Origin of the sequence: Anaerostipes hominis (ex Lee et al. 2021) (assembly GCF_002270485.1) — a bacterium.
Classification (GTDB): Bacteria; Bacillota; Clostridia; order Lachnospirales; family Lachnospiraceae; genus Anaerostipes; species Anaerostipes hominis.
The window spans coordinates 1-57,573 of record NZ_NQOG01000018.1 but is presented as its reverse complement, the minus strand read 5'-3'; the positions used below and the strand labels follow the sequence as shown (position 1 = coordinate 57,573).

At 44.7% G+C, this 57,573-nt stretch carries 56 protein-coding genes and 3 pseudogenes; 10 read left to right on the top strand and 49 right to left on the bottom strand.

Annotated features, from left to right (window positions below; all coding sequences use genetic code 11):
• Nucleotides 1-185 precede the first annotated feature (185 nt).
• Genes ispD through CI597_RS13805 form a run of 7 tightly spaced genes read right to left on the bottom strand, consistent with a single transcriptional unit; the run spans nt 186 to nt 5,285 of the window.
• A complete protein-coding gene (gene ispD / locus CI597_RS13835) occupies nt 186-971 on the bottom strand; it encodes a 2-C-methyl-D-erythritol 4-phosphate cytidylyltransferase (protein ID WP_024729431.1) in 786 nt (261 codons plus the stop codon).
• Nucleotides 972-987: 16 nt separating this feature from the next.
• Nucleotides 988-2,010, bottom strand: coding sequence for a tRNA (adenosine(37)-N6)-threonylcarbamoyltransferase complex transferase subunit TsaD (gene tsaD, locus CI597_RS13830; RefSeq protein WP_024729430.1), 1,023 nt, complete (start codon nt 2,008-2,010; stop codon nt 988-990).
• A 10-nt stretch (nt 2,011-2,020) separates the two neighbouring features.
• The gene (locus CI597_RS13825; protein WP_024729429.1) at nt 2,021-2,932 is read right to left on the bottom strand and encodes a ribonuclease Z; all 912 of its coding nucleotides are present in this window, start codon (nt 2,930-2,932) and stop codon (nt 2,021-2,023) included.
• 14 nt (nt 2,933-2,946) lie between these two features.
• Nucleotides 2,947-3,651: a ribosomal protein S18-alanine N-acetyltransferase gene (gene rimI / locus CI597_RS13820; RefSeq protein ID WP_024729428.1), complete on the bottom strand. Its 705-nt coding sequence runs from the start codon at nt 3,649-3,651 to the stop codon at nt 2,947-2,949.
• Complete coding sequence (tsaB, locus tag CI597_RS13815; RefSeq protein ID WP_024729427.1) at nt 3,632-4,351, bottom strand: tRNA (adenosine(37)-N6)-threonylcarbamoyltransferase complex dimerization subunit type 1 TsaB; 720 nt, start codon at nt 4,349-4,351, stop codon at nt 3,632-3,634. Before tsaB ends, rimI begins: the two co-directional genes overlap by 20 nt.
• Nucleotides 4,352-4,774 carry a tRNA (adenosine(37)-N6)-threonylcarbamoyltransferase complex ATPase subunit type 1 TsaE gene (tsaE, locus tag CI597_RS13810; protein ID WP_024729426.1) on the bottom strand — a complete coding sequence of 141 codons (423 nt, stop codon included), beginning with the start codon at nt 4,772-4,774 and terminating at the stop codon, nt 4,352-4,354.
• A 1-nt stretch (nt 4,775) separates the two neighbouring features.
• The gene (locus CI597_RS13805; RefSeq protein WP_024729425.1) at nt 4,776-5,285 is read right to left on the bottom strand and encodes a YcxB family protein; all 510 of its coding nucleotides are present in this window, start codon (nt 5,283-5,285) and stop codon (nt 4,776-4,778) included.
• A 157-nt stretch (nt 5,286-5,442) separates the two neighbouring features.
• Between CI597_RS13805 and CI597_RS13800 the strand changes: the two genes are divergently transcribed.
• Nucleotides 5,443-5,985, top strand: coding sequence for a stage V sporulation T C-terminal domain-containing protein (locus tag CI597_RS13800; protein WP_024729424.1), 543 nt, complete (start codon nt 5,443-5,445; stop codon nt 5,983-5,985).
• Between the two features lie 62 nt (nt 5,986-6,047).
• Here CI597_RS13800 and uvrA read toward each other — a convergent pair whose 3' ends face one another.
• From uvrA to CI597_RS13730, 15 genes are all read right to left on the bottom strand, one after another.
• The gene (uvrA, locus tag CI597_RS13795; RefSeq protein ID WP_024729423.1) at nt 6,048-8,870 is read right to left on the bottom strand and encodes an excinuclease ABC subunit UvrA; all 2,823 of its coding nucleotides are present in this window, start codon (nt 8,868-8,870) and stop codon (nt 6,048-6,050) included.
• 9 nt (nt 8,871-8,879) lie between these two features.
• Nucleotides 8,880-10,865 carry an excinuclease ABC subunit UvrB gene (gene uvrB / locus CI597_RS13790; RefSeq protein WP_024729422.1) on the bottom strand — a complete coding sequence of 662 codons (1,986 nt, stop codon included), beginning with the start codon at nt 10,863-10,865 and terminating at the stop codon, nt 8,880-8,882.
• Between the two features lie 110 nt (nt 10,866-10,975).
• Nucleotides 10,976-11,416 (bottom strand): PAS domain-containing protein, encoded by a 441-nt coding sequence (locus CI597_RS13785; RefSeq protein ID WP_024729421.1) that lies wholly within the window; start codon nt 11,414-11,416, stop codon nt 10,976-10,978.
• Nucleotides 11,417-11,592: 176 nt separating this feature from the next.
• Complete coding sequence (locus tag CI597_RS13780) at nt 11,593-12,747, bottom strand: S41 family peptidase (protein WP_034550755.1); 1,155 nt, start codon at nt 12,745-12,747, stop codon at nt 11,593-11,595.
• A gap of 204 nt (nt 12,748-12,951) precedes the next feature.
• Nucleotides 12,952-13,128 (bottom strand): hypothetical protein, encoded by a 177-nt coding sequence (locus CI597_RS18000; protein WP_155854040.1) that lies wholly within the window; start codon nt 13,126-13,128, stop codon nt 12,952-12,954.
• A 197-nt stretch (nt 13,129-13,325) separates the two neighbouring features.
• On the bottom strand, nt 13,326-14,642 hold the full coding sequence (locus CI597_RS13775; protein WP_024729419.1) for a GntP family permease: 1,317 nt from the start codon (nt 14,640-14,642) through the stop codon (nt 13,326-13,328).
• 1 nt (nt 14,643) lies between these two features.
• Nucleotides 14,644-16,212 carry an acyl CoA:acetate/3-ketoacid CoA transferase gene (locus CI597_RS13770; RefSeq protein WP_024729418.1) on the bottom strand — a complete coding sequence of 523 codons (1,569 nt, stop codon included), beginning with the start codon at nt 16,210-16,212 and terminating at the stop codon, nt 14,644-14,646.
• On the bottom strand, nt 16,200-16,640 hold the full coding sequence (locus tag CI597_RS13765) for a MaoC family dehydratase (protein WP_024729417.1): 441 nt from the start codon (nt 16,638-16,640) through the stop codon (nt 16,200-16,202). The genes CI597_RS13770 and CI597_RS13765 overlap by 13 nt, the downstream gene beginning before the upstream one ends.
• 169 nt (nt 16,641-16,809) lie before the next feature.
• Complete coding sequence (locus CI597_RS13760; RefSeq protein ID WP_024729416.1) at nt 16,810-17,697, bottom strand: LysR family transcriptional regulator; 888 nt, start codon at nt 17,695-17,697, stop codon at nt 16,810-16,812.
• A 112-nt stretch (nt 17,698-17,809) separates the two neighbouring features.
• Nucleotides 17,810-18,964, bottom strand: coding sequence for a murein hydrolase activator EnvC family protein (locus CI597_RS13755; protein ID WP_024729415.1), 1,155 nt, complete (start codon nt 18,962-18,964; stop codon nt 17,810-17,812).
• Between the two features lie 10 nt (nt 18,965-18,974).
• On the bottom strand, nt 18,975-19,883 hold the full coding sequence (gene ftsX / locus CI597_RS13750; RefSeq protein ID WP_024729414.1) for a permease-like cell division protein FtsX: 909 nt from the start codon (nt 19,881-19,883) through the stop codon (nt 18,975-18,977).
• Complete coding sequence (gene ftsE / locus CI597_RS13745; protein ID WP_024729413.1) at nt 19,873-20,553, bottom strand: cell division ATP-binding protein FtsE; 681 nt, start codon at nt 20,551-20,553, stop codon at nt 19,873-19,875. Before ftsE ends, ftsX begins: the two co-directional genes overlap by 11 nt.
• A gap of 24 nt (nt 20,554-20,577) precedes the next feature.
• The gene (locus CI597_RS13740; RefSeq protein ID WP_024729412.1) at nt 20,578-21,663 is read right to left on the bottom strand and encodes a PucR family transcriptional regulator; all 1,086 of its coding nucleotides are present in this window, start codon (nt 21,661-21,663) and stop codon (nt 20,578-20,580) included.
• 90 nt (nt 21,664-21,753) lie between these two features.
• Complete coding sequence (locus CI597_RS13735; protein WP_024729411.1) at nt 21,754-22,587, bottom strand: YitT family protein; 834 nt, start codon at nt 22,585-22,587, stop codon at nt 21,754-21,756.
• 71 nt (nt 22,588-22,658) lie between these two features.
• A complete protein-coding gene (locus tag CI597_RS13730; protein ID WP_024729410.1) occupies nt 22,659-23,924 on the bottom strand; it encodes an LCP family protein in 1,266 nt (421 codons plus the stop codon).
• A gap of 115 nt (nt 23,925-24,039) precedes the next feature.
• Here CI597_RS13730 and ymfI point away from each other — a divergent pair, with 115 nt between their 5' ends.
• A complete protein-coding gene (gene ymfI / locus CI597_RS13725) occupies nt 24,040-24,762 on the top strand; it encodes an elongation factor P 5-aminopentanone reductase (RefSeq protein ID WP_024729409.1) in 723 nt (240 codons plus the stop codon).
• A gap of 1 nt (nt 24,763) precedes the next feature.
• Here the strand turns inward: ymfI and CI597_RS13720 are convergent, their stop codons facing one another.
• The 13 genes from CI597_RS13720 to CI597_RS13660 all read right to left on the bottom strand — a co-directional run bounded on the left by CI597_RS13720 (nt 24,764) and on the right by CI597_RS13660 (nt 39,684).
• Nucleotides 24,764-26,905, bottom strand: a complete 2,142-nt coding sequence (locus CI597_RS13720) for a Tex family protein (protein ID WP_024729408.1) — start codon at nt 26,903-26,905, stop codon at nt 24,764-24,766.
• 12 nt (nt 26,906-26,917) lie between these two features.
• The gene (locus tag CI597_RS13715; RefSeq protein ID WP_024729407.1) at nt 26,918-27,397 is read right to left on the bottom strand and encodes a deoxycytidylate deaminase; all 480 of its coding nucleotides are present in this window, start codon (nt 27,395-27,397) and stop codon (nt 26,918-26,920) included.
• Nucleotides 27,398-27,467: 70 nt separating this feature from the next.
• On the bottom strand, nt 27,468-28,670 hold the full coding sequence (locus CI597_RS13710; protein ID WP_024729406.1) for an aspartate kinase: 1,203 nt from the start codon (nt 28,668-28,670) through the stop codon (nt 27,468-27,470).
• Nucleotides 28,671-28,692: 22 nt separating this feature from the next.
• Complete coding sequence (locus tag CI597_RS13705) at nt 28,693-29,892, bottom strand: cofactor-independent phosphoglycerate mutase (protein WP_024729405.1); 1,200 nt, start codon at nt 29,890-29,892, stop codon at nt 28,693-28,695.
• Between the two features lie 17 nt (nt 29,893-29,909).
• A complete protein-coding gene (locus CI597_RS13700; RefSeq protein ID WP_024729404.1) occupies nt 29,910-31,124 on the bottom strand; it encodes a homoserine dehydrogenase in 1,215 nt (404 codons plus the stop codon).
• A 5-nt stretch (nt 31,125-31,129) separates the two neighbouring features.
• Entirely contained in the window at nt 31,130-31,573 is a 444-nt protein-coding gene (locus CI597_RS13695) for an ACT domain-containing protein (RefSeq protein WP_006568552.1), read from the bottom strand.
• 247 nt (nt 31,574-31,820) lie between these two features.
• A complete protein-coding gene (gene prfB, locus CI597_RS13690; protein ID WP_024729403.1) occupies nt 31,821-32,924 on the bottom strand; it encodes a peptide chain release factor 2 in 1,104 nt (367 codons plus the stop codon).
• 12 nt (nt 32,925-32,936) lie between these two features.
• Nucleotides 32,937-35,504 carry a preprotein translocase subunit SecA gene (secA, locus tag CI597_RS13685; protein WP_024729402.1) on the bottom strand — a complete coding sequence of 856 codons (2,568 nt, stop codon included), beginning with the start codon at nt 35,502-35,504 and terminating at the stop codon, nt 32,937-32,939.
• A gap of 196 nt (nt 35,505-35,700) precedes the next feature.
• Nucleotides 35,701-36,231: a ribosome hibernation-promoting factor, HPF/YfiA family gene (hpf, locus tag CI597_RS13680; RefSeq protein WP_024729401.1), complete on the bottom strand. Its 531-nt coding sequence runs from the start codon at nt 36,229-36,231 to the stop codon at nt 35,701-35,703.
• Nucleotides 36,232-36,557: 326 nt separating this feature from the next.
• Nucleotides 36,558-37,493 (bottom strand): thioredoxin-disulfide reductase, encoded by a 936-nt coding sequence (trxB, locus tag CI597_RS13675; RefSeq protein WP_024729400.1) that lies wholly within the window; start codon nt 37,491-37,493, stop codon nt 36,558-36,560.
• Nucleotides 37,494-37,558: 65 nt separating this feature from the next.
• Nucleotides 37,559-37,882 (bottom strand): thioredoxin, encoded by a 324-nt coding sequence (gene trxA / locus CI597_RS13670; protein ID WP_024729399.1) that lies wholly within the window; start codon nt 37,880-37,882, stop codon nt 37,559-37,561.
• A gap of 57 nt (nt 37,883-37,939) precedes the next feature.
• Nucleotides 37,940-38,857 (bottom strand): DMT family transporter, encoded by a 918-nt coding sequence (locus tag CI597_RS13665; RefSeq protein ID WP_024729398.1) that lies wholly within the window; start codon nt 38,855-38,857, stop codon nt 37,940-37,942.
• Between the two features lie 2 nt (nt 38,858-38,859).
• Nucleotides 38,860-39,684, bottom strand: a complete 825-nt coding sequence (locus CI597_RS13660; protein ID WP_034550763.1) for a helix-turn-helix domain-containing protein — start codon at nt 39,682-39,684, stop codon at nt 38,860-38,862.
• 325 nt (nt 39,685-40,009) lie between these two features.
• Here CI597_RS13660 and CI597_RS13655 point away from each other — a divergent pair, with 325 nt between their 5' ends.
• Together CI597_RS13655 and CI597_RS13650 are read left to right on the top strand one after the other, a co-directional pair.
• Nucleotides 40,010-40,276: an autorepressor SdpR family transcription factor gene (locus CI597_RS13655; RefSeq protein WP_024729396.1), complete on the top strand. Its 267-nt coding sequence runs from the start codon at nt 40,010-40,012 to the stop codon at nt 40,274-40,276.
• Nucleotides 40,277-40,906 carry an SdpI family protein gene (locus CI597_RS13650; protein ID WP_024729395.1) on the top strand — a complete coding sequence of 210 codons (630 nt, stop codon included), beginning with the start codon at nt 40,277-40,279 and terminating at the stop codon, nt 40,904-40,906. It abuts the gene before it with no gap.
• Nucleotides 40,907-40,917: 11 nt separating this feature from the next.
• Here CI597_RS13650 and CI597_RS13645 read toward each other — a convergent pair whose 3' ends face one another.
• The 6 genes from CI597_RS13645 to CI597_RS13620 all read right to left on the bottom strand — a co-directional run bounded on the left by CI597_RS13645 (nt 40,918) and on the right by CI597_RS13620 (nt 47,934).
• Nucleotides 40,918-42,222, bottom strand: coding sequence for an NCS2 family permease (locus CI597_RS13645; protein ID WP_095142970.1), 1,305 nt, complete (start codon nt 42,220-42,222; stop codon nt 40,918-40,920).
• A 65-nt stretch (nt 42,223-42,287) separates the two neighbouring features.
• Complete coding sequence (abc-f, locus tag CI597_RS13640; protein WP_024729393.1) at nt 42,288-43,769, bottom strand: ribosomal protection-like ABC-F family protein; 1,482 nt, start codon at nt 43,767-43,769, stop codon at nt 42,288-42,290.
• A 289-nt stretch (nt 43,770-44,058) separates the two neighbouring features.
• Nucleotides 44,059-44,592: a VanZ family protein gene (locus CI597_RS13635; protein WP_024729392.1), complete on the bottom strand. Its 534-nt coding sequence runs from the start codon at nt 44,590-44,592 to the stop codon at nt 44,059-44,061.
• 138 nt (nt 44,593-44,730) lie between these two features.
• Nucleotides 44,731-45,402, bottom strand: a complete 672-nt coding sequence (locus CI597_RS13630) for an MgtC/SapB family protein (RefSeq protein WP_207727577.1) — start codon at nt 45,400-45,402, stop codon at nt 44,731-44,733.
• Nucleotides 45,403-45,435: 33 nt separating this feature from the next.
• Entirely contained in the window at nt 45,436-45,996 is a 561-nt protein-coding gene (locus CI597_RS13625; protein ID WP_024729390.1) for a sugar O-acetyltransferase, read from the bottom strand.
• 24 nt (nt 45,997-46,020) lie between these two features.
• The gene (locus CI597_RS13620; RefSeq protein WP_024729389.1) at nt 46,021-47,934 is read right to left on the bottom strand and encodes an endonuclease MutS2; all 1,914 of its coding nucleotides are present in this window, start codon (nt 47,932-47,934) and stop codon (nt 46,021-46,023) included.
• 481 nt (nt 47,935-48,415) lie between these two features.
• On the opposite strand from CI597_RS13620, the gene CI597_RS13615 reads away from it, so the two are divergent.
• Nucleotides 48,416-49,333 (top strand): helix-turn-helix transcriptional regulator, encoded by a 918-nt coding sequence (locus CI597_RS13615; RefSeq protein WP_024729388.1) that lies wholly within the window; start codon nt 48,416-48,418, stop codon nt 49,331-49,333.
• The gene (locus CI597_RS13610) at nt 49,330-49,923 is read left to right on the top strand and encodes a uracil-DNA glycosylase family protein (protein WP_024729387.1); all 594 of its coding nucleotides are present in this window, start codon (nt 49,330-49,332) and stop codon (nt 49,921-49,923) included. The genes CI597_RS13615 and CI597_RS13610 overlap by 4 nt, the downstream gene beginning before the upstream one ends.
• Before the next feature lie 461 nt (nt 49,924-50,384).
• On the opposite strand, the pseudogene CI597_RS13605 reads toward CI597_RS13610, so the two are convergent.
• A pseudogene (locus CI597_RS13605) lies at nt 50,385-50,938 on the bottom strand (SatD family protein).
• 84 nt (nt 50,939-51,022) lie between these two features.
• Between CI597_RS13605 and CI597_RS17810 the strand changes: the two are divergent.
• The gene (locus CI597_RS17810) at nt 51,023-51,280 is read left to right on the top strand and encodes a hypothetical protein (protein ID WP_143266089.1); all 258 of its coding nucleotides are present in this window, start codon (nt 51,023-51,025) and stop codon (nt 51,278-51,280) included.
• Nucleotides 51,281-51,284: 4 nt separating this feature from the next.
• On the opposite strand, the gene CI597_RS13600 is transcribed toward CI597_RS17810, so the two are convergent.
• The 3 genes from CI597_RS13600 to CI597_RS13590 all read right to left on the bottom strand — a co-directional run bounded on the left by CI597_RS13600 (nt 51,285) and on the right by CI597_RS13590 (nt 52,747).
• On the bottom strand, nt 51,285-51,548 hold the full coding sequence (locus tag CI597_RS13600) for a TIGR04076 family protein (RefSeq protein ID WP_081723931.1): 264 nt from the start codon (nt 51,546-51,548) through the stop codon (nt 51,285-51,287).
• A gap of 4 nt (nt 51,549-51,552) precedes the next feature.
• Nucleotides 51,553-51,861 (bottom strand): antibiotic biosynthesis monooxygenase, encoded by a 309-nt coding sequence (locus CI597_RS13595; protein WP_024729386.1) that lies wholly within the window; start codon nt 51,859-51,861, stop codon nt 51,553-51,555.
• A gap of 70 nt (nt 51,862-51,931) precedes the next feature.
• Nucleotides 51,932-52,747, bottom strand: coding sequence for a helix-turn-helix domain-containing protein (locus tag CI597_RS13590; RefSeq protein WP_235824641.1), 816 nt, complete (start codon nt 52,745-52,747; stop codon nt 51,932-51,934).
• A gap of 158 nt (nt 52,748-52,905) precedes the next feature.
• Here CI597_RS13590 and CI597_RS13585 point away from each other — a divergent pair, with 158 nt between their 5' ends.
• Nucleotides 52,906-53,205, top strand: a complete 300-nt coding sequence (locus CI597_RS13585; protein WP_095142969.1) for a helix-turn-helix domain-containing protein — start codon at nt 52,906-52,908, stop codon at nt 53,203-53,205.
• Nucleotides 53,206-53,579: 374 nt separating this feature from the next.
• Here CI597_RS13585 and CI597_RS13580 read toward each other — a convergent pair whose 3' ends face one another.
• From CI597_RS13580 to CI597_RS13565, 4 genes and pseudogenes are all read right to left on the bottom strand, one after another.
• Nucleotides 53,580-53,783 carry a helix-turn-helix domain-containing protein gene (locus CI597_RS13580; RefSeq protein ID WP_024729383.1) on the bottom strand — a complete coding sequence of 68 codons (204 nt, stop codon included), beginning with the start codon at nt 53,781-53,783 and terminating at the stop codon, nt 53,580-53,582.
• Nucleotides 53,755-54,152, bottom strand: a pseudogene (locus CI597_RS13575) (RNA polymerase sigma factor). The gene CI597_RS13580 and the pseudogene CI597_RS13575 overlap by 29 nt, the downstream one beginning before the upstream one ends.
• Before the next feature lie 464 nt (nt 54,153-54,616).
• Nucleotides 54,617-55,663, bottom strand: coding sequence for an acyl-CoA--6-aminopenicillanic acid acyl-transferase (locus CI597_RS13570; protein WP_024729382.1), 1,047 nt, complete (start codon nt 55,661-55,663; stop codon nt 54,617-54,619).
• Nucleotides 55,664-55,675: 12 nt separating this feature from the next.
• The gene (locus tag CI597_RS13565) at nt 55,676-56,530 is read right to left on the bottom strand and encodes an AraC family transcriptional regulator (RefSeq protein WP_095142968.1); all 855 of its coding nucleotides are present in this window, start codon (nt 56,528-56,530) and stop codon (nt 55,676-55,678) included.
• 383 nt (nt 56,531-56,913) lie between these two features.
• Between CI597_RS13565 and CI597_RS13560 the strand changes: the two genes are divergently transcribed.
• Both CI597_RS13560 and CI597_RS13555 read left to right on the top strand, forming a co-directional pair.
• A complete protein-coding gene (locus tag CI597_RS13560) occupies nt 56,914-57,114 on the top strand; it encodes a hypothetical protein (RefSeq protein WP_051405269.1) in 201 nt (66 codons plus the stop codon).
• A gap of 62 nt (nt 57,115-57,176) precedes the next feature.
• Nucleotides 57,177-57,446, top strand: a pseudogene (locus tag CI597_RS13555) (recombinase family protein); the annotation flags it as partial.
• Nucleotides 57,447-57,573: the final 127 nt, after the last annotated feature.

Here is a 57,573-nt window from a genome sequence, read left to right as displayed (position 1 = left end):
TTTTTGTAATTTATTAAGTGTTAGCATACTAATATTTTACACCAACTGCCGGATTCTTTCGAGGTCTGGCAGTTATTTTTTGCATAGAAAAGGAGCTGCGCACTAATCACTTAGTGCGACAGCCCCATCTATAACATTTTTCCATTTGCCAAACAATGCACTGCACTACCCCTGGTACATTCTTCCTATTTCTTCGTAAAAAACCGCTTCTGCAGTATCTTCATCTGCAGATAAATAATCTTATCATGTACATTGTGCAGGAACCGGAACAGCTTTCTGGCCTTCACAAGACTTCCTGCGATCCTCACATCCTCGGGAGTTGTCACCTTAATATTGTCATAACTTCCTTCAATGAGCTTTACTTTAACTCTCTGGTCTCCATAATTTTCAAGCACCATACCGTCATCGGTTGCGGTAGTATCTCCGCTGTCCATCAGCTTTTGATAGGCATCATAGATCAGATCAAAATCAAAACATTGAGGAGTCTGGACCTGCCAAAGCTTTCTTCTCGGAGGCGTCGAAACCGCATAAGTGTCATTGTCCACAACCTTGATCGTATCTTTTGAAGGGATGCCAACCACACAAGCTTTATGCCTGCGCACATTGATAATACATTTTCGTATAATATCGGCATTCAGCATCGGCCTCGCTCCGTCGTGAATCAGAACATAGTCTGCCTCCTCAATGCTTCTCAGCCCAAGATAGACAGACTCGTACCGTTCCCGACCGCCGGCTACGATTCTGCTCACCTTTTCAAACTTATACTTGCCTACAATATATTTCTGACAATAGTCGATCTCATCCTCTCCGGTTACTAATATGACTTCATCCACTGGACTGTGTTCAAAGGCTTTCAGGGCATAGTAGATCAGAGGTCTTGACTTAATAATCATATACTGTTTGGGAATCCCGCTCCCCATGCGTTTTCCTTCTCCCGCGCCAAGTACTATGGCTACGATTTTCTCCTTCATGGCATCTCCTAATTGTTTATCTCTGGCCGATCTTCAATCCCGGAACCGCATTCAGATCCCAGCCGCTTCTGGCTCCGTTCATATATTCATAATACCCTGCGGCTCCGATCATTGCCGCATTGTCCGTACATAATATGGGTGATGGGTGATAAAATTCAATTCCTGCTTCTCGGCATCTGGCTTGAATCTTCTCCCTGAAAGCTCCGTTGGAAGCGACTCCTCCGGCAATCGCAAGTTTCCGGTATCCAAGATTCTTTGCCGCTTCTACGCCATGGGTACTGAGTACATCCACAACAGCTTCCTGAAAAGATGCCGCCACATCTGCCCGGTTCACTTCTTCCCCCTTCATCTCACACTTATTTAGATAATTTAGTACAGAGGACTTCAGTCCGCTGAAACTGAAGTCATTCGGCGCACCGTCCACTTTTGCCCTTGGAAATTTGATTGCTTCCTTATTTCCTTCTCTGGCCAGAGCTTCGATCTTTGGACCTCCCGGATAACCGAGACCGATGCATCTGGCTACCTTGTCGAATGCTTCTCCGGCAGCATCGTCCCTCGTACGCCCGATGATTTCATAGACTCCATAATCCTTTACATCCACCAGATGAGTATGTCCGCCGGATACAACAAGACATAAAAACGGAGGTTCCAGCTCGTGGTGTTCTATATAATTGGCACAAATATGTCCTTCGATGTGATGAACTCCTACCAGGGGTTTATCTTTCGCAAAAGCAATCGCCTTTGCCTCCGCAACTCCCACAAGCAAAGCTCCTACGAGTCCCGGACCATAGGTAACTGCCACTGCATCGATTGAATCCAGGGTCTCATCCGCTTCGTTCAATGCCTCTCTGATCACATAGTTAATCTTTTCGATATGCTTTCTCGATGCGATCTCAGGTACGACTCCTCCGTACAGCTTATGTAGTTCTATCTGTGATGAAATAATATTGGATTTAACACTTCTCCCGTTCTCCACTACTGCCGCGGCAGTCTCATCGCAGGAAGATTCAATTGCCAGTATTTTAATATTTTTATCCATTGTCTGCTCCCTATTCCTCACAAAAATCCAAAGTAACCGTTTTTCCGTCCTTTCCGGCCTTGGATCTCGGAAAGATCTCTCTGACCTTCCCCATAAATTCCTCTGGTCTTACCAAAGACGGGCTGTAATGGGTCAGCCAAAGCTGACCCACATCTGCCTGTTTCGCAAGCCTTGCAGCTTCATAAAATGTCATATGTTTATATTCTTTTGCCTTTTTCTCTTTGCCTTCTTCTCCATACATGCCCTCACAGATAAACAGATCTGCACCACGGGCATTTTCTGCTATGAAAGGAACAGGCCTTGTGTCCGTACAATAGGTCAGTTTGATCCCTTTTCTGGCTTCACCGAGAATCATATCACTGGTTAAGACACGTCCATCGGCTTCTATCGTCTCACCTTTCTGAAGACGGCTCCAGTACTTCATCGGGATGTCGTTCTGTCTTGCCTTTTCCGGATCGAATTTTCCGGCTCTCGGTATAATCATATTATATCCGTAGCACATAATGTTATGCTGTACACGGAACGCCTCGATCTGATATCCGTCCATAGGGATTATCTGCTGTTTCCCGGACAGTTCCAGAAATTCGATCTCAAATGGCAGATCCGGAGCAATGACCCTCAGAGACTGTACGACCCGCTCCACGCCTTTCGGCCCGATGATCAATAACGGCTCTGTCCGCTCGGCATTTCCAAGAGTCAGCAAAAGGCCCGGAAGCCCGCTGATATGATCTGCGTGAAAATGTGTAAAACAGATAGCATCCAGAGGCTTCACACTCCACCCCCGTTCTTTGATCGCCACCTGTGTCCCTTCGCCGCAGTCGATCAGCACATCATGACCATTGAATCTGGTCATGCATGCCGTCAATTTCCGATATGGAAGAGGCATCATGCCTCCGGTACCTAATAAACATACATCTAACATTTTTCATCCTTTTTCTAAGTCAAGACTTCTTTCTTTTCTTTCACAGAAACCGGTATTTTAAATTTTTTTACCAGTTCATCATAACAGTGTTCGCAAAGGAAAAATTCATGGCATTCCAGATCTTTGCCTGAAAAATATCCCCACTCCTTCTCACCTTTAAAAAAATCTTCCTTCTCTTTGATTGTTCGACCACATAAGTTGCACTTCATCTCATTCTCCTCCTTATAGGTCTCATTATAAGAAGGTTCTTCTTCCGATACTACTGGTAATGACTGGGCCGGCACGTCCCAGCGCATTAAAACAGCGTCTTCCATCGGATTCCGGTAATATTTGGGTCTTCGGCCCTGAACAATAAATCCCTGCTTTTTATACATGCGGATCGCCGGTTTGTTGGATTCTCTCACCTCCAGATAAACGGCGGAGACAAATCTTTTTGCGAGCTCCTCCTGCAAAACACGAACCAGCCGTGCTCCGATACCGAAATTCCGTATGAAAGGCAGGACACCGACTCTGAGCAGTTCTCCCTCGTCTGCCGCCAGCCGGCCTATGACATAACCGCTGACGCGTTTCATATCACGCCACACATATATAAAGTAATCCTTTTGTCTGAAGGCATCCTCGAGCGTGCGGAGAGACCATGGATCTGAAAAACACTGCTTTTCCAGTTCAGCAATCATTGCAAGATCTTTTTCTCTTACCTCAAATATTGGTTTCTTCATGTTTCAGTCGTTCTTCTCTTTCCCTTTCTGCTTGGGATTTCCGTAAATATTCAGGCTCAAAATCATCTGCCGTGACAAACTTTCCCTGTTGGTAATAGATGCCGGCCAGCGCTCCTACAGCACCGGCTCTCTGCCGTCCTGCAAAATCAGGAGCAAAAAAAGCCTTATCACCCATCTGCTTTGAGATCGCTTCCTTATGGACAGGAACCCCATCCCCCAGAAAAATTACCGTATCCTCAAAATCCGTCAGCTGATCCAGCGTATCCTGCATACTCTGGGCGCATTGTTCTTTTATCACAGTAAACTTTCCATGCTCAAAACGGTAAAATCCGGTATAAACCTGATTCCTTCTGGCATCCATAATGGGACAGATGATTCCATGTGCTCCGTACAGCTGAAAAGCCAGACCGTCCACGGACGGGACCGGAATGACCGGCTTGTCAAGAGCCAGACCGAGCCCTTTCACTGTGGCTGCCCCGATCCGAAGCCCGGTAAACGAACCCGGACCCATGGCTGCTGCAATGGCATCCAGTTCAGCCAGTTCAAATCCCACCTGTTTTCTCATCACATCCAGCATGGGAAGCAGTGTCTGTGAATGAGTCAGTTTATCGTTGACCGTATATTCAGCGACCATTACGCCGTCCACAAGGTAAGCAGCCGATGCTACAAGCCCTGAACTATCCAATGCTAAAATCTTCATCTATATCTCCTCAATCTTGATTTCCCGGTAATCAAATCCCCGTTCCAGGTTTTTGGAAATCGTAATCTTCGTATAATGCTCAGGCAGGATCTCCCCAATCAAGTTGGCCCACTCGATCAGGGAAACTCCCTGCCCGTAAATATAATCTTCATACCCGATTTCGTCCATCTCCTCAACGTCCCCGATGCGGTAGACATCGAAATGGTAAAAAGGCAGACGTCCTTCTTCATACTCCTGCACGATCGTAAAAGTAGGACTCTGCACGGGTTCCTCTATTCCGAGACCCTTTGCAAATCCCTGGGTAAAGACTGTCTTGCCTACTCCTAAATCTCCGCAGAGACAGTACACATCTCCAGGTTCGGCCTTTTCTCCCAGCAGAAAGCCTGTACGAAATGTATCCCCATAACTTAAGCTTTCTGTCATACTAAGACCTCTTTGCATACTTTGGAAGCTTTGTACTGGCCGGTACATGCTGGTAAATATAATTCATGATTTCGTTTTTCTGTTCTCCAAGCGCTACATCAGGATAAATAAATGCACTTTGTTTTCCTGTATATAAAATATACATTCCTCTGCTGTGTCTGATCTTAACGATCTGATTCCAAGGAATGACTCCCGTTTGATCTCCCATTGTCACATGAACTCCGTCTTCCTGAAGATCATATTCCGTTTCATTTTGATACATTGGATTCCCTGCAGCCTGTTTCTTTGCCTTCATATATAAAGTAAGCGGTGTGACGATCGTGAAAAGTGCGATCATTAATACTCCAAGCATTGCATAATACATTCCGCCTCCGGCCGCTGTGCCGCGGAATACCATCATAATTCCGACCAGAACACAGATGGCTGTAAAAATTCCCGACTGTCCATTATACGCATGGGTCATAGAGAACTGATACAGATCTTTTGCGGTTAATCTAATATTAAAATTCATCTCTTACTCCTTTATCTTTTATCATTGAATTTATGCTTTTCATCTCGCTCTAGTTTTTAATTATATCATAGTAAAAAGAGTTTTGGTATATTTTTTCTCCCGATGCAAACAATATCCACATGGGAAAATATATGTTTGTGAGAGGAGACGTAAACACATGAGAGCAACAGGAATAGTACGACGTATTGACGATTTGGGAAGGATCGTAATTCCGAAAGAAATCCGCAAGACAATGCATATCAGAGAAAGTGATCCTTTGGAGATATTTACAGAACATGACGGAAGTATCATTCTTAAAAAATATTCTCCGATCGGGGAAATGGGGCAGATAGCAAAACAGTATGCTGAGTCCATAGCTGCCACCCTTCCTCATACAATTTGTATCTGCGATCAGGATTCTGTTATCGCAGCGGCAGGTCCAAATGGAAAAAAGCTGTCCGGAAAGCTCCTGCATGAGCAGGCAGAACAGATCATCATTGACCGCGGACAGTTCAGTGCAGTCAAAGGAGATCAGAATTTTGTTCCAATCATCTCCGATTTCCCTGATGAGTTTACAAATCAGGCTGTGGCTACTATTATTGCCGAAGGAGATGCTATTGGACTGGTCTGTATACTTTCCAATGAAAACAAAATGAATGAACAGGATCTGACCATCGCAAAAATAGGTGCTTCTTTCCTGGGAAAACAAATGGAAGATTAATCGCACCGAAACCGCCGTGCAAAAACTGCCGGCATGCTCACCGCATGTCCGGCAGTTTATTATTAATCCAGGTATTTCTTAAGATATTTTCCAGTATAAGACTGTTTTGCATTACATATCTCCTCAGGAGTCCCCTGAGCAACGACAGTTCCTCCATTGCTGCCGCCTTCCGGTCCAATGTCAATAATATAATCGGCGGTTTTTATGACCTCCAGATTGTGTTCGATGACAATAACCGTATTGCCGCCTTTCGTCAGCTTGCCCAGGATATCTACCAGCTTATGGACGTCTGCAAAGTGAAGTCCTGTGGTCGGTTCATCCAGAATATAGATTGTCTTTCCTGTACTCCGTTTGCTCAGTTCCGTAGCCAGTTTGATTCTCTGGGCTTCTCCGCCTGAAAGCTGGGTGGAAGGCTGCCCCAGGCGGATATAGGAAAGACCCACGTCTCTCAGCGTCTCCATCTTCCGGCTGATGCTCGGAATATTCGAAAAGAATTCACAGGCTTCCTCAACCGTCATGTTCAGGACGTCATAAATGCTCTTTCCTTTGTAGAGAACTTCCAGTGTTTCCCTGTTGTATCTCTTTCCCTGACACACTTCACAGGGAACATAAACATCCGGAAGGAAATGCATCTCGATCTTAATGATACCGTCCCCGGCACATGCCTCACATCTTCCCCCCTTTTTATTGAAACTGAACCTTCCTTTATTGTATCCACGGCTCCTTGCGTCCTTTGTCATGGCAAATAAATCTCTGATCTGATCAAATACACCCGTGTAAGTCGCCGGATTTGATCTCGGCGTCCGTCCGATCGGAGACTGGTCAATATCTATGATCTTATCCAGCTGGTCAAAACCTTCGATGTCTGTGTGTTTCCCCGCCTTGATTTTTGCACGGTTCAGCTCTTTCGCCAGTCTCTTATAAACAATCTGATTGATCAGAGAGCTCTTCCCGGAACCGGACACACCGGTCACACAGGTAAAGACCCCAAGAGGGATATCTACATCAATATTTTTAAGGTTATTTTCTCTGGCACCAATCACCTTCATCCAGCCGGTAGGCTTTCTGCGCTCCTCTGGAACCGGGATCTTAATCCTTCCGCTCAAATATGCACCGGTGATGGACTTTTTATTCTTCATTATCTGCTGGGCAGTTCCCTGGGCTACGATCTCACCGCCGTACTCTCCGGCTCCGGGTCCTACGTCCACAATATGGTCCGCCGCCAGCATCGTATCCTCATCGTGTTCCACGACCAGCAGGGTATTTCCCAGATCTTTTAAATTTTTCAGGGCATTGATCAGCTTGTCATTATCTCTCTGGTGCAGACCGATGCTCGGTTCATCCAAAATATATGCCACACCCACAAGACCCGATCCGATCTGGGTTGCAAGACGTATCCTCTGGGCTTCTCCCCCGGAAAGTGTGCCGGTTGCCCTGGAGAGTGTCAGGTATTCAAGCCCCACATTGTTGAGGAACCCAACTCTGGCCTTAATTTCCTTTAGAATCTGGCTTCCGATAAACTGCTGGCGGTCTGTCAGTTCCATCTCGTCCAAAAAGGCAGAAATTTCTCCCACAGACATATCACACATTTCCGCAATATTTTTTCCGGCCACAGTCACAGCCAGCGACTCTGCCTTCAGTCTCTGTCCGTGACACTCCTCACATGGGGTAACTGTCATGTAATTTTCGTACTCCGCCTTCATAGATTCAGAGGATTCCCGGTATCTCCGGCCTACATTTCTGATCAGACCTTCAAAGGAGACATCATAGACACCCTGTCCCCTCTGCCCGGTATAATGAACCTTCACTTCTTTTCCATTTGTTCCGTAGAGAATCACATCTCTGATCTTTTTCGGATAGTCTTTAAAAGGTGTGTTCAGGTCGAATTTATATTCTTTTGCAAGAGCGTCGAGGATCGCCCGAGTGTAACTCTTCTTGTCTGTGCAGGACTGCCAGCCCATCACCTGGATTGCACCTTCCGCAATGCTCAGTTTCGGATCGGGAATCATAAGATCCACATCAAACTCCATCTTATATCCGAGACCGTGACAGACCGGGCAGGCTCCGAACGGATTGTTGAAAGAAAAGCTCCTCGGCTCGATCTCGTCAATGCTGATATCACAGTCGGGACAGGAGAAACTCTGGCTGAAATTCATCGGTTCTCCCCCGATGATGTCCACAGTCATCAATCCATCCGCCAGGTCCAGAGTCGTCTCAATAGAATCTGTAAGTCTCTTTTCAATCCCCGGACGCACTGCCAGCCGGTCCACAACGATCTCAATGTTGTGTTTTTTATTTTTGTCCAGTGTGATCTCTTCCTCCAGATCATAAATGTTTCCGTCCACCCTGACACGGACATAGCCGCTTCTCCTGGCATTTGAGAAAATCTTTTCATGCCTTCCCTTCCTTCCGCGGACAATCGGCGCCAGAAGCTGGAACTTTGTTCCCTCTTTAAACTCCATGATCCGGTCTGCCATCTGGTCTACAGTCTGCCTGCTGATCGGTTTCCCACACTTAGGGCAGTGCGGAATCCCGATCCTGGCGTACAGCAGACGGAAGTAGTCGTAAATTTCTGTCACCGTACCTACTGTGGATCTGGGATTTCGGTTGGTGGATTTCTGGTCGATGGAAATAGCGGGGGACAGACCTTCAATACTGTCTACATCCGGCTTTTCCATCTGTCCGAGAAACTGTCTTGCATAGGAGGACAAAGACTCCATGTATCTTCTCTGCCCTTCCGCATAAATTGTATCGAATGCCAGGGACGATTTCCCGGAACCGCTCAGTCCTGTGAGAACAACGAACTCGTTTCTGGGTATTACTAAATCTACATTTTTCAAATTATGTTCTTTCGCTCCTCTGATCCGAATAACATCCTTCTTCATAGTATCTCCTTACTTATCATAATCTCTGTAAGCAATCTTATATTCTTTCAGTTCATCCCGCAGCGTTGCGGCCTCCTCAAAATTCAGCTCTGCCGCCGCCCTGTTCATCTTCTTGGTGAGCCGTTCAATATTTTCCTTCAGTTCTTTCTTGTTCATAGACTCAATATCCTTTTCATTGGTCTGCTCTGCTTCTTCCTCCTCAGAAATCTTGATCAGATCACGTATATCCTTCTGAATCGTCTGCGGTGTGACGCCATGCTCTTTATTGTACTGATCCTGAATCGCTCGTCTCCGGTTTGTCTCACTGATGGCGGCTTCCATGGAATCTGTCATATTGTCGGCGTACATGATAACATGTCCTTCACTGTTTCGGGCCGCACGACCCACTGTCTGCACCAGAGAAGTCTCTGATCTTAAAAAGCCTTCTTTATCTGCATCCAGGATCGCGACAAGCGTGATCTCCGGAATATCCAGACCTTCTCTCAGCAGGTTGATGCCGACAAGCACATCAAATACGTCCATCCTCAAATCCCTGACGATCTCTGTTCGCTCAAGGGTATCAATATCAGAATGCAGGTATTTAACCCGGATTCCAACCTCCCTCATGTAATCGGTCAGCTCCTCCGCCATCCGCTTTGTAAGGGTGGTAACCAGAACCTTATGTCCCTGCTCTGTCTCTTTATGCACTTCAGATAAAAGGTCGTCAATCTGTCCTTTTACCGGACGCACATCAATCGGCGGATCTAAAAGTCCGGTCGGGCGTATGATCTGTTCTGCCCGGAGAAGTTCATGCTCTGCTTCATACTTGTTCGGCGTTGCGGAAACAAACAGCATCTGATCGATCTTACTCTCAAATTCGCTGAATTCCAGCGGGCGGTTATCCTTTGCCGATGGCAGACGGAATCCGAAATCCACCAGGGTAGACTTCCTGGACTGGTCTCCGGAATACATACCCCCGATCTGGGGCACTGTGATATGGGACTCGTCCACGATCACCAGAAAATCATCCCCAAAGAAATCGATCAGCGTACTCGGCGGTTCCCCTGGTTTACCCCCGGTCAGATGCCTGGAATAGTTCTCAATACCGGAACAGAACCCGGTCTCCCTCAGCATCTCAATATCAAAATTCGTTCGTTCCGCAATCCTCTGTGCCTCGATCAGCTGGTCATTTTCCTGAAAATACTTTACCCTCTCGGCCAGCTCCTGTTTGATATTAACAATCGCCTGCTCTATCTGTTCCTGCGGAACTACATAGTGGGATGCCGGAAATATGGCGAGAAAGTTAATGCTTCTCTTGACTTCTCCGGTGAGAACATCAAATTCCACGATCCTGTCAATCTCATCTCCGAAAAACTCTACCCGGACAGCCTCCTCAAATGTAGAGACCGGAAGGATCTCCAGGACATCACCTTTCACCCGGAAGGTTCCCCGTTTAAAATCCAGTTCGTTTCGGACATACTGGATATTGATCAGTTCATCGATAACCTGATCCCTGTCCTTCTGCATACCGGGTCTTAAGGAAATCATCATCTCAGAGTAATTTTCCTTGCTTCCTATCCCGTAAATGCAGGAAACACTGGATACCACGATCACATCCTTCCTCTCTATGAGGGCGGCTGTGGCGCTGTGCCTCAGTTTATCGATCTCATCGTTGACGGAAGAGTCTTTTTCAATATAGGTATCTGTGGACGGTACATAGGCCTCCGGCTGATAATAATCATAGTAGGAAACAAAATATTCCACGGCATTATGCGGAAAAAATGCTTTAAATTCACTGTAAAGCTGTGCTGCCAGGGTCTTGTTATGGGCAATGATCAATGTAGGTTTATTTAATTCTTGAATGACATTTGCCATTGTAAACGTTTTGCCTGACCCTGTAACCCCTAATAGCGTTTCAAACTGATTCCCCTGCTTAAATCCAGAAACCAGCTGTTTAATCGCTTCCGGCTGATCCCCAGTAGGCTCAAATTCAGATACCAATTCAAAATGATCCATAAATATACACCTCCGTATATCGTAAAACGGGATAGAAATTCCCATAATTATGATTCCCATTCTCTGAAATATCATACTCTGTGTATCAGCCTTGATTATATCAGACCCCACTAAAAAAGTACAGAACAAATTCGAATGTTTGTTCTGTACTTTAAAATGTGAATATTCTTCACCACCGTATATAAAATCAGACCGCGGATCTCCTGCATCTTCTGCTCCGTCTCATTTCTTCTCTGATTTTGTCGCCGTAGACCGGATCTGATGCTGCCTCCGTTCAATGACATATCGGCAAAATAAGTCAGCTCCTTCTCGTGCAATTCCCTGACTCTGTCCTGCAAAAGCTTTTCTTCCGTAATATCAACAAATACACAGTAAAAATGATGTTCCCCATCCTCTTCCGTGAACAGCTGCGCCTGGATCGAAATCCATACGATCTCACCGTCTTTTCGGATCAGCCTGTTCTCATTGTGGATCGTGTTGCCGCATTTCAGCTGTTCCTGCAGGTTCTCTTTCCTCACCACTATATCATCCGGATGGATCACTGCTGCCATATTATTTCCGTTTATAACCGATGAAGTCGAACAACACGTTATTCGCCGCTATGACAGAAAACTTTGTCTATACCCTGTCAGTGAAGGGATCAGCAAAATCACAATCAGTTCCACTAAGGTAAATCCATCCTTTTTCGCTCTCATGCTTTCGTTGCTTTTCCGGCTCCTGTAAAATTTTATTTCTTCAGCTTCTTCTTTAAAAGCTGCTGTGCTTTTAAAAGCTGCTCATCCACTTTTGTCTTGGTGTCATCTTTTATGTTTATATTAGGTTTTATCCCCTTCTTATGGATATTGGCTCCTGAAGGCGTATAATATGACGCATAGGTTAATTTGGCATAGGAACCGTCTCCCAATTTAAAGAATCCCTGCACAATCCCTTTTCCGAAGGTCTTTTCACCTACTAAGGTTCCCCTTTTATGATCTTTGACAGCTCCTGACAAGATTTCAGAAGCGCTGGCGCTCTCTCCGTTCACAAGGACACAGACCGGAACCTTTACCGACTGCTCTGCATCTGAACGGTATACCTTTTCCTTGCCCTGTTTATCCTTTATAGACACAATCCTGCCTTCACCAAGCAGTTCGTCGCAGATATCCACAACGGAATCCACCAGTCCGCCCGGATTATTCCGAACATCCAGAATCAAAGCCTTCATTCCTTTGTTCTGCAGCTGTTTTATACCTTTCTTAAATTGGCCAACGGTCACTTCATCAAATTCAGAGATAGACAAATAGCCAATACTGTTATCAAGCATTTTTGTCTCAACGGTCTGAGTCACAACTTTTTTTCTCGTAATTGTGTAGTTTTTTGCTTTCTTCTCTTTTCCGCGCAGAAAAGAAAGTTTTACCTTAGTGCCTTCTTCTCCTTTTACTTCTGCTACGACTTTATCCAAATCCTTGTCACCAACAGATTTGCCGTCCACCTTGATCAGAACGTCTCCGGCCTTGATTCCTCTTCCATCACTTGGACCTCCCTTGATGACCCTGATCACCTTTATCTCACCTGTGACAGTATCCTGGGAAAGATAAATTCCTACACCTGAAAATACACCGTTCGTCGCTTCCATCAGTTCTTTAAATTCACTCTCTGAATAATAAGTGGAATATGGGTCTCCCAGACCTGCCAGATATCCTTTATAAGCGTAATTTTCCAGCTGCTCCTGATCCACATCGCCGGTATAATATTGATCCACGGTCTTTTTAAGGCGCTGAAGTTTATTTGCTATCTCCACATTTTCCCCCGATACCGAATACGTCCTGTATAAAAGGAATCCCTCTCCGAGAGAGATCACAAGAAGAATTGCGATCAGGATTTTTGAGAATTGTTTTTTCATATCGACCTCCACGTCCGGATATCTCTTTATAAATAAAGAGCATCCTCCAAATATGTGTTCCATTATAACACTGAGAAAAAGCCGCTACAACCCTCAACTAATTAGCAATATATAAACTTAACCGCCGTATCCGGCTAATTTTCTCAAAAGAAAAACCATGATTTTTCATCATGGCTTTCTTAAACTCTGCATTTACTTTAATTTTTATTCCATGATTGCCTGCTTCGGGGACGTTACTTCTGTCTGCTGCCTCAGATTTACAGGCGGGACAGTACCGGCCCCTGTAACAGCCCTTACAATTTTCAATGTATGACCGTTGATTATTCTGGACTGCAGCGCGATACCCGCATCCGTCACAACTTCGTTCTGCCAAAAATTCATGTTATACCCTCCTTACTTCATAATTTTCATACTCTATGGAAACTATAACATGATGCAAACGGACAATGTGGGCAAATAAAGTATCGTTGCATAGCTTCTTTTGCTAAAGAAATACTTATCCGGCAGATATTACGTCCATTTTGTACATGATTGGAGTGAGGCATTCTAAGAGCCGAACGGAAATCACGTACAAAATGTCAAACTATGCCCATCATCCCCATCGCCACAACAACAATGGTTGCCACAATGGGAATCACACAAGTAACCATGCCGATATCTGCATAAGATTTTTTATGTGTCATTCCTGCTACGGCCAGCAGCGTGATGACAGCTCCGCAGTGGGGCAGAGAATCCAGTCCCCCGGATGCGATGGAAGCGACACGGTGGAAAGCGCCTGGATCAATGTTCAAAGATGCAGCCATTTCCATATATTTCGGCCCCAATGCTTCCAGCGCGATGCCCATGCCTCCGGAGGAAGATCCGGTAGCTCCTGCCAGAAGTGTTACAGCCAGCGCCTCCGAAATCAGAGGGCTTGCTTTGATGCCCAGGACAGCCTTTGTAAGTACGGCAAACCCGGGAGCAGCCTTTACCACTGCTCCGAATCCCACGGCTGCAGATGTGTTCATAATCGCCATGACAGATCCGTTGGCACCTTCACTGACAGCGCCGATGATATCCTTCAAATTTCGAAGATTTAACAGGATAGATGCGGCGATCCCCAAAAGCAGGGCGATGATGATAGCGTAAGTGGACTTCTTATCTTCCGGAAACGCTATCCACATTGGCAGGATATTCAGCGATGCGACGACGATCAGCAATGGCACGACCGACAGCAGTGGATTGGGCAGATCCTCTGAAGTACTCTCCTTTATATTGTCAGGTTCATCAAAGTGCTCTCCCGCGGCAGTCATTTTCTTTGCGCGGTAAGACAGCCACAGATATCCTCCCACGAGCATGACAAGTCCCCCTGCGATTCCCATGATAGGTCCTGACATTGCGTTGGTTCCGAAATACTTTGTGGGAATAATATTATTCAGCTGGGGATTCCCAGGAAATGCGGTCATGGAAAATGTGAATGCGCCGCAGGCAATGCAGCCTGGGATCAGCCTTCTCGGAAGGTCGGCCTCCCGAAATAAGGATACGGCAATCGGATAAATGGCAAACACAACTACAAACAGTGAAATGCCACCGTAGACCAAAATACCACAGCTGATAATAACAGCCAGGATTGCCCTCTGTGCTCCGATCATTGAGGATAATTTTTTCGCCACAGAATGGGCTGCCCCCGTAACTTCCATTGCCTTTCCGAAAATTGCTCCCAAAAGGAACATTGGGAACCAGGATTTGGCAAAGTCCACAAGCCCCTGCATATAAGTGTCTGTGTATGCAGGCAGCAGAGAAAGTCCCCCGGTCAGCGCCACAACCATGGCGGATACCGGAGCTACCCAGATAATTGAATATCCCTTGTACGCCAGGAACACAAGCAATGCGAGCCCTAAAACAATTCCAACCATACTATCTGCCTCCGATCTTTAATGGGGTGTTGTCAAAAATATCTGCATCCATCTCTTTTAGATTTCGGGAAATCAAAGGTTTGAAATCCATCTTGTCTAAAATGTGCTTTTCGAGATCTATTCCAGGTGCTATCTCAATCAATTCCAGGCCGCCTTCCGTCAGTCTGAACACCGCCCGTTCCGTCACATACAGCACATTCTGTCCTGTCTGCACACCATACTCTCCACTGAAGGTGATCTGCTCCACCTGGTCCACAAACTTGGTAAACTCTCCGTCCTGTACGATCTGAAGTCCCCGGTCTTTTACTTCGATCAGCGACTTTCCGGCCGTAAATGTACCGCAGAAAATGACGTTTTTCGTATTCTGTGAAATGTTTACGAATCCTCCGCAGCCAACCATCCTGCCGTTAAACTTGCTTACATTAATATTTCCTTTGGCATCTGCCTGTGCAAGCCCGAGGCAGGTCAGGTCAAGCCCGCCGCCGTCATAGAAGTCAAACAGATTGGGCTGGCCGATCAGTACTTCTACATTGGCTGCGGCTCCGAGGCTGTGTCCTCCCTGAGGCACTCCTCCGATCGCCCCGGCCTCGATGGTCATTGTCAGACGGTCTGCAATCCCTGCTTCCAGGGCGACGGAAGCGACACCCTCCGGCACTCCGATCCCCAGATTGATCGTAGTATCCAGCTGAATCTCTTTCGCACACCGCTTTGCGATGACCTTCCGTATTCCCATTTCCATAGGCGCAATGCTGTCAGACGGCACTTTCACTTCCCCCGTAAAAGAAGCATCATAGTCTAATATACAAGTCATCCGATGATTTTCCGGTTTGGCCTTTACCAATGTATCTACCATGATTCCCGGGACATATACATCTCTTGGGTCCAAAGTCCCCTCTTTTGCCACCTCTTTTACCTGACCGATCACGATCCCTCCGGAATTTTTAGCTGCCTCAGCGATATGGAGTGTTTCCAAAAGCACCCCTTCTTCCTCGACCGTCATATTGCCTTTCTCGTCTCCCACCGTCCCGCGGATAATGGCAGCGTCCACAGGAATGGAACGGTACAAAAGATATTCTCTCCCTGCTGCCTCCATAACCTCCACAAAGCTCTCGCTCCGGGCAGCCTGGTTCATCCGTCCGCCTTCCACTCTTGGATCTGCAAATGTCTTTAATCCCACCTGAGTCAGCACCCCGGGCTTGCCCCCTGCAATGGCCCTGAATAAATGTGCAACGACACCCTGCGGAAAATTATAAGCCGCGATCTTATTCTCATTGATCATTCTGCTCAGCTTCTTTGCCAGTCCCACATGCCCGGCAATGATCCGTTTGACCATTCCTTCTTTCGCCAGATGGTCCAGGCCGAAATCTTCTTTGAGGGCTCCTCCGTCTCCGCAGCCTGATCCAAACAGGAGCGTCAAATCTTTTGGATGTCCCTCCTCCTCGTAGCGTTTTCCCAAAGCCTTTGCTATTTCTTCAGCGAAACCGAACCCAAAGGCAAATCCGTTGAACGCTACCGTGTCGCCGTCTTTGATCTGTTTTACCGCCTCTTCTGCACTGCTTAATTTTGACATGCTGTATCCTCCTTATGCTCCGGTGGGATAACGGTTGCTTCCCCTTCCACGACAACCTTGCCTTCCTGGTTGACACAAGTAGTGGCGATCGTGGCGATCGTAAACTTGGGTTTTTCTTTTAATTCCTTTACCCTCAAATTGGCTGTGACTGTGTCTCCGATCTTCACAGGTCCCGTAAACTTCAGCGACTGGCCCAGATATGTGGTACCGGGTCCCGGAAGCTTCATGGCAATGGCCGCCGAGATGACTCCGGCACTGATCATCCCGTGTGCTATCCTTTCTTTAAATACCGTACCTTTCGCATAGTCATCATCCAGATGCAGCGGATTTTTATCCCCCGTCACCTCTGCAAATGCCAGGACATCCTCATTGCTAATTTGTTTACAAAAAGAACATCCATCTCCGACTTTTAATGAACAATTTCCCATTGATTACTCCTTCCCTGATGCAATTCATTGATTATCTTGTATAATTACTTCTATAAATCCATTATATATTTGGTTGATTCTCACAGTAAAATATATAAAATTCATAGACGGCATGAAAAAAAAGAACTAAGCCTGTATTCTATCTCAGGTTTAGTTCTTTGCAATTTCTTTATTTAATATTCCCGTGTTTTTTTACATACGTCTGAAAATGTCTGATAGGATTTGAAACGTATTTGTCCTTTCTTATAATCAATGCTATATCCCATGGAAACTCCGGTTCTGTCAGTGTAAGAATTTTTATTTTATCTGAATTAAAACGGGATAAAATCGGCCGCGGAAGGATGGCCACTCCCTGGTTCAGTGAAACCATCTCGGCTATGAAGTCCCATTGGGAGCTCTCCATGACGATGTTCGGTTCAAAACCCGACATATGGCACAGCTCCCTGGTCCGGCTGTGGAGCATAAACGTCTTGTCAAGCGAGATGAACTCTTCATTTCTCAATTCCCGGAAGGCTGCTTTCTCACGGCCTGCGAGAGGATGATCCGTGCTGACCGTCAGCACATTATCCGACTTAAATACAGGAAGGATATGAAAATCGTCCGAGGCAAAAGGAAGTATGACTACACCAATGTCAATCTCTCCGGACTGAACCTTCTCTTTCACAGTATTTGCTCCCTCTTCCGCAATAACAAGACGGATTCCCGGATAGGCTTTCCGGAACCCATGGATAATAGACGCAAAATAAATGGTACTGATCACTGGAGGTATCCCCACCGAAATTTCTCCGTTCTTTGCATTGATACAGTCTCTTAAATGCTCCATCTGGTTATTGATGTTCTCCAGCGCGTCCCTGCCTTCCTGGTAGAGCATCCTGCCCTCCGGCGTCAGGCAAAAACGCTTTGCAGTCCGGTCAACAAGCTGTACATCCAAATCCTCTTCCATGGCTTTTATCGTCTTGCTCAGCGCCGACTGGCATATGAACAATTCATTTGCGGCAGTGGTAAAATTTTGATTCTTTGCCAGTGCGACAAAATAAGTCAGCTGTTTTAAATTCATACTCCACTCCTTTCCCATGATATCCATTTAAATCAATTATACTATGAAATTTTCATATATTAAAAGAACAGGGGTATGACTTTTTTTCATACCCCTGATTCCACAGTTCCTGTCACATATAATTCATCGGATTCACATAGCTGCCGTTTTTCTTTACTGCAAAGTGAAGATGCGGCCCGGTGGACATGCCGGTGGAGCCGGATGATGCGATCTTCTGCCCCCTGCTGACCCTCTGTCCGGCTGAGACTTTCAGAGAAGAATTATGCAGATACAGCGTTTCCAATCCGTTTCCGTGGTCGATCTTCACCCAGTTTCCGTTATACGGGCTGTATCCTGCCACTTCCACAGTGCCGCTTCCCGCTGCTACTACCGTGGAACCCTTTGGCGCTCCGATATCAATGCCTTCATGGAATTTCGTTCCCCCCTGGACCGGATGTGTCCGGTTCCCAAACGGTGAAGTGACTGTATGGCAGGACGGGACCGGCCATGTCAGTGAAGAAGAACTGCCCCCGGGTTTGGAACTTCCGGACGAAGGACTGTTCCCTGCGTTTCCTCCGGACGGCTTGTTTGCGGCAGTATCGTAGTAATCTATGCGGTCCTGATACTTCCGCATCAGATCCTTGTTGGAAGCAATCTTCTGCTGGAACTGTATCAGCTTCGATTTCTTACTGTCGGCCAGGCTGACGATCTTGGCCTCTTCAGCCTTCGCCTCATTCGTCACAGTTTTAATCTCCTTGTAGCTTTCTTCCAGCTTTTTTGAAGCTAAAGCAATCTTGTCCTGAGTCTTTCTGAGCTTGTGAAACATGTTGTTGTCATAATTAGAGATCTTTGATACATAGTCAAGCCTTGTCAGAAACTCATTGAAAGATTTCGCCTGTACGATGACGTCAATATAACCTGTGTTCCCGTTTTCGTAGAGATACTTTATCCGTTTGCTCATAATCTTATATTGCTTCTCTTTAGATGCCTTTGCCTCACTGAGCTTTTCTTTTGTATCACTCACCTGCTTCTTCGTTTCGTTCAGCTTTTTTTCCAGCTTGTCCGCTTTATCGGAAGCCTTCTCGATCTTTTGATCCATGGCCTCGATTTCCTTTTCCATCCCGGAAACCTTCTTTTCCAGCTCCTTGTTTTCCTCTTCTTTTTTCTTTGCCTTATTCTTCAAGTCTTCTGTCTTGCTGTCAGCCTTCACTGCCAATCCCGGCATACTCCCAAAACAAAGACATACGGCCAAAAAAAATGCTATTACACCAAAATATTTTCTCTTCATAGGAATCCTCCTACACTCTAAGGTATTTGCGAATCGTAAAGCTGCTTCCGAGACAGCCGATGCCAAGCCCCACCAACAGAGACGCGGGAATCAGATAAATCATGATCTGATTTACGGGAACAAACTCCATAAAATTAGTCAGCACATGAAATTTGTCTATAATATAGTTGACAATCACCTTATATCCTATATAAATGACGCCCATCGGGATCAGGGAGCCGACGATCCCGATGACGGCTCCCTCCACAATAAATGGAGCCCTGATAAACCGGTTGGTGGCACCGATCAGTCTCATAATGGCGATCTCTTCTTTTCTCACCGCAATACCGATAGAGACGGTGTTGCTCACGAGGAAGACCGACACAAGCAAAAGAATCAGGATAATAGCCCCTGCTACATAGGCTCCGAGGAGATTTGCTTTGGAAATACCCTCTGCTGCTCCTTTCGCATACTCTACTTTTCTGACTCCGTCCAGGCCTTTAAACTGCTTGACCATTTTTCCGTGATACTTTACGTCTTTTAGCATGACTTCATAGGAGTCCGATTCATTTAACGGGTTCTTGCCCTCAAATCCCTCCAGAAGATCTTCATTATTCTTGAATACTTCTTTTTTATACTTTGCCCACGCTTCTTCCGCCGATACATACCGGACAGACTGGACTTCTTTGTAAGATTTGATTTTCTTTCCGATGGCATCCTTCCCGCCCTCCGGCAGCTTTTCATCGAAGAATACGGAAATGGTCACTGAATCTTCTGCCTGTTTTACCGTAGCCCTTACATTGAGGAGCACGGAAAATGTCACTCCCAGAAGGAAAATACAGGCCATGATCGTCCCTACCGTTGCCAAAGAAAATATTTTGTTTCTGAAAATGTTTTTCAGCCCTTCTTTAAATCCATAGGCCAGCCGTCTAAATATCATATGTACCGCCTTTCTCATCGTGATGGATTGCTCCCTCATTCAAGGCGATTACCCGTTTTCCCATCTGGTTTACAATTTCTTTATTATGAGTTACGACAATCACCGTCGTTCCTCTCTTCTGGATTTCCACCAGAAGATCCATAATTTCCTGTGCATTCTGCGGGTCCAGATTCCCCGTAGGTTCATCCGCCAGCAAAAGCGCCGGGTGATTGACCAAAGCTCTGGCAATGGCGACCCTCTGCTGCTCGCCTCCGGATAATTCGTCCGGCAGGGCCCTGAGCCTGTTCCCCAGCCCCACCAACTCAAGGACGTTCTGCACCTGCCGCTTCATGGCTCTTTTAGGCACCTCGATCACCTGCTGTGCAAACGCCACATTCTCATAGATACTCCGGTCCCTAAGCAGCCGGAAATCCTGAAAAACAACGCCGATCTGTCTCCTGAGATACGGGATCTGCCGCCGCTTCATCTTCTGGTAGTGATAACCGTTGACGACGATGTCCCCGGAGGTCGCTTCCAGTTCTTTTAGCAGCAGCTTGATCAGTGTCGTCTTGCCAGACCCGCTCTTACCCACTATGAAGGCAAATTCCCCTTTATTTACCTCCAGTGATACGTTGTACAGCCCTATGCTGCCTTTTTGGTACTCCTTCGTCACATTCTGCAGTGTAATCATAGAAATAACTCCCCTCTCACACGCTTATCCAAGTGTATTCATATGCTTCATATACTGTACGACCATCAGAGCAATTTTAAAAGCAATGGCATCCTCAAAATTCCTCAGGTCCAGGTTTGTGCTTTTCTGTATTTTATCCAGGCGGTACACAAGAGTATTTCTATGTATATACAACTGCCTGGACGTTTCGGAAACATTCAGATTGTTCTCAAAAAACTTATAGATCGTTGCCAATGTCTCATCGTCGATCTCCTCCGGAGAATAATCCCCAAACACCTCTTTTATGAACATTTTGCATAGCGGCAGGGGCAGCTGATAGATCAGCCTTCCGATGCCCAGCTGGTCATAGGCTACCACCTCTTTGTTTTCATAAAAAATCTTATCTACCTCAAGAGCGATCTGTGCCTCTTTGTAAGACCGGGACACATCCTTGATCCCCTTGGCTATGGTCCCGACAGCAATTCTTGCGTCATTGATCCCGACACTTTTCAGGTTTTTCAAAAGCTTCTCAGCCGTCTTGACAAATTGCTTTGACTGAGCATTTACACAGACTTCCTTCACCAAAACGATGCTTTTTTCATCGACAGCGGCAATAAAGTCATCATCTGTAGTATTCTCCAGCTGCTTCACTGTCTCCACCAGATTTTGATCTTTGCCGTAGGCAGCTTCGATCAGATAGGCAACTCTTGTGGCCTCAATATCGATATTCAGCTTCTTGGCCCGGTTATAAATATCCACCAGGAGAAGATTATCGAGAAGAAGATTTTTTATAAAATTATCCTTGTCAAACCTCTCTTTATAGGCGACAAGCAGGCTTTCAATCTGAAATACCGCCATCTTTGCCACCATATACATGCTCTCACTCTCTCCGTCAGCTAAAAGCACATACTCCAGACGTTTGTCGTCAAAGATTTTAAAATACTGCTTGCCGCCCACAACCTGGCTCTCGGCCACGGAATTGATGAAGCCCTTCAGTGTGTCTTCGTCCTCTGCCTCCGTCTCCTTTGTTTTCGCCAGAATCTTTCCGTTTAAATCTATCACATACAGATCCACGTTGGAAATACTGTGGATTCCATCTAATGTCTCCTGCAGGATTTGATTTGAAATCATATTTACACGCCCTTTCTTATTACCGACCTTTTCTAATACTATATAGCAAAATATACAAAAAAAAAAGAGAAAGATAGTAACTTTTTTATTTTATTGTGTATAATCCACAAACCCCTCCCCTATTGTCTCTCTTGTGTCAGATATAATCACAAATGCTTTCGGGTCTGTTTCCATGACGATTTTCTTTAACACAGGCACTTCCTTCTTTGATACGATGCACATCAGAGTCTCTTTACTCTGCCCGGTATAGGCTCCCATAGAAGAAAGCTTGGTCACTCCGCGGCCCATGTGGAACAAAATCTGTTCCGATATCTGTTCCTGATGCCGGCTGATCACAAACACCAGCTTGGAAACCTGGAAGCCTTCGATCACACTGTCTGTGATCTTCGTGATCCCATATATGACAAGAAGCGCAAAACTTGTTTTCTCGACTCCGAAAATAAAAGCGCCGAACAGTACGATCGCGCCGTCCAGCATACCAAGAAGCATGGGAATGCTCATATGCGGAAATACAACGTGCAGCAAAAACGCCAACAGATCCGTTCCCCCCGTGGACGTCCTTTCTTTCATCACCAGCCCCAGTCCGATCCCCATCAGGATGGCCCCCAGAATCAGATTGACATAAAAATCTTTCGGAAAAAATGAGAATCTGGGCAGCACGCCTAAAAAGACGGTCAGCATAATATCGCTGCATATAGTTCTCAGCATAAATTTTCTTGTCTTATAGCGGAATGCAAATATAAAAAGAGGAACATTCAGCGTAACGTTCGTCATCCACAGAGGGATGCCCCACAGCTTGTCAAAGATGATCCCAAGGCCGCCGAAACCGCCTGTGACGATCCCGAACGGCTGGAATACTGTATTGGTAGCTGCCGCCATGCAAAATGTTCCGATAATAATACTAAATGCTTCTTTTCGTTTCACCGGACGCCTCCTAACATAAACATCATCGTTAATGTTAGTATGGCCTCTTTTAAACCCTTTATTCTGCCCTGCTAAATATCATCGTTGGTTCCAAGGATGATGCAGATCTGTGCACCGCTGTCAACACTTCCGACCTCAATGATTGGATTTTTGAAATACTTTTTCAGGTCTTCGCCCATACCCTTTTTCGCAACTATGATCTTTGTGTCGGTCAGAGTTCCCTGTCGGTTCGTCTTGATGCTTCCAATCGTGAATCCGTCTCCCGAAAGCTTGTCTTTCCAGCTTCCGGCAAGACCGCTGATCCTTGTGGAGTTCTGGATCTCAATAGAGATTCCCTTTGAAGATACTTCTGTCTCTTCTTTCTTTTCCGTCGTTGTTGTTGTTTCCTTTTTTGTTGTTTTTTCTGAACCGGATGATTTCGGAACTCCCCCGTTTTCTGAGAGAAGCTCATCAAACATCTCTTTCGTTTTCTTTGTATCCAGCTTAAAGCTTTCCCCTTCGTCGGTACCGGTAAGGATCAGATAGGTAACGTCCTTGGCGCTGACCTCATGCATCCTGCTCAGATTGTCTTTGATGCTGTCATATGACACATTGCTCTTTGCATAGCTACCATAATAATCTTTCGCAAACTTTTTATAGTCGTTTAATGACTTCTTGTTGATACTCTGCGCTATTTTAACCGTCAGTTCCCCGACCAGAGCGATGTGCTCATTCTCGTCGCTGAACTGGCTGCTGTCAAGGATCATTCCCAGTGCCTGGTTCCCATTAATCGTGTTATTCCCCGCAGGAATATGGACCAGCATCTTGTTCTGGTCTTTGTAAGCCACTTCTTTTTCGAGATCCAGTTCTACTTCTCCGGCATTGTTCACTGCCTTTGTGAAGTTCTTCTGTGACAAGCTCTCATAGCTGCCAATGGTAATTCCCAGAGTCTTTTCCACCTGTGCCTTGATGACTTTGATGTCTTTGGCCTTCTCTGCCAGCTGCTCGACAGTCGCTGTCTTCGTGTCTCCGCCCATGGCTTTGACTCCGTCGTTGTCCAGAGTCAGTATGGTGTCCTTTCTGATCGGTACAAAAACCATCTGTTTATCCTTGTTATGATAGATGCGGATCGATAAGGCATCTTTTACTCTGATCAGAGAGATATCCACCCTTTCCTGGCTCTCTGCCTTTAACGCCTCCGCTATTTTATCTTTTTTGTCTTTTTTAAATCTATTCAGAAAAAATGCTTTACTCCCTGCAAAAGAACCGATACCTACCGCAGCTGATAATACGATGACTACCAATATGCGCAGGATGATCGCCCCGGCTCCTGCTTTTCTCCTTGCTCTTCTGGCCATTTCTCATGCTCCTTCCCTTGAAACTCCGTTCAGTATACCAAATAAATCGATTTATTTCAACAAAACTATATGCTATACTCTCCTTAAAGTTTTCTTAAATCCAGGAGGAGAAGCTATGAATACAGTACTCATCACAGGCAGTTCCAGAGGCATCGGCAGAGAAACAGCTCTGGTCTTTGCCCAAAACGGCTGGAATGTGGCAATCCACGGTTACCGTCATCCCGAATGCCTCGCATCCCTAGAACAAAACATCAAAAGGTTCGGCGTCCAATGCCTTTCTTTTACAGGTGATATATCCAGTTCCTCTTTCGTAGACCGGATGATCCGGGAGACAATCTCTCATTTTGGAAAACTGGACTGCCTTGTAAACAATGCAGGAATTTCCAGAGTGGGCCTGTTTACTGATACCACCGAAAAAGACTGGCAGGAAATATTCCACACCAATGTGATGCCAATGTTTGCCTCCTGCAAAAGTGTCCTCCCTCATATGATCCGCCGGCAATCCGGTACGATCCTCAACGTATCTTCCGTGTGGGGTGACACAGGCGCCTCCTGTGAGGTGCTGTACTCTGCCGCCAAAGGCGCCGTCAACACGTTTACGAAAGCCCTGGCCAAGGAGGTTGCACCCAGCAATATCTCCGTGAACGCAGTGGCGTTCGGCATGATCGACACAGAAATGAACTCCGGATTCACCGAAGAAGAAAAAGACATGATCCGGCAGGAGATACCGGCAGACCGGATTGCCGATCCCAGGGAAGCCGCAGAAATGATCTATCATACCTGCACCGCACCCCGGTATCTGACGGGAGAGGTCATCACCTTCTCCGGAGGCTGGTAAATTAAGACTCTCGCATGGAAAGCTGTATTCTCTTCTTCTCCTGATCCACACTCAGTACGGTCACTTCCACCACATCGCCCACGCTGACCACTTCCAGAGGATGTTTCACAAAATGGTCGGCCATCTGGGAGATGTGCACCAGCCCGTCCTGATGGACTCCGATGTCCACAAAGGCTCCGAAGTCGATGACATTTCTCACAGTGCCTTTCAGCTTCATCCCTTCCTTCAGGTCCTCCATCTCCATGACGTCCGTCCTTAAAATCGGTTTCGGCATATCCTCTCTCGGATCACGCCCCGGCTTCTCCAGTTCTTTCACAATATCCCGGAGTGTGATCTCTCCCACTCCCAATTCCCCGGAAAGTTTCCGATAATCCGTAATCTTTTTCCCTATGTCCTGAAATCCCTGGCTGGAAAGCTCTTTTACCGAGTATCCCAGCCTCTGTAACAGCTGGTCAGTTTCTTTATAAGTCTCAGGATGCACTCCGGTGGCATCCAGCGGATTCTTTCCTCCCGAAATCCTCAGAAAGCCCGCGCACTGCTCATAGGCTTTCGGTCCCAGCTTGGCAACTTTTAAAAGTTCTCTCCTGCTGGTAAATTTCCCGTTTTCCTCCCGGTAAGAAACAATATTTTTTGCCACCGTCCTGGAAACACCAGACACATATTCCAGCAGCGAAGCAGATGCCGTATTCAAATCCACGCCCACCTTGTTGACGGTTGACTCCACGACTCCTGCCAGAGCTCCGGAGAGCTGTTTCTGGTTCATATCATGCTGGTATTGTCCCACACCGATCGCTTTCGGCTCGATCTTTACCAGTTCCGAGAGCGGGTCCTGAACCCTTCTCGCAATGGAGGCTGCGCTTCTCTGACCCACATCGAAGTTCGGAAATTCCTCCGTCGCCAGTTTGCTCGCAGAATAGACCGAAGCACCGGCTTCATTGGTTATCACATACTGTACCGGTTCTTTTATCTCTTTTAAAAGTTCCACTACAATCTGTTCTGATTCCCTGGAGGCAGTCCCGTTACCTATCGAGATCAGCGTAATCCCATATTTTTTGATCAGGTTTTTTACTGTCTTTTTGGCCTCTTCCACTTTGTTCTGAGGCGCCGTCGGATAGATCACCACCGTGTCCAGGACTTTTCCTGTCGAATCCACCACAGCCAATTTACATCCCGTTCGGAACGCAGGGTCCCATCCGAGGACGACCTGTCCCGCGATGGGCGGCTGCATGAGGAGCTGCTCCAGATTTTTGCCGAAAAGCTTGATAGCCTCCGTCTCTGCCTGTTCCGTCAATTCATTTCTGATCTCCCTTTCGATGGAAGGTGCGATCAGCCTCTTATAACTGTCCTCGATCGCTTCCAGCAAATATTTTGTAGTGGGATGCTTCTGCTTCTTCACCACATTTCTGACCAAATAAGCCGCGATCTTTTCATTGTCAGGCTCGATCTTTACAGAAAGGAACCCTTCTTTCTCCCCGCGGTTCATAGCCAATATTCTGTATCCGGCGGCTTTTTTTACCGGTTCTTCAAAGTCATAGTACATCTCATAGACAGATTTCTTTCCATGCTTTTTAGCAGCGGACAAAATCCTTCCATGTTCTTTATAGGATCTTCTGATCCATTCACGGTATTTGGCATCATCCGAGATCATCTCCGCGAGAATATCTTTGGCTCCCTGGAGGGCATCTTCCGGTGTCTCTGTTCCTTTTTCCGGATCAATAAACTTTTCAGCCTCTCTGGCAGGATCGTCAGAAGCCTGTAAAAAGATCAGATCAGCCAGAGGTTTTAGTCCCTTTTCTCTTGCGATCATAGCTCTGGTCCGCTTCTTCTGCTTATACGGCCGGTACAGGTCCTCCACAGTGACTAAGGTCACCGCCTCCTCAATCTGCTTTTTCAGCTCCTCACTCAGCTTTCCCTGCTCCTCAATGCTCTTTAAAACCGCATCCTTTCTGTCCTGAAGATTTCTTAAATATTTCAGTCTCTCGTCCAGGTTCCTGAGTGTCTCGTCGTCCAAAGAGCCGGTCATCTCTTTTCGGTAGCGAGCAATGAACGGTATCGTATTTCCTTCGTCAATCAGCTTGACTGCCGTCTCCGCCTGTGCTCTTTTGATTCCCAGCTCGTCTTTTAAAATATTGATGATATCCATTTTTCCATTTCCTTATAAGTGCAGTTCTATTGTCTGGTCTTTTGGTTCAAATTTCCGGTACTTCACACCGGCCATATCAAACATCCTCTTGGACGCAACCGTCATGTCGTCATCGGCGTACTTGTCCTGCATATAAATCACTTCCTTCATTCCGCTCTGAATGATGGCCTTGGCACACTCATTGCACGGAAATAAAGTTACGTAGACTCTCGCTCCATAGAGAGAGCCTCCCCCGTAATTTAAAATGGCATTGAGTTCTGCATGACAGACATAAAAGTATTTTGTATCGAGAGGTTCTCCCTCCCGCTCCCACGGCATGTCATCGTCATGGCAGCCGGTCGGCATCCCGTTGTAGCCCACGGATAATATTTTATTCTGGTCATTGACAAGACATGCCCCGACCTGCGTGTGGTCATCCTTGCTCCTCTGGGCAGAAAGAAGCGCAACCCCCATGAAATACTGATCCCATGATAAATAATCTGTTCTCTTCATCCCGATCTCCTTTCCTTCCGGGTCAAAAAACACCGCCCGGACTGCAGGCGGTGTTCCCTTTCACCTTCTGTTATAATTCAAATGCTTCGTGTGCCGCATTCATAGCCTTCACCATATCAGCCCGGTCCACGATAACCGTCACACGGATCTCAGATGTTGAGATCATCCGGATATTGACTCCAACCTCATACAGTGCCTCAAACATGCGGGCAGCCATTCCAGAGTGTCCGATCAGTCCGCTTCCAATGATGGATACTTTGGCCACGTCGGTGGTAGCATCCACATCCGCATAGGACCCCAGCGGCAGATGCTCTTTGATCGTTTTGACTGCCAGATCCGCATCGTCTTCTTTCACCGTAAAAGAAATATCTTTCTTTGCGTTCTGTCCTACGGACTGGAGTATGATGTCGATATTGATATTCTTCTTTGCAAGGATATTGAACAGGCGGAATGCTACTCCCGGCTCATCCTCGAGTCCCGTCACAGAGATCCGTGCCGCATCATCGTCTCCGGCAACACCGCTGATCTCTGCCTGAGGCATCATGATCCTCTCTTTGACAACCGTTCCCTCTTCTTTCGTCAGGCTGGAACGGACAACCAGCTGTACTCCGTGCTTTTTGGCGAGTTCCACAGAACGGTTATGGAGAACTCCCGCACCGAGTGTGGCCATCTCCAGCATCTCATCGTAGGTGATCTCCTGGAGTTTCTTCGCCGTAGTGACTTTTCTTGGATCTGCGGTGTAAACACCGTCTACATCCGTATAGATCTCGCAGGCATCCGCATTCAGGGCCGCAGCCAAGGCAACGGCAGTAGTGTCTGAGCCGCCGCGGCCCAAAGTCGTATAGTTGTCGTAACGGTCCACACCCTGGAATCCTGTCACGATGACGATTTTTCTCTGTTCCAGCTCGTTAAAAATGCGGTCCGTATCGATTCTCTTGATCCTGGCGTTGCTGTAAGCGTGGCTCGTGTGCATGGCTACCTGGAATGCATTCAGGGAAACAGCCGGAATCCCCATGGAGTGCATCGCCATCGCCATCATGGCAACGGATGTCTGCTCTCCTGTAGTCAGAAGCATATCCATCTCCCGCTTCGGCGGATTTGGATTAATATCCTTCGCCATCGCGATCAGTTCATCTGTCATCTTGCCCATTGCAGACAAGACAACAACCACGTCATTTCCTTTCTGGTATTCTTCAATGCAGCGTTTTGCCACATTTAAAATCCTCTCTTTATTTCCTACGGATGTACCTCCGAATTTTTTAACAATTAACATTGCTGCCTCCTAAAATTTTCTCTTATTTTTGTAATAGCCGGCCCATCAGATCATGTCCGTGTTCCAGGACGAGTCCTGTACTTTTTGCTGCCTCTTCGCTGTATTCCTTCTGTCCCTTCATTTCCTTCGTGCTGTCATAGATCATAAACGGAATCGGGTCTTTGGAATGGGTCCGGATCGAAATGGGTGTCGGATGGTCCGGCCCGATGAGCATACGGAAATCTTCTCCGCGCTTCTTCAGCTCCTCTGCGACGACACGGATCACCTGGTTATCGAGAAATTCAATGGCCTTCACTTTATTTTCCACACTTCCCTGGTGCCCCATCTCGTCGGGAGCTTCCACATGAATATAAACCACATCCGCCCCGTCTTTCGTCAGAGAATCCACGGCTGCCATTGCTTTTCCTTTATAGTTGGTATCGAGTCCGCCTGTGGCTCCTTCCACATCTAAATTCAGCATGTGCGTACCGACCGCGATGCCTTTCAGCAGATCCACAGCGGATACCATAGCACCCTTCTTTCCTGTTTTTTCCTCAAAATCATCCAGCGCAGGACGGGTGCCCGCACCCCAGAACCAAATGCTGTTCGCCGGATTCAATCCCATCTCCCTGCGTTTTTCGTTGATTGGATGCCGGTCTAAAATATCAAAACTCTTCTCCATCATCTCCCGGAGCTTTGTCTCCTCAGGAAGATACTCCCCGATCCGCTTTCCTAATATATCATGGGGTGGCGTCAGTTCCACCGTCTCTCCGTGATCCCAGATCGTAAGATGGCGGTAGCTGACTCCCGGATAATACTGAAACTCATCTGTCTCTAATTCCTTTTTCACCGCATCGATCAGAACCCTTGCCTCTTCTGTTGTGATCTCCCCGGAGCTGTGATCGATGATAGTTTTTTCCTCATAGGTCTCATCTTCTGATAAGGTGACAATGTTGCAGCGCAGAGCAATGTCAGTATCCTTCATATCCACACCGATGGAAAGCGCCTCAAGAGGCGATCTCCCGGAATAATACTTCTGCGGGTCATAGCCGAGCATAGCAAGGTTTGCCACGTCACTTCCAGCCGGAAGGTTCTTTGGCACCGTGTAAGCAATTCCCTGTTCCGATACCTTTGCCATGGTATCCATGACCGGAGTCCTGGCCGCCTGAAGCGGTGTTCTGCCGCCCAGCTCACCGATCGGTTCATCGGCCATTCCGTCTCCCAACACAACAATATACTTCATAAACTAGTCCTCCAAATCTATTTAACATTCATACGAATCATGCCCAAAACGGAATTAAACGCTTTGATCTTATCCTGATAGTCTTTTTCTTTCATTGTCAGTGTAACAAATGCAAATTCATCTGTCACCCCTTCTGCTGAAACTTCTTCTACATCGCCAAAAACTTCTTTTACTTTTTCTCTGTCGCAGTCTTTCGGAAGACGCACAAAGAATTTATGTTCAAAATCGCCGATATCTGCGAGATGAAGCTTCTTTTCACTCCAGATCTGCATGATATTTCTCTCTTTATGCTTTGCCGCATCGATCACGTCTGCCACAACCGCGCTGGCTGTCGGAAGCTTTCCTGCCCCCGCTCCGTAAAACATCACGTCGCCGATGACATTTCCGTTTACAAAAATGCCGTTGAACACATCGTTGACGCCGATCAGCGGATGATCTCTGCCAATCATCATCGGGCATACCATGGCATATACATTGTCTCCGATTTTTTTGCTTGTTCCTAAAAGCTTAATGCTCTTATTCAGGGCTTTTGCATATTTCATGTCGGTTTCTGTGATCTTTGTGATGCCTTCGGTATGTACATCCTCATAATCTACCTGCATGCCGAATGCCAGTGAAGTCAGGATCGCAATCTTTCTGCACGCATCATATCCCTCCACATCCGCTTCCGGATGAAGTTCCGCATATCCTTTGTCCTGAGCGTCCTTTAACACCTCATCGAAGTCAGCCCCTTCATCGGCCATCCTTGTTAAGATATAGTTTGTAGTTCCGTTCAGTATGCCTGTTATTTCATTGATCTCATCGGCTGTCAGAGACTGGTTTAACGGACGGATGATCGGAATTCCGCCTCCCACACTCGCCTCAAACAGGAAATTTAGATTCTTGGACTTTGCCATGGCCAGTAGTTCCGCACCCTTTTCAGCCACCAATTCCTTATTGGAAGTGGCAACACTCTTCCCGTGCTCCAATGCCTGTTTTGCAAACGTGTATGCCGGCTCCACTCCGCCTAAGACTTCCACAACGATGCTCACTTCGTCGTCATTTAAAATAATATCATAGTCTGTGACTGCCTTTGACGCCACCGGTGTGTCGGATAAATCCCTCTTGTCCAAAACATATTTTACCCGGATCGGCTCCCCGATCTTATGGTTGATGCTCTCGTGATTTGTCTCGATTACCTCCACGACTCCTGATCCAATGGTTCCATATCCCAATACCGCAATGTTTATCATCTGTTTTACTCCTTTGCAATTATTTTTACATATGTAATGTTGTCAAGCTTTTCTACGCTCTCGATCATGGCAGAAACATCGGTCTCCATATCAACAATATCCACGCTGACTGTGAGCACTCCTTTTCCGTTGATCGGAATACTCTGATGGATCGTCAGGATATTGGCCTTGTAGTTTGCAAATACCTGAAGCACTGTCGCCATAACTCCCGGCTGGTCTTCCACCTCGATCACAAACGTGATATTTCGTCCCTTTTTGCTCGCGTGAAAAGGAAAAATATCATCTTTGTACTTATAATAAGAACTCCGGCTGATCCCCACAGTTTCTGTGGCCTCCTGAATGGACTTGGCCTGTTCTGCATCCAGAAGCTTCTGCACTTCCAGTACTTTTAATAGAACCTCCGGAACTGCTTTCTTTTTAATGACATAATACTTTGAATCTTCTAACATAGTCCACCTCTGTGCGTCTGCTGAACACATTTGTTTTTCCAGACGATACTATCATATTTTTATAAATTAAGCAACTGTTTAAATAAAAAACGGACATACAACCATGCAGATTGTATGTCCTGCAAATCTCTTACTCTATTTCTTCAGACATTTTAACATCAGCCATATAATACACAGCAGCGCGGCCGCGGACAGAGAAATGTATTTTGCCGGCAGTTATTGTCCGGCCGTATACCGCAGCGTCTTCTTAATCATTGCTCCATGCCAGGTATGCGTTCATGAAACCGTCCAGATCTCCGTCCAGGACAGCGGATGGATTGCCGCTTTCTTTATTTGTCCTGTGATCTTTCACCATAGTATACGGCTGCAGGACATAAGACCGAATCTGGCTTCCCCATCCATTGTCTCCCACGTCTCCCCGGATATCAGACAGCTTTTCCAGATGCTGCTGCTCTTTTAACAGATACAGCTTTGTCTTGAGCATCTTCATAGCCTGGTCTTTATTCTTATGCTGTGACCGTTCATTCTGGCACTGGACAACGATCCCTGTCGGGATATGCGTGATCCTTATGGCAGAATCCGTCTTATTGATATGCTGGCCTCCCGCGCCGCTGGCCCGGTAAGTATCGATCCTGATATCTTCATCGGCGATCTCCACATTCAGGTCTTCGTCAATCTCCGGCATCACGTCACAGGATGCAAAGGAGGTCTGCCTCTTTCCCGCCGCGTTAAACGGAGAAATTCTCACCAGCCGGTGAACGCCTCTCTCGGACCTTAAATACCCATAGGCGTTTTCACCTTTGATTTCTACCGTCACTGATTTAATTCCTGCCTCTTCCCCGTCCAAATAGTCAATGACTCTTGTCTCGAATCCTTTTTTCCCGGCCCAACGGGTATACATCCGGTACAGCATACCGGCCCAGTCACAGGACTCAGTTCCGCCAGCCCCTGCATGAAGGCTCAGGATTGCATTATTCTTGTCATATTCCCCGCTCAGGAGAGTAGAAATCCGCAGGCTTTCATAGGCTGTCTCAAACTCCGCAAATGCCTCCTGAGTTTCCGCAGCCAGTTCTTCGTCCTCTTCCTCCGACGCCATCTCGATCAAAGTCTCAATATCCTCAAACTGTCCTTTCAGCCCTTCATATCCTACCACCTGATCCTTCAGCCCTTTGACCTCTCTGACCACCTTCTGGGACTCCTCCAGGTCCTCCCAGAATCCCGGAGCTTCCATATCAAGCTCCAGCTGCTCGATCCGCTCTTTCTTTTCTTCCAAGCCAAGAGAACCGCTTAATTTCTCAAGTGGCTCCCGGTAGGAATTCAGGTTATATTTTAACTGATCTAATTCAATCACTCCAAAAACTCCTTAATTTCTTCCACAGCAGTTTTTATATTTCTTTCCGCTTCCGCATGGGCATGGATCATTTCTCCCGATCTTCTCCCCTTTTCTCTTATACGGAGTCTTTACACTGCTGTCGTCTTTATTAGTGCTTGTCACCTGGGCAACCTGCTCTTTCTCCACCTTCTGTTCAATCTCTACGTGGAACAGCGCTCCGGTGGTCTCCTCCTGGATTGCCTTCGTCATCACATTGAACATCTCAAAACCGGCCATGCGGTATTCTACTACCGGATCTCTCTGTCCGTATGCCTGCATACCGATGCCCTCCCGAAGCTGATCCATATCATCGATATGATCCATCCACTTGCGGTCAATGACCTTGAGAAGAATGATACGCTCTATCTCCCGGAGGTCATAGTCTTCAAATTCCTTTTCCTTCTCGGCATACAGCCGGGCAGCCTCATCCTGAAGACGCTTTGTGAGCATCTCAGGTTTCCCTGCCTGAATCTCTTCCTGAGTCAGTTCGATCTTTCCGAACGGAACGATTGGGCGCAGCTCTGCATTCAGTGTATCCATATCCCATTCTTCCGGTGCCGCATCTTCACTGGCACACTGGTTTACATAGTCTGCGATGGTTTCCTCCATCATATGAATCACAGAATCCTTCATGTTTTCCCCATCCAGAACACGGCGGCGTTCTTTGTACATGATCTCTCTCTGTTCGTTGTTTACCCTGTCATAATCCAGCAGATTTTTACGGATACCGAAGTTGTTATTCTCGATCTTCTTCTGGGCCTTTTCGATCGTCCTGCTGATGGATTTGTGCTGGATCTCTTCCCCTTCCGGTATGCCGAGGGCGTTGTATACAGAAATCATCCTCTCAGATCCAAACAGTCTCATCAGATCGTCTTCCAGGGACAGGTAAAACTTAGATTCACCAGGGTCTCCCTGCCGTCCGGCACGTCCTCGGAGCTGATTGTCAATACGCCTGGATTCATGACGCTCTGTACCGATGATCTTTAAACCGCCCAGAGCGGCCACACCGTCTGCCAGGACAATATCGGTACCACGGCCCGCCATGTTGGTAGCGATGGTGACAGCACCGATCTCGCCTGCATGGGAGATGATCTCCGCCTCCTTTTCATGGAACTTGGCATTCAGCACGTTGTGCTTGATCCCCTGTTTTTTGAGCATGCGGCTCAGTTCCTCGGACATATCAATGGTGATCGTACCTACGAGCACTGGCTGTCCCTTGGCGTGGGATGCCGCGATGTCCTCAACAACCGCCCTCATCTTCTCCTGCTTCGTCTTATAGATGGCATCTTCGTGGTCAACACGCACAACCGGTTTGTTGGTCGGGATGACTACAACGTCCATGCCGTAGATCTCACGGAATTCCTGTTCCTCGGTCTCGGCTGTACCGGTCATACCGGATTTCTTATTATATTTATTGAAGAAATTCTGGAATGTGATAGTAGCGAGGGTCTTGGACTCTCTCTTAACCTTCACGCCTTCTTTCGCCTCGATCGCCTGATGAAGTCCGTCTGAATACCGTCTGCCCGGCATGATACGTCCGGTGAACTCATCGACGATCAGCACTTCATCGTCCTTCACTACATAATCTTTGTCAATAAACATAAGATTATGAGCGCGCAGCGCCAGGATAATATTGTGCTGGATCGCAAGATTCTCAGGATCGGCAAGGTTATCTATATGGAAGAACTCCTCCACCTTTTTCACGCCCTGGGCGGTCAGAAGCACGTGCTTATCCTTTTCATTGACCAAAAAGTCGCCGTCTTCTTCAATGTCCTCGTTCATCAGGATATCCATCTTGGAAAGTTCCCCGTCGGAGCTTCCCCTCTCCATCTGCCTTGCAAGGATATCGCAGGCACGGTAGAGCTCGGTGGATTTCCCGCTCTGACCGGAAATGATCAATGGTGTTCTGGCCTCATCGATCAGTACAGAATCGACCTCATCGACAATGGCATAGTGCAGGTCGCGCTGAACCAGATCTTCTTTTTCGATGACCATGTTGTCCCTCAGGTAATCAAATCCCAGTTCATTGTTGGTGATATATGTGATATCACAGTTATAGGCTGCCCGCCGCTCGTCGTTTTCCATCTCATTGGTAACCACACCGACCGTAACGCCTAAGAAGTTGTGAACCTTTCCCATCCACTCCGCATCACGGGTTGCCAGGTAGTCATTCACCGTAACGATGTGCACGCCCTTCCCTTCCAGGGCGTTTAAGTAGGCAGGAAGAGTGGAGACCAGGGTCTTACCTTCACCGGTCCTCATCTCTGCGATCCTTCCCTGATGAAGGATAATACCGCCGATCAGCTGGACCCGATAGTGCTTGAGCCCAATAGTCCTGGCACTCGCTTCCCGGACAACCGCATAAGCTTCCGGCAAAAGGTCGTCCAGTGTGTCTCCGTTGCTCAGACGCTCCTTAAACTCAGCAGTTTTATTTCTCAGTTCCTCATCGGATAATTTCTGCATCGGTTCGTCAAAAGATTCAATTTTATTCACAATCCCACTGATCCGCTTCAGTTCTTTTTCACTGTGCGAACCAAAAATTTTTCCTAACAAACTCATAGTTTTACTCCCAAACAATTAAATTCACATGTAATCTATGATATTGTAACACTTCTATAAAATGTAGGCAAGAAAAAAGGCAGCCCCAGCGCTCATCATACCCCTCTTGCGGAAAAATACACGGAAATGCCGCAAACAACGTTATTTTTACCGTAAACAAAAAGGAGGCCGAAGCCTCCTGAAAAAATCCTTATTCCTAAAATTCCGGTTCGATCAGTCCGTATGTATTGCCCTTTCTTTTATATACTACGTTTACTTCAAAAGTATCGGCGTTACGGAATACGAAGAAATTGTGTCCCAAAAGATCCATCTGGATACATGCCTCTTCCACATCCATCGGCTTGATCGCAAACTTCTTGCTCCTGATGATGCGGATCTCATCATCGTCCACATCCTCGTCCTTGTCGATGAATTCCTGTTTCAGTCCTGCACCTTCATATTTTTTACTCATCAAACGGGTTTTATATCTTCTGATCTGACGTTCGAGAATATCAATTACCAAATCAATGGATACATACATATCCGCACTGTCTTGTTCTGCACGTATAATGTGCCCCTTCATAGGAATTGTTACTTCAATCTTTTGTCTCTCTTTTTGAACGCTCAAGGTAACGATGATGTCAATGTCATCAGCCAGGTACTTGTCAAGCCTGCCTAATTTCTCTTCTATTGCTGCCCTGATTCCTTCTGTTACTTCGATGTTCTTACCGCTAATAATGAAATTCATGGCTTCCAACTCCTTTACTATTTGATACTAATTATTATATCATATAGCTTTTCCATTGAAAACAAATCTTTTTATAAAATCTACACAAAACAAATGTTTCATTTTGTCGAATTTCATTTCCACAATTCGACCTTAATCGGCTGTGGATAATGTGGATAACTTTGTGTATAACTGTATTATGGCGGAGAACCGTGATTTTGTACTGTGGATAAAATGTGATGTTTTTTTTTCTGTATTTTTCGATTTGATACTTGAAAATACGACTCTTATACAAATATGACAAAACAGACTTTTACACTTGATTTTTAAGTTTTTTGCCTGTTTTGTTAATTGTCTGGCAATTCTAACTTTTGGAGGTAACTCTCCACTGACACCACACAATTTGCCCCATCTGCGGCAGCAGTCACCACTTGGCGCAGATTTTTGGTCCTCTGGTCCCCACCTACAAAAATTCCTGGAATATTCGTCACTCCGTCTTCCCCGGCTACAATGTAGCCTCTTTCGTCCGTTTTAAGCTCATCTTTTAAGAGCGTGCTCTGCGGAGCCGTGCCTACGGCGATAAAAATTCCATCGACTTTCAGCGACTTATCCACATCGTTATGCACATCTTTGATGGAAATAGATTCAACCCTCTCATTTCCGGCAATTCTCGTCACAACCGTATTCCAGATTACTTGTATTTTGTCGTTTCTCGTCACCTGATCCCGAAGAATCTTTGCGCCCCTGAATTCATCTCTCCTGTGAATCAGATATACTTTCTCACATATTCTGCTCAGGAACAATGCATCTTCCAGAGCGACATCACCGCCGCCTACGACTGCCACAGTTTTGTTCCTGAAAAACGCTCCGTCACAGGTTGCACAATAAGAAACTCCCAGACCGGTGAGTTCTTCCTCTCCCGGGACACCCAGCTTTCTGTGAGTAGCCCCTGTGGCAAGCATAACCGTTTTGGTCTTCAGAACTTCACCGTTTTTTAAAACAATCTCTTTGATCGGCTGATCATGCCTGATCTCTGAGACTTCTCCTGTCCTGACTTCTGCTCCCAGGTCAGATGCATGGTTATAGAACTGGTCTCCCAGATCCATTCCCGTCATCTTTGGAAGTCCGGGATAATTATCGACTTCATAGGTCTGTACGATCTGTCCTCCTGACATGGCTTCTTTTTCTAAAACCAAAACTTCAAGCATAGCTCTCTTGGCGTAAATGGCTGCGGACATTCCTGCAGGTCCTGCGCCGATGATAATCAAATCATAAATTTTCATAAGGAAAACCCCTTTCTTTTACTTTACTGTCTTTGCTTCTTATTATAACACATTCCCTCGGCATCTTATTCTGTCTCCTGCATTTTCAGAGCATCGACGATTTCTTTTTTATCCCTTGCTCCCACAAAGCTCTTTTCTATTTTTCCATTCTTAAAGATCAAAAGTGTAGGAATGGACATGACACGGAATCCTACGGCCAGTTCCTGTTCCTCATCCACATTGATCTTTCCGACCTTCACTCCGGAAAGTTCTTCCGCGATCTCATCCACAACCGGAGACATCATCCTGCACGGCCCGCACCAGGCTGCCCAAAAATCGATCAGAACCGGCTCCTTTGCGTTTAATACTTCCTCGTCAAAATTTGCTGTTGTTATTTTTAAAACTGACATAATGGTCACTCCTTTTCTAAATCATCATTAACTATCTGAGTCCATTATATCGCTTTTCTATAATACTTCTGTGAGTAAGTCACACTTTTCACTCTTTTTCTTCTTTTCCACTGATAAAAACAGGCCCGCGATCGTCAAAAAAGCACCGCACGCCGCCCTGACCGTCAGTTCTTCACCAAGGATCAGGACCGATGTAATGATGGTCACCACCGGAACCATATAGATATAAACAGTAGTTTTTACTGCACCCAGCCTTTTCACTGCCGTATTCCAGGTGACGAAGCAGATGGCTGAGGCGCCTATCCCAAGGAACAGAAGGTTCCCAAGATTTAAAGGATCAGCAAATCTCTGCCTCCCCAAGGAAATATCCGTAAACAGCAGAACCGGAGACATGAACAAAAGTCCCCATGCAAAGCAGCGCCTTGTGGACTGCATGATATTGTGTCCGAAGTTTCCGATTTTTTTTGTCAGCATGGAATAAGCCGCCCATACGAAGGCTGCAAGCACTGCCAGAAAATCCCCTTTTGGGCTCAGATGCAGCGCTGTGCCGCCGAAAGAGATCAGGCAAATACCGCACATGGCCAGCAAAAATCCAAGAAAAAAACGTCTTCCAAGAGACTTTTCTCCCGTCACCACTCTTGCCAGGAGTGCCGTAAAAAACGGCGATACGGAAATAATAACCCCCACATTGGAAGCCATCGTGTATGTGAGGGCAATATTTTCAAATAAATAGTACAGGGTGATCCCGCACAGGCCGGCTGCCATAAAATATTTTTCTTCCCTCCAGCCTTCTGTCTTCAGCCTCTTTGGATAAATAAGAATCAGCACCAAGAAGCCCAGAAGGAAACGGAAAAATAAAATCTCAATCGGCTGAAACTGCCTGAGCAGAATCTTCGTGGAGATAAACGTTGTGCCCCATAAAAAAATAGTAGCCAGTGCAAACAAATGACCCTGTATGTATTTTTTGTCTTCCATAGTTAATAACCTTTCTTTTCTGTAAAAATTCTCTGATATTGTGCCGGTGTCAGGCCAAACAGCCGCTTAAAGAAATTTGTAAAATGGCTCTGATCTGAGAATCCGGTCAGAGCCGCCGCCTCTGCCGGCTCTGTTCCCTCCTCCAAATATAATTTGGCCCGGTTTACCCTGATGGATTCCAGGTATTGGTACGGTGTAATCTTTTTATACTTTGTAAAATACCGGATCAGGCTGTATCTGCTGACGCCTGCAATCTTACAGAGCTGTTCCAGTGAAACGTTCTCACTGTAATGCCCCTTCATATAACTGCATACAGCATTGAGCCGTTCTGTGTCAGGCACCTGTACTTTCTTCTGTTCAAATACCGCATACTCGGAGAGCAGCTGCTCCATGAGAAGATAAAATAACTCCTCCTTTTCAAACTCCTGATTCCCCACTGCCACCATCCGGTACACTTCCCGGAGAAGCTCAGATTTTGAACACTTCCGGATCACCGGTCTTTCAAACTCGGGATATTCATACTTTCCCGTGATCTCTTCTGCAATTTCTTTCATCCTTTCTCTCTTGATATTAATAAATCTGCAGTTCAGAGGGTAATCCCCCACCTGCTCGCATGCATGGTTCTCCCTGTAATTAAAAAACAGCAGGTCTCCTGGTTCAATAAGAAATTCTTCTCCCCGGCAAGTCACTTTCCGCATACCGCTCTCAATGCATCCGATCACGTAATGATCGTGAAAATGATTAGGAAACTTCTGTTTGAGTCCGTAAAAGCCATAGGCTTCAATCTTTAATTGTTCGTCATAAAATATTTCTCTTATTTCTTTCATAATACCAAGTTTAACATAAATGTGCTGAGAAAATCTTGGATGATATTGCATACCTTATCGCGCGAAGCGCGCCAAGCCTGAAGGGCATAAAATACGGGGTACCCTGTGGGTATGACATCTGCCGGAAAGGTATTCCACCAATAAAAGGAACCATTCAACCATAGTTTTTTATCACTATTGGAGGAACGCATTTCAAAGCGTGACAAAAATAGTGGTAAAAAACTCATATTTATTTAGATAATCTTCTAAATGTTCTTGCTTTTGTATGAACAGAATGGTATAATACATTTAGATAAATTTCTAAATGTATCAGAAAGGAGGAACTGTGGGTTTTCAGGAAACATTCAAAGCATTGTCGGATTCCACCAGACGTGAAATTTTAGACTTGCTGAAAGACGGTTCCATGCCGGCCGGAGAAATATGCAGTCATTTCGATATGACAGGAGCATCGATTTCCCATCATCTGAACATTTTAAAACAGGCAAATCTCATAACCGACAAGAAACAAGGAAAATATATTTATTATGAATTGAATCTCTCTGTATTTGAAGAAGTGATTCACTGGTTTCAAAGCTTTAAGGAGGACATATAAATGAAACAATCCAGATCAAGTATTTTACTGACAGCGGTCTCCCTGCTGCTTTCTCTGGCAGTATTCTCTTCCCTGCCCGAACAGATCCCTGCCCATTGGAACACGCATGGAGCCATCGACCGTTACGCTCCCAAATTTACGATCTTTATATTTCCGGCTGTCATCTTTTTGATCACCATACTTTTTCAGTTTATGCGGCGTACAGATCCCAATTCTGAAAACTATGATAAATTTCAGAAAGAATATCACCGGTACACCTTCGTCATAGGCCTGGTATTCTTCGTTGTCCAGATCATGACGATTGCGTCAGCCTTTAAAATTGATTTTGATGTCAACCTGATCTTCTGTCTGGGCATGGGCAGCTTATTTATTTTTCTTGGAAACCTGCTGCCCAAAACAAAACATAATTATTTTATTGGCATACGAACCCCATGGACCCTGGCCGATGAACAAAACTGGTTTCTGACGCATCGGCTGGCCGCAAAAATATGGGTACTGGGAGGACTGACAGTCACACTCACCGCTCTTGCACCCGAATCGTTTCAGGTGCCTGTCTTTTTGACAGTCCTGGCGGTCATGGTCATCACACCGTTTGTATACTCATATACAGAATTCCGCAGGAAACGCTAAAATATTTTTCGTCAAAACAGCGTATAAAAGTAAAGCAAACTCACCGCACCTAAGAGATACATGAACGGATGTATCTCTTTTGTTTTCCCTCCCGCCGTTTTCATGACCAGATACGTCAGAATGGCGGTGCAGATCCCGTTTGCGATATTTCCGGCCAGAACTGTGAAAACCACGCACATAAAGGACGGCATACTCTCCGTCACATCATCATACTTAATATGGCTCATGGCCTCCAGCATGCTGATGCCGATATAGACCAGCACCGGGGCCGTAGCCGCAGAAGGTATGATGAGGGCCACCGGGGCAAAAAACAGTGCAAACAGAAAGCATATGCTCGTAAACACTACGGTCAGTCCCGTCTTTCCCCCGGACTCGATACCCGCAGAAGATTCCAGATAAGTGGTCATGCCCGGCATTCCAAACAGTGCTCCCAGACTCGTTGCAGCCGCATCTACCTGGAAACACTGATCAATGCCGTCAAAGTTCCCGTTCTCATCCAGGTAACCCGCGCGTGCACCAACCCCAAGGATTGTCCCCACGGTGGCAAAGAAATCCGGAACAAACAGGGCTAAAAGAAACGGAAGATAGAACACCTGAAGCGCTCCAAGGATATCAATCTGAAACAGCTGTCCCCCGACAGAAGCCGGCATGGAAATAATCTTTTCAGGCAGTTTCGTCACTCCCAGCGGTATTCCGGCTATGGCAGCCGCCAGTATAGACAGAACCATATCTCCAGGCACACGCTTTGCCCTCAGAATCAGGAGAATGACAAATCCAAACACTGCCGTAATCACCTCCGGCGATCCAGGGTTTTCAAATACAAGGCTGTTTTTTGCCTCATTCGCCGCAATAATACCCGCTCCCCTTGCTCCGATCAGAGCAATGAAAATACCGATACCAGCGCTGACCGCATATTTTAAACTGGCAGGGACAGCTCTTACGATCGCCTCCCTGAGACCCAAAAATGTAATGGCGAGAAACAGCAGACCACTCCAGAAAACAATGCCTCCTGCAATCCTTACCGGTACGTGATCGGCGCTTATCATAGCAGCCACAATCCCTGCACTGCTGAGTCCCGGTGCCAGGGCAAAGGGCCGGTTCGTATAAAGTGCCATCGCCAGTGTCGCAGCGGCGATGAGCAGTACCATAACCGTCATCATCACGTGCTTATCCACTCCCGTGGCTTCCAGCATGTTGGGCACCGTAGCCAGGGCATAGGCCATGGTAATAAAGACTGTGATACCTGCCAGGAATTCTGTTCTGATATCTGTATGATGCTCTCTTAATTTAAATTTTTTTTCTATCCAGCGAATCATAAAAGCCTCCTTCTCTTATGGAATTATTATTTCCATTTGAAGGAGGCTTCATTCTGAGCACTGTTTTATTGCATTAAAATTTCTTTTGTTTTAATCTGATTGCAGAATGCCAGGTCATGCTCCACAAATAAAAGGGTTATTCCGCTGTTTTTCAGCAATTCCTCAATCTGTATCCTGGAAAACACATCAATATAGTTCAAGGGTTCATCCCACAAATACAGATGTGCCTGCTCACACAGACTTCCTGCGATCAGCACCTTCTTTTTCTGTCCCTCGCTGAATTCCTCTATTTTTTTCTCAAACTGAATCCTGGAAAAATCCAGCTTTCTCAAGATGGTCTTAAACAGACTCTCATCAATACCGCAGTTATATGCATACTCTCTGAGATCCCCCTTCAATCCGTCCGTGTTCTGGGGCACATAAGATATTCTCAGACCATTGGCTTTATAAAGATAACCTTCGTGATCCACCGCCTTTCCAAGCAAAAGTTTCAGCACACTGGATTTTCCGCAGCCATTTTTCCCAACCAGGGCAATCCTGTCCCCTTTCTCAATGTCAAAGGACAGATTTTCGGTTACAATTTTGCTTCCATAGGAAATTGACACATCCTCCAATACTGCCAGCCGTTTCGCATGGTGTTCCAGAGGAGATATTTTTAAGGCTTCCGAAGTCTCGATATTCTTTAACAGCTTTGATTTCTCTTTGACTGCATCTTCCTTTCTTGTCTCTGCCGCCTTTGACCGCTTCATCATTTTTGCCGCCTTATGGCCGATGAATCCCCTGTCCGGACGAAGGCCGGAGTTTCTGGTGCCCCTTTTTGTCTTTTCCACCTGATCTGACCATCCCTCAGTCCTTCTCTGAGATTTTAAAAGCCTTCCGATCTCCTTTTTCAGTTTCTCATTTTCCGAGAGTTCATACTGGTCTCTGAGAAGCTTATTTTCATACCAGGAAGAAAAATTTCCCTTCTGCACCTCGATCTCCGTTCTGTTCACAGATAAAACGTGATCCGTACACTCATCCAGAAACGCCCGGTCATGGGATACAAGAATAAATCCTTTCTTGGAGTTTAAATACGCTCCTACCTTTCTTCTGGCCTCGGCATCCAGGTGATTGGTAGGCTCATCGATCAGCAGAAAATTGTTTTCTTTGCCAAACAAAACAGCCAGCAGCACTTTCGTCTGCTCTCCGTTTGATAACGTTTGGAATGGACGGTACAGGACTTCATCCGGAACACCCAGCTGTGACATCTCTTTCATGACCTTCCAAAGTTCATATTGCGGGTCCACAGACTCCAGCACATCCACTGTGAGCGCCGTCGGGTCCTTTACCGGATACGGAAAATAATCAAATTTTACACTCGCCGCAATAGAGCCCCTATACTCATACTCTCCCATCAATAATTTTAAAAATGTGGTTTTCCCCCTTCCATTTCTTCCCGTAAATCCAAGCTTCCAGTCCGTATCAATTTGAAATGAGACATGCTCAAAGATATAATCAAAACTGGTATCATATGAAAACGTTAAATCTGAAATTTGAATCATAGACATAAATGTACCTCCTGACCGTGATAAGATCTTTAACAAAACAAAAAACCCGCAGGAAAGACTCTCCCCGCAGGTTCGCATACAAAAATATCACTCACGCCAAGCGTACACTAATATCAATCTATATAGAAGCAGTTCGGATGATCTTTCTTGCAGAGCGCATAAAACCAGAAGGAAACCTCCTTCTCATCTTATGCCGTTTTAATTTTAGCAAGAAATAATCATCATCCTTCCACACCTCATTTCTTTTTCTTATTTAGAGTATAAAATATCTTTTATATCTTGTAAAGCCTTAATTAAAGGCAATAAGCAAGCCTGTAAGAACTGCGGTGATCATTCCGACCACGGCCGCAATACAGGCAATCACAGTCTTTGCCTTCTCTTCCTTTCCCATGCAGACAAAAAGCAGAACTTTATAGCATATAACTCCCAAAATTCCTCCGGCACAGTTTAAAATAATATCGTCAATATCTGTGGCTCCGATGGCTGCTGCATACTGAAAAGCTTCAAAGAACAAACTGATGCCAAAGACTGCCAGCAGACTTTTGACCGCTTTTCTTCTTTTTATAAAGAACATCAGATAAATTCCCAGCGGGACAAATAAAATGATATTCCCATAAATATTCAGGTCACCGATTCCTGAAGAACCAATGATTTGCCGAAACGGAACTAAATTTAAAGATCTTGAAAAGTATCTTCCATGCTGAAATAGCTGCCACGGCTGTACATATTTAAACAGAATATTTTCCAGCAGAAATGCCAGATAAAAAATAAAGACGCCGTTAAATATTCCATCCCGAAGCTTCCTGTTCCTATGGTTTCTCATAAAACCACCCCCTTTTCTTTCTATTAGGGTATCATACAATATAGAAAAAAAAGCTTCAAATTTCTTATAAATTTCTGACAATCAGCAGATAAATACTCCTGTAAAATGACTTTTTATCCCTTTCCGGCCCTTTCTCCTTCAAATATCAATAGATTCAATATTTTCATTTTCAAGCAGCCGCTGGATCGCATCGTACATATCAAAGCTGTCCGTCAGTTTCACATCCAGTCTGACCTTGATGCTCTCATTCCCTATCTTCTGAACTGAGATGTTCAGGATCTCTATGGATTCCTCCCTGATCGTTTCCTGGATCATCTTCACGGCATCAGGACCGTTGGGCAGCTTCAGGGTAATTACTTCCACCGTAGGCGTCCTGATCCATTTGAAATCCCTGTGCAGGACCCACTGTACGATGATCAGAAGGATCGTGCTGAAAATCCCGATCAAATACTGCCCGCCTCCTACGGACATACCGACTCCTACAGTAGCCCAGATGCCCGCTGCTGTGGTCAGTCCGCTGACACTCTGATTATGCACAAAGATAATTCCTGCACCCAGAAAACCGATGGCGGTTACGACACCTGCCGCAATCCTTGACGGATCCAGTCCTACGTTGTGGACAGCGAGAATGTCACTGAATCCATACTTGGAGATGATCATCATCAGTGCGGCGGCCAATGATACGATTACATGAGTCCTGATACCTGCTGTTTTCAGCCTGTTGGTCCGCTCATAACCAATACAGGCTCCGCAGACTGCTGCAAGAAGGATCCTTGCACTGTATTCCAGCTGTAATATAAGGCCTGTCATATGCACCACATTTCCCGCCGCTTCTCCTTTCTGTTATTCAGACAGCATCCGAATAATTTTGCATGGATTTCCGGCCGCCAGCACCCCGGCGGGCAGATCCTTGGTCACAACACTTCCGGCAGCAATAACCGTGCCGTCACCGACAGACACCCCGGGAAGCACTGTCACATTTCCTCCGATCCAGACATTGCTGCCTATATGGATCGGATAAGCGTATTCAAGCCCCTCATTTCTCTGTTTAATATCAAAGGGGTGTCCCGCTGTATAAAAGGAACAATTAGGCGCAACGAAGACATCGTGTCCAAATGTAACTTTGGCTCCGTCTAAAATAGTACAGTTATAGTTCAGAAAACACCTCTCACCAACTTCAATATTATAGCCGTAGTCACAAAAAAACGGCTGCTCCACTGTGAATTCTCCCTCTGTTTTTCCCAGAATCCTCTTCATGAGTTCTGTCCTTTTTTCCAATTCCTTCGGCATTAGCCGGTTATATTCTGCACACAGCTCCTGACAATCAAGTCTCTCTTCCTTTAAATCAGTATCATAGTTTGCATTATAAAGCATTCCCAAAGCCGCTTTTTCCTTCTCTGTCATTCTCAATTCCTCCTGTTCTTTTCTCTATTCGTCTGTCTTTATGACCAGGCCCTCCCGAAAGCCTTTCCCCATTTTATGTCTTGCCTTTCTGTTTTCTACTGTATCAAAAATAATGGAAAAATCATAGTCCTCGGGATATAGTTCTGTTGCTGCTACTTTTAGTTTCAGGCGTTTATGGCTGCAGAACTTCTTTTCTTTCTTAATCTGTACCAACACCTGACCGTTTTCATCGGCAGGCTTCACTACAATCCCGATCTCTCCTTCCGGCAGGACTGTCACACTGTCCCCGGTAACAAATTTTCTTATTTTAGTTTCCTTTTTCTTCTCTGTCTTTTGAATGGACGGGGCTTTTTCCCTCCGCAGTCTCTCCTGTGTATCTGTTAGCTGCAAACTGTCTATGACAGCCTCGCTTTTATCTCCGTACGCCTCTCTGGCTGCAGCACTGAGCATTTTCCCCGGGAAACCAAGCCGCTTTGCAATGTAGAGGGCGCAGCTCTCTCCCGCCTCGCCTACCTTCAGCCGGTACAAGGGCTTCAGAGTTTCCCTGTCAAACTCCATTCTTGCATTCACCACTTCCGGATACCGGTCAGCGTATTCTTTTACTTCCGGATAATGAGTAGTCACCAGGAATAATGCCCCGCTGTTCCTCAATTCTTCAAGGATCGCCACAGCAATTCCCATCCCTTCCGCCGGGTCGGTCCCAGAACCGAGTTCATCCAATATTACAAGACTGTCTTTCTGACTTCTTTTTAATATTTCCAGAACATTCTTGATGTGGGCTGAAAAGGTAGACAGGTTATCAGAAATATTCTGTCCGTCCCCAATATCACAGAGGATTTCATTTTGCATGCAGATCTCTGCACGCTCACAGGGAACATGAAGCCCGGAGCATGCCATCGCGCTCATTAAGGCGACAGTCTTAATTGCAACCGTTTTTCCTCCTGTATTTGGTCCTGTTATGATGACTCCACGGTTTTCTCTGCCTATTTCAAAGTCTAATGGCACGCAGGTATCTCCTGACAGCATTGGATGCCTGGCTTTCTTCAGCCTGATATAATGCTCTGTATTGATTTCAGGTTCAACTGCATCCATGTGAAGACTCAGGCGTCCCTTGGCAAATATAAAGTCAAGCTTTTCGATCACGCGAATATCTTCTTTCAAAGCTTCCTCGTTCTGGGCTGCCAGGCTCGTCAGGCTGTAAAGGATTCTTCTTTCTTCCGAATCCTCCTCAATCTGATAAAGTTCCAGTTCCTCTCTGAGCCCTGCAACCGAAGCAGGCTCCACAAATATAGTGGCACCGGTGGAAGACTGGTCAACTGCGCTTCCCAAAACCATATTTCTGCATTTTTTACGTACAGGAATACAATACCTTCCGTTTCTCTTCACAACAAATGCATCGCTTATATAAGCTTTATTTGCCTTCAGTGCTTTTTCAGCTTTCTCTCCGATTTTCTCACTGAGCAAAACAATCTGCTTTCGGATGTCTTTCAGGTACGGTGATGCATAGTCATCTACTCTTCCATTCCTGATACATCGCCTGATCTCTTCTTTCAAGTCATCCAGGGATTCTAAATTCTGATTATAAAAGGCCAGGCTGATTTTTTCATCCTCCCCTTTTCCAAGGTAGATCTTCAGCCGTCCGACAGAATTTAAAAACATACACAATTCTTCCAGTTCTTCCGGCAGGAGCAATGCCCCCGCAGCTGCTTTTTTAATATATTCATCCATATGGTCCATGGCCGGAAGAGGTGGTGTTCCATACGCCTCCACCATTCCTTTGGCCTGGGATGTGTCATTTATATACTTCCTCAGTTTCAGTTCAGACAGTAAAGGCCGCATCCGGCCGATCCGTTCCTTTGCACCCGCAGAAAATGCATAGTCTTTGAGCTGCTCTAATATCTGATAATAACCTAATGTCTTTAATGATTCATTTTTCATAATAGATTCCTTTCTCAGTCAAGACAGAATTATGCCTATAATATCAAAATTACATTTTCTTGAAATAAAATAAAGATCACAGATACATTGCCCGGAAACCGGTACATTCCCTGTGATCTTCTGACGAAAGAAGTCTAAATTAAAATAATAAAAAAACACAGCATTACAGCTATGTTCCAACATCTCTTTCCATCTATATAAAGCGTATGAAACGGGTTCGTAAGGCAAAATATCAGATCAGACTGCAGTTATAGGCAGGCTGACAAAAGACAGACCGGCATATCCATACCTGTCCTTCCTGATCAATATTTTATTTTTCTGCAATGCTCATTCCAGAAACCCGTAACACCAAGACACCTCATTTCATTTCTCATTTTTATTTATTATAGTCTCTGACATTGATATTGTCAACATCCATTTTTATCCTGACACACGTTGTCAGGGTTTTTCTGATATAATAGGGGACAAGGAGGTGAAACGATTGCACGAAAGCCGCTTATTCAAAATTATTTACTATCTGTTGGAAAAAGGACAGGCAACTGCACCTGAACTGGCCTCAAAGTTTGAAGTATCTGTGAGAACCATTTACCGCGATATTGATGTAATGAGCAGTGCAGGAATCCCAGTATATGCCGCTGCCGGAAGGGACGGCGGTATTAAACTGTATGATGATTTTATAATCAGCAAAGCCTTGCTGTCTGAGTCTGATATTCAGGATATCTTAATCGGTCTGCAAAGCTTATCCGCTGCCCGGTATTCCGATCATGAAAGTACATTAGAAAAATTACGTGCTCTTTTTAAGCAGACAAATACAGACTGGATTGAAATTGATTTTTCTCGCTGGGGAGCCTGCGTTCAAAAAGAAAGCGAAATATTTTCTCTGCTGAAAACCTCTGTTTTAAAAAGACAGGAAATTATATTTTGTTATTATAACTCCAAAGGAGATATCAGTGAAAGGCGGTGCCGTCCGATAAAATTATTGTATAAAGACAGGTCGTGGTATTTGTTTGGATTTTGCTGCAAAAGAAAAGATTACAGATTATTCCGTATCTCAAGAATGAGAAAGCTAGAGCTCACAGAAATTATGTTTGATGAAATTTCTGATGACAGTTCAAGAATTTTGCCGCTGCCTGAGGATATGGAAGTATTATGCGAAATAGAACTTCGCTTTCCACTGAACATGGGGCATAGAGTTTTAGATATTTTCAGTGAAGAGGCGATAATACAAAACGATAAACAGATTGTTGTAAAGGCGTCGCTGCCCCGGAACGAATGGCTGTACGAAATGTTATTATCTTTCGGAGAGAATGTTGAAATTGTACACCCGATAAGCTTAAAAGAAGAAATCATAGAGCGGTGTGAAAAAGCTCTAAACCATCACAAAGGAGCGGGATTATGAATATAAAAAAAAGTTTGCAAACCATAGATGCTTCGGGCAGTAATTTTTATTTCAATGACGTTGATGTTGTCCCGGAGAATATCAAAGCTGTACTTATTAATGAAGTCGTTCCCCAAGATCCTGATAACGATTTTTATGGAAAACAGGAGGGAGAATATCTTTCTGCCGCTATTTCTCTTTTCCACAACGCAGGGATAGCAGTGAAAACAGCAAAAGAGCTGCTGGACTTGGGGATCTATATTACAAATGCAGTAAAGAAACCAAAATCTCACACTTCCGTTGAAAGAAGCATGATCGAAGAAAGCCTGCCCTTTCTTGAGAAGGAGCTGTCCTTATTTCCTAATGTCCAGGTAGTCATGCTGATGGGGGATGTGGCAAAAAAAGCAATGAACATGATCGCTAAAAAAACAACGAAAAGGAATGCAATTCCTGCTGTTTCAACATACAAACTGCGCCACAGCGAAATTTACTATAAAAATATACGACTGATGCCCTCCTATATTATGACAGGGACAAACATCCTAATTGAAAAGTCGAAGTTTCAGATGGCTTCTGAAGATATTTCTAACATGATTTATATGATCAATTAAGGTATTGTGTTTCATCTTCATCAAAAATGAATTCTTTACAAACTTTCAAATTAGTGGTATATTTTAAGCCGAAAAAGGAACAACCGTTCAAAGCGGTTTGACCTAATAATAAAGGCAGAAAATCCACCCTATTACTTGCCAAAGTTCTCAAGGGTGGTTTTTCTATGCATAGCTAATGACTGATCAAATGTATGAAGGTCAAACCACCCTGTAACACGGTTGTTCCATAACCAAATTTTATCATACTATATCATAGGTAAACAAAAATACCTTTTGCTTATATCAAAGTCGCAACAACAATTGAACATATTGCACTCAACAAAGTACCCAGCAAGTAGTATTCTGCAAATATCTGATCTTTAGATATTTTATCATAACGAGCAATGGATTTTGCTGTAAGAACTAATCCTACAGCTGAATACTGATCTACCGAAATTAAAATTGTCATAATAATTCTTTCATTATCTTATATATTCTCCTAACACTTCACTCGTACTTCTGACTGCTTTATCATATACGTAATAATTTCCTTTCGATAACATCTTATTAACAGATGGCTGTGTAACTCCATTGCGTATAGCAATATTTTTCTGTGTATCTTTATTTTCAATCATATCACAAATAATAACTCTTTGTTTTTCTGTCCAATCTTGTTCAATAACCTTTATTAATTCAAAAATTGTATTTATCAGCATCACTTCTTTTTTATTTTCGGCTTCAATATATATATCTGAAATCACTTTCTTATTTTTCTTTTCGTTTTCTTTTAACAGATTTATTGCATTTCTGGCATAATAATATGCCGGTCCATCTGCTCCCAATGCCATATCCGTATTTATCTCTGTCGTTATATACCAATACCAAACCGAATTTCTACAGGATACAGTCTCATTTTTATTTCCTGAACAATATTTACAAGATTTTTTCCGTGTGATAAAAGCCCTTGAAATTCATCTCTTAAAGTAATTCTTGATCCTAATTTTCTCGACTCCCTAATATCACCAATTACCGCCACAAACTAATAAGTTTCTATATATCAGATAACAGAAGAAGGAGTAATGAAATATAAACAGTATTATAATGATGTGTGTAATCATCTATGAAGCCGGAATATTCCGTGGCGGTGGGCGGGCTTTTTCTGATAAAAATGTTGTCGGATTATGTCGATACAAAAGCATCATGGCGATACCCCCTTGATACCGCCGTATCCTTAAACAAGGGCGACTTTAACACACCCTCCATATTCCTATTTTTGAAAAAGAAAACGGCGGCTTTGATTGTTATGTCAAAACCGCCGTTAGGCTCGCTTTATTTTGTTTGGGCGTTCCGTTGTATTCCGTTTCAAATTTTCACTTAAATAACTAGTCCTCAATCAGAGTAACTTTGAAAACAACATACCCATTATCAGGACAAGCCAAATTTCCTTTTGACTTTGGGTTTTCTTCAAAATTAAAGGTAGCTCCATTGTGTAGGGCGACTTGAATAGGAAACAAAGCCATGTAAGCACCTCCACAAAATGGAGTACAGGGAGTATTCATACCCTCACATTGAAATACGTCCCCTACCTTATATCCACATGAACAATGCCCTGTTACCTTTTCAATTTGATATTCAAACTTTTTCACTTTTTTATCCCCATTTTTTCATTTGTGGTAATATGCTCATTTTGACACTTGCAGCGTCAAGTGCTTTTACAAAAGGGGCTGCTCCCTCATCTTGAAACATTTTATCAGAAGCAGCCTTGAGTTCTTCCATTGAAGCCCAATGCTGTATCATAGTCCATTCCCTGTTTTCTTCGTTGTAGAGAAGCTCCGTGTCAATAAAACCCTGTTGCTTTGAATGATAGTCCTTTTCAAGCGAGTCCACAATGCTGATGAAGCTGTCTTTTGTTACCTCCTGTGAAGCTTTCATTGTTACGATTTCCGTTGTAATAGACATAAAAAATACCTCCTGTTTTTTTCATAGTCTACATGAAATAAAACAAGAGATATAGTAGAAAATCGACTGGTCATAGGTATTTGTATTTAACATTCTCTTTTACAGTAGCTTTCTCTGTCTGAAAGGTGCGTGGTGCTGTTCCCGAAAATCGTGTAAACTCTTTTATAAAATATGATTGGTCAGTAAAATTATTATCGTAAGTAATATCGGTTAAACTAATATGTTGATGTACTAATTGATTACATGTATTCTGGAAACGTTTTATACGACGCAAAATTTTCGGAGTATAGCCCGTATAATTTAAAAACATTCTCTCAAAAGTTTTTATGTTTATTGACCGTTCATAACAAAAGGATTTGATAGATATATCATCGCTAATTGTTATAAAATCTGATATTAGCTGTGCTTTATCCACAAAATCTTGCTTTATAGATAACTCCTGAATCAAAGTATTTTCGATTTCAGCTATTATTTTTTCAGTAGTATCATTACTGACTGCTTTTTTTAACTTTTCTCCTAAACTGTATGAAAGCCCATTTAGATCAACCACTTTGTTTTGAACTTCCTTAAGTGATTTATGCACAAAGGGATATAGCCCATGAGGATAAAATGATATACCAAAAATACTAATGGTTTTTTCTTGATGGATAAAACTGTACTTGCTACGTAGTCCATTGATATGAAAAGGGGGTGCTATTATTTTATTACATTCTGTTTCATATACCACATCATCAGCCAAATTCAATATAACATCAATACAATCCGTTGGAAGAAGTTTATAGTGTATGTCTGCATTCGCGGCTTCAATGTGCCAAAAAAATTTCACCCACGGAATAAGACATTCATTTTTAATTGCATAACGGGTAATATTTAAAATGTTAATCACCTCTAATCGAAACTTTCTATGTATCATTATAAATGTTTGACCTCAAAATATCAACATATTACCTGCAAATACCATGTTCTATTCTAATCAGCACTATGATATGTGTAATCATATTCAAAAAGGAAAGGTGAACGGTAAAATGTAGTAGGGTGAAAAATATGAAGCAGGACAAAGTGAAGTATGATTTTAAGGCTTTCGGGCAAGCCATAAAAGAAGCACGAAAGGCAAAGGGTATCTCGCGCAACCAGTTAACGGACAGACTGAACATTGCGCCGCGCTATATCGCGTCCATTGAGAACAGCGGACAGCACCCAAGCCTACAAATCTTTTATGAGCTTGTCACCTTTTTAGATGTGTCGGTGGACCAGTTCTTTTTCCCAAATGAGGAAACGGAAAAATCTACCGGGCGGCGGCAGCTCGACAGTCTGCTTGCCGATGGGGGGGGTGTCACGCGGTAGGACGGTGTTTTTGTGGGGTTAATTTCCCTTGCCCGGTCAAAACCGCGCCCGCAAAGCCCCATGATACAAGGGTTAATAGTGATAAGGAAGTATTATAACAACTTATCCATAACGCTGACAGACAGGGTGCAAACAAAAGCAGAGAATATATCACTTTCTTTAGTGGTCGGTTCTCTGCTTTTTTGTTACGCCATAGAAAGCCGTTTTTGAGGGCAGACATATAAAACCTTTGCCCCGTCATTTTAACACTCGCAAATCCGCATAAATCAAGGACAAAATAACTCCTATTGCGTAACAACCCCCATAATAAATTGAGGGCGAAAGCAGTTTACTGATTTCGTCCTCTTGACAGCTTTTCCTGTCTTTGCTACTTCCTAACGGTCGAAGCGAAATTTCAATATAGCTTCAACCAGTTTTGCCTTTAGCCTGTCCTGCGTGTCGTCATTGATATGTCCCTTATACATAGACAGATACTTGATGTATCCTGTGTAATACCGTAATACTGCGTCTACTGCTTCCGGTTCTCCGGCAACCGCTTTTTCGATTATTTCAAAAGGTATCAGTTTTTTGTTTCTCATGTTCCAGTTTCTCCCATTCTTTTCGTAACTGTTTAAGCGCAATATTTCGCCTGCTGTTTATCGTGCTTCTGCAACGCCCGTACAGTCTGCCGATTGCTTCATCACGATAGCCGACAAAGTAATAAAGCAACAGGACTTCACGCCGTAATTTCGGTAATCTTGACAATGCCGTCGCTAACTGTTCATTATCAACGATAATTTCTTTCCCAAACACAAGAAATGCGGTCGGCTTGTCCAGCTTTTCAAAGTAACTATCCATAGCAGACGGTTCAAAAAATCTTTCCGACATCAGATAGTTAAGGGATATTTCCTTTGCTTCTTTCCGCTTCAAATCCCGCCAGCGTTAATTGCTTCATGGCACAGGACAATTTTACAGAATCCGCTAAAAGCATATTAGATATGCTCTATAAATTGTTCAGAGTATTTCATATTACCTACCTTTCTCCCTATATAAAAGGACAAAAAAATCCCATGCAGGATAAATTGCATGGGTATCTGATACAACATAGAGTTATGATAACATATTAAATGAATTGACAGTTCATATTCATAAGCAAAATACTCCCCGGCGGTGGACGAGATTTTTTTAACAGCTTAAAGATTGTGGGATTCTGTATATATAGTGCATGTTTCATAGTGGTTACCTCTATCCGCCGCTATCATTGTAAGAAATAGCACAGCCCTATTGGAGATATAAAGAAATGGCGGTTTTGATTTCTCAAATACTGCCACAAAAGAATGGAAGCGCACTAATACTCCTGCTGACAACGGCTTTTTTTCTTTTGCCATTTATGGCAATACCATTGTGTGGCAGGTATGTGAAAACAGATTTTTTATTTTTCTGATACAATATCATGCAGTCTGCTATCGGCAATAAATTTTTTCTTTCTTGGGTCACCCTCTGCCCGGAAAATAACCAGACTTCTTAAATCAAATATGGAACTCCAGACCGTTTCAAAATCCGGCTCATTGTCATACTGACACATAAATCCATATTCCCCTTTTAAAAGCAGTTTGGTTGTTTCAATGACATCATCCGTAATGCAATGCGAAAAGCTGTCCATAACTACTCCATAACGTTTTGCAGAATCATAATCATTTCCATTCGCATCATCATATTGTTTCATTTCATCAGAGGTAAAACTGTTTACTGTGCAAACAATTTTGCCATTTTTAAACATCTCTGGTTTTCTGATTCTTTTAGCAGTAGGAGTACACTCAACAACTACCATATTGCCGCTTCTATCTGCAAGCAGGATATTACAGTTTGAAGCAATCGGTAATGGCATAAGCAAAGAAATTGCCGCTTCCGTGCTGTCCGCTTTTTCAAGTAAATACCGAACAACAAAACACGAGTTAAATCCCGCCTGTATTTTTTCAAGCCCAGTCATAACAAACGTCATGGCAACAGCTAACCCATGCTCGTTCAGCCCCTCTTCTCCATTGACAAACGAAGATGTGGTAATGTTAAAGCGGTTTCCGTCTGCCGGAGCATAGATTTCGCTCTTGCTCCCGTCGCGCAGATATGGCGGCAAATCATTATTTCGCCCATATATGATTCTGCCATTTTTTGAAAAAGCAAATGCTGTGCATCCACGGATTTCAACAGGTATGTTTTCTTCTAAATTATACATACAGCACCCCATACACAGCATCCATGAAGCAAATGGTAAATAATCTATTCCCATCGTATCGCTGATTCCCAGTATTTCTTCGCATACTTCAGGGAAAAACTCTTTTAGAATTTTTTCACTTGCTTTTCCATGTTCTATCTGAAACTTGTCAAGGTGAAGTGGGAAAGCCATTTTTGCTTTTTGAAAAATCAATCCTCTTTTTACTCCCATTTGGTAATGTTCGCCCTTTAACCTTAAATGATACATTTCTCTCTCCTTCTACTTCTTTATTGCAATCCATACTTCCGAATGACCGCAGACTGGCGCTTCTGCAACAATCGGATATACTTCAATATCGGGAAGCCCTGCATATTCATATCCCGAAAACGGAAGCCATTCAGAGTAAAAACGCCGGAATACGCTCTGCACATTTTCTTTAAAACGTCCGGTGTTTTCAAAAACAACCCATGTTGCTGCCGGGATTTCAAATTCTGCCATTCCATAAGGAACAGCGGTATCCGTTGAAACCGCGATATAGTAAAAAATATTGTCCGGGTCTTGATATGCTGTAACGCCTAAAATACCCTTTGGTTCATTTTGGTGAAAACTGCATAATTGTTTAAAATGCTCTGTGTATAATGTCTGTTTCCAGAATCCGGGAATATTCTGCATATTGACTTCTACATCATCAACTAAAGGCATCCGAACCCCAATCATACGCATAGGACATTTTTCCTCAATGTGGTATGGCATAGCATCTCCTCCTGTAACTGCTACAGAGAACCTTATGGGTGGGTATGAATTTAGGGTAATTCCATTATTCTTAGCCGCAGCCGGTGCAATTCCATGAACGTTTTGAAATGCCCGGTTAAACGATGTCGGGGAATTGTACCCATATTTTAGCGCAATATCTATTACCTTTCTGTCTGTCCTCTGCAATTCAAAAGCCGCCTGTGACATCCTGCGCTTACGGATATATTCTGCCAATGAGATACCCGCAACATAGGAAAACATACGTTGAAAGTAATAGGTTGAGCAACACGCGATACTGGCGGCGGTGTCTACAGAAATTTCTTTATCAAGATTTTCCTCTATATACTCTATAGCATTGCTTAAATTTTTCAACCACTCCATTTTTAACCTCCTCGTGAAAATCATACCCGAAGATAAGATTTTTTTCCTCGCTTTTTCTGTCCTCTTTTGTAAACTCTACCGCATTAAAAATTTTCTTTCAACTCATAAAAATTTTGTTTTCATTTGGCATTTTCCAAACTTTCCCGTAGTAGGGCATAAGGAAAACTTTTTGAAAAATTTCTCTCAAAACTCCGTCATTTTCGCTCTGTGCGGTGTTGTAGGTAGTGAGAGGATTTTCAAGAGGGTTTGGGATTCTTCCCAACAAGCAGAATCTGTCCGCAAGACGCAGGCGAAAACGGGCAGATTTACGGAAAAGGGTACCCTTTTCCTATGCTTGCTCCGAAACTTCTCACTTTAATAAATACGGAAGGGAAGGGAAAAGAATGGAATGGGATATTGAAATCAAGGACAGTGAATTTGTACCGCAGAACAGGAAACCGACAGAGGAAACCGTCTGCTACAAAATCGGCGGCACATACTATGAAGTGTCTACCTCCTGCGGCGGCTCGGAACGGCTACGGGATAAGATGATACGGCTCATAAAATCGGAAACCGTCAAAACGCCCAATGACAAACAGGGATAGGCGATGTATAATAAGTACAGCACTACTGTTTGTCGGGCGTTCATTACAGGAGGAATGAACACATGACAGCAAATACAAATAAGCCCGGACAGACAACAGCATTATACGCCCGTCTTTCGCAGGAAGATACGTTAGAGGGCGACAGCAACAGCATTGTGAACCAGAAAGCAGTCCTTTCCAAATATGCGGCGGACAACGGCTTTTCCAATCCCGTTTTCTTCATTGACGATGGAGTATCGGGAGTGACGTTTGACAGACCAAATTTTAACCGTATGATTGCGGAAATTGAAGCCGGAAACGTGGCAACGGTCATTGTCAAGGATATGTCAAGATGGTGTGGTATAAAAAAAGTTGACAGTTTATTCTCAAGGATTTCATAATAAAACCAAGAGAATAAGGAGGTATTCAAAGTGGCACGTAAATATGACCATGAATACAAAGTACAGGCAGTAAAACTTG

Coding starts and splice junctions, on each gene's coding strand:
- ispD (WP_024729431.1), bottom strand. CDS start 971: ATGAAGGAGAAAATCGTAGCCATAGTACTTGGCGCGGGAGAAGGAAAA.
- tsaD (WP_024729430.1), bottom strand. CDS start 2,010: ATGGATAAAAATATTAAAATACTGGCAATTGAATCTTCCTGCGATGAG.
- CI597_RS13825 (WP_024729429.1), bottom strand. CDS start 2,932: ATGTTAGATGTATGTTTATTAGGTACCGGAGGCATGATGCCTCTTCCA.
- rimI (WP_024729428.1), bottom strand. CDS start 3,651: ATGAAGAAACCAATATTTGAGGTAAGAGAAAAAGATCTTGCAATGATT.
- tsaB (WP_024729427.1), bottom strand. CDS start 4,351: ATGAAGATTTTAGCATTGGATAGTTCAGGGCTTGTAGCATCGGCTGCT.
- tsaE (WP_024729426.1), bottom strand. CDS start 4,774: ATGACAGAAAGCTTAAGTTATGGGGATACATTTCGTACAGGCTTTCTG.
- CI597_RS13805 (WP_024729425.1), bottom strand. CDS start 5,285: ATGAATTTTAATATTAGATTAACCGCAAAAGATCTGTATCAGTTCTCT.
- CI597_RS13800 (WP_024729424.1), top strand. CDS start 5,443: ATGAGAGCAACAGGAATAGTACGACGTATTGACGATTTGGGAAGGATC.
- uvrA (WP_024729423.1), bottom strand. CDS start 8,870: ATGAAGAAGGATGTTATTCGGATCAGAGGAGCGAAAGAACATAATTTG.
- uvrB (WP_024729422.1), bottom strand. CDS start 10,865: ATGGATCATTTTGAATTGGTATCTGAATTTGAGCCTACTGGGGATCAG.
- CI597_RS13785 (WP_024729421.1), bottom strand. CDS start 11,416: ATGGCAGCAGTGATCCATCCGGATGATATAGTGGTGAGGAAAGAGAAC.
- CI597_RS13780 (WP_034550755.1), bottom strand. CDS start 12,747: ATGAAAAAACAATTCTCAAAAATCCTGATCGCAATTCTTCTTGTGATC.
- CI597_RS18000 (WP_155854040.1), bottom strand. CDS start 13,128: ATGAATTTTTGGCAGAACGAAGTTGTGACGGATGCGGGTATCGCGCTG.
- CI597_RS13775 (WP_024729419.1), bottom strand. CDS start 14,642: ATGGTTGGAATTGTTTTAGGGCTCGCATTGCTTGTGTTCCTGGCGTAC.
- CI597_RS13770 (WP_024729418.1), bottom strand. CDS start 16,212: ATGTCAAAATTAAGCAGTGCAGAAGAGGCGGTAAAACAGATCAAAGAC.
- CI597_RS13765 (WP_024729417.1), bottom strand. CDS start 16,640: ATGGGAAATTGTTCATTAAAAGTCGGAGATGGATGTTCTTTTTGTAAA.
- CI597_RS13760 (WP_024729416.1), bottom strand. CDS start 17,697: ATGAATTTAAAACAGCTGACTTATTTTGTCGCACTGGCAAAGAATCAA.
- CI597_RS13755 (WP_024729415.1), bottom strand. CDS start 18,964: ATGAAGAGAAAATATTTTGGTGTAATAGCATTTTTTTTGGCCGTATGT.
- ftsX (WP_024729414.1), bottom strand. CDS start 19,883: ATGATATTTAGACGGCTGGCCTATGGATTTAAAGAAGGGCTGAAAAAC.
- ftsE (WP_024729413.1), bottom strand. CDS start 20,553: ATGATTACACTGCAGAATGTGACGAAGGAGTACCAAAAAGGCAGCATA.
- CI597_RS13740 (WP_024729412.1), bottom strand. CDS start 21,663: ATGATTTCAAATCAAATCCTGCAGGAGACATTAGATGGAATCCACAGT.
- CI597_RS13730 (WP_024729410.1), bottom strand. CDS start 23,924: ATGGCCAGAAGAGCAAGGAGAAAAGCAGGAGCCGGGGCGATCATCCTG.
- ymfI (WP_024729409.1), top strand. CDS start 24,040: ATGAATACAGTACTCATCACAGGCAGTTCCAGAGGCATCGGCAGAGAA.
- CI597_RS13720 (WP_024729408.1), bottom strand. CDS start 26,905: ATGGATATCATCAATATTTTAAAAGACGAGCTGGGAATCAAAAGAGCA.
- CI597_RS13715 (WP_024729407.1), bottom strand. CDS start 27,397: ATGAAGAGAACAGATTATTTATCATGGGATCAGTATTTCATGGGGGTT.
- CI597_RS13710 (WP_024729406.1), bottom strand. CDS start 28,670: ATGTTAATTGTTAAAAAATTCGGAGGTACATCCGTAGGAAATAAAGAG.
- CI597_RS13705 (WP_024729405.1), bottom strand. CDS start 29,892: ATGAAGTATATTGTTGTGTTGGGAGACGGAATGGCCGATGAACCGATC.
- CI597_RS13700 (WP_024729404.1), bottom strand. CDS start 31,124: ATGATAAACATTGCGGTATTGGGATATGGAACCATTGGATCAGGAGTC.
- CI597_RS13695 (WP_006568552.1), bottom strand. CDS start 31,573: ATGTTAGAAGATTCAAAGTATTATGTCATTAAAAAGAAAGCAGTTCCG.
- secA (WP_024729402.1), bottom strand. CDS start 35,504: ATGAGTTTGTTAGGAAAAATTTTTGGTTCGCACAGTGAAAAAGAACTG.
- hpf (WP_024729401.1), bottom strand. CDS start 36,231: ATGAATTTCATTATTAGCGGTAAGAACATCGAAGTAACAGAAGGAATC.
- trxB (WP_024729400.1), bottom strand. CDS start 37,493: ATGAAAATTTATGATTTGATTATCATCGGCGCAGGACCTGCAGGAATG.
- trxA (WP_024729399.1), bottom strand. CDS start 37,882: ATGTCAGTTTTAAAAATAACAACAGCAAATTTTGACGAGGAAGTATTA.
- CI597_RS13665 (WP_024729398.1), bottom strand. CDS start 38,857: ATGGAAGACAAAAAATACATACAGGGTCATTTGTTTGCACTGGCTACT.
- CI597_RS13660 (WP_034550763.1), bottom strand. CDS start 39,684: ATGAAAGAAATAAGAGAAATATTTTATGACGAACAATTAAAGATTGAA.
- CI597_RS13650 (WP_024729395.1), top strand. CDS start 40,277: ATGAAACAATCCAGATCAAGTATTTTACTGACAGCGGTCTCCCTGCTG.
- CI597_RS13645 (WP_095142970.1), bottom strand. CDS start 42,222: ATGATTCGCTGGATAGAAAAAAAATTTAAATTAAGAGAGCATCATACA.
- abc-f (WP_024729393.1), bottom strand. CDS start 43,769: ATGTCTATGATTCAAATTTCAGATTTAACGTTTTCATATGATACCAGT.
- CI597_RS13635 (WP_024729392.1), bottom strand. CDS start 44,592: ATGAGAAACCATAGGAACAGGAAGCTTCGGGATGGAATATTTAACGGC.
- CI597_RS13630 (WP_207727577.1), bottom strand. CDS start 45,402: ATGACAGGCCTTATATTACAGCTGGAATACAGTGCAAGGATCCTTCTT.
- CI597_RS13625 (WP_024729390.1), bottom strand. CDS start 45,996: ATGACAGAGAAGGAAAAAGCGGCTTTGGGAATGCTTTATAATGCAAAC.
- CI597_RS13620 (WP_024729389.1), bottom strand. CDS start 47,934: ATGAAAAATGAATCATTAAAGACATTAGGTTATTATCAGATATTAGAG.
- CI597_RS13610 (WP_024729387.1), top strand. CDS start 49,330: ATGAATATAAAAAAAAGTTTGCAAACCATAGATGCTTCGGGCAGTAAT.
- CI597_RS17810 (WP_143266089.1), top strand. CDS start 51,023: ATGAAGCCGGAATATTCCGTGGCGGTGGGCGGGCTTTTTCTGATAAAA.
- CI597_RS13595 (WP_024729386.1), bottom strand. CDS start 51,861: ATGTCTATTACAACGGAAATCGTAACAATGAAAGCTTCACAGGAGGTA.
- CI597_RS13585 (WP_095142969.1), top strand. CDS start 52,906: ATGAAGCAGGACAAAGTGAAGTATGATTTTAAGGCTTTCGGGCAAGCC.
- CI597_RS13580 (WP_024729383.1), bottom strand. CDS start 53,783: ATGAGAAACAAAAAACTGATACCTTTTGAAATAATCGAAAAAGCGGTT.
- CI597_RS13570 (WP_024729382.1), bottom strand. CDS start 55,663: ATGTATCATTTAAGGTTAAAGGGCGAACATTACCAAATGGGAGTAAAA.
- CI597_RS13565 (WP_095142968.1), bottom strand. CDS start 56,530: ATGGAGTGGTTGAAAAATTTAAGCAATGCTATAGAGTATATAGAGGAA.
- CI597_RS13560 (WP_051405269.1), top strand. CDS start 56,914: ATGGAATGGGATATTGAAATCAAGGACAGTGAATTTGTACCGCAGAAC.